We start from the raw sequence: 57,671 nt of genomic DNA, 5'->3' as shown, positions 1-57,671 counted from the left end.
GCAAGACGACGACATTCCCGATGGCGTCTGTGATCCTCACGTCTGTCCGCAGTATCAGGACCGGAAGTGCAACTTGACCGCAAACTTCTTGTTTGCAGTTCCCGACGTGAAGGGGCTCGGGCTGATTGAGCTGCCGACCAACTCGATCTATGTGCTGCAGAAGGCGTATTCGGCGATGCAGACCGTGGCATTGGCGCGCGGCAGGCTCACCGGCACACGCTTCTGGCTCTCGAAGAAGGAGTTCGACATCACGCGCATCGACGACAACGGCCAGCCCGTGCGTCAGAAGCAGATGCTGACGGTGCTCGATGCCGACATTGACCTAGGCGCGCTGCTGGATGGCGCGGACGAGGCTCAACCGGCACTTGATGCAGCTAGTCGTGCAGTGGCACTGCTGGAGTCGGACGGAACGGTACAGTCGATCGGCGACGCGGTTCCTCAGTCGGATGGTCAACCCGCCGGCGGAGAGCATCCGGGCGACGGCGCATCATCGGTCATTCACGATGATGGTCATGACGACGACTCGCCGGATCCCGACGAGACGCTGGAAGAGAAGCGTCACCGCATGTCGGACCTGCTGCATCGTCTAGGCCTCAGTCAGCCGGAGCGACAGAACGGCTTTCGCAAGTACGCGCACCAGACTTACGGTCGCGGTTGGATCGAACGGATCGCTGATGTAGATGCGATGAATGCGCGGCTCAAGAACGCGCTCGACGATCCCTCCTCGCTCGATGTCGAAATTCTGGACGCGATTGCACAAGCTGCCTACGTCTAACCTTGGCCAGTCCCCTTCGGGGGCTGGCATCCTTCTTCTACGCTCGCGCGTGAGAGCATTTCAGCAAGAACCGCTTGCTCAAATGTTTTCGACCGCGCTGTGATTGCGCATCGAATTCGTCCGCCTCGGCGGCCCATCTACTTGTTCACGCGAAGGAGCTTCCAATGCGTAGAGTCGGCAACTTCACGCTGTTCTTCGGCGCGGAGGACGCTTTTAGTAACTGGCACCCGTGCCGCTTTACTTACCATGACGTCGACTTTGTGTCGGTGGAACAGTTCATGATGTTCTCCAAAGCCAAGCTGTTCGGCGACGAGGACATTGCACAAGCTGTGCTCGCCACATACCACCCGAAAGAGCAAAAAGCGCTTGGCCGCAAGGTCAGGGGCTTCGACCTCGATACGTGGAAGGCCAAGCGCGAGTCGATCGTCTATGTCGGGTGCCGTGAGAAGTTCGCGCAGCATCCGGGCCTCCGGACATTGTTGCTCGCAACGGCACCGACCGAGCTTGTCGAAGCCAGTCCCTACGATCTGATCTGGGGCGTGGGCTTAGGCGAACATCATCCTGACATCACGGACAAATCGAAGTGGCGCGGCCAGAACCTACTTGGCCAAGCACTGATGAAAGTTCGCGACACACTCAGTTACTAAACGTCTTTCGAACCCGCCCAACCAACGTGTGCGGTGGGCGCATCGAGACTCACTGGCTACCTTCGGGTGGCCTTTTTCGTTTATAGGAGGCGACTTTGAAAATCGCTCATTTTTCTGACTTGCACTACGCGCCGGGCAACATCGAAGAGTCGGATCGCTGCTTTGGCTTTGCCATCGACCACGCCGTTCTCGCGCACGCCGATGTTGCGGTGATCTCGGGCGACGCGACGGACCATCGTCTCGACGCCCATGCGCCTTCGTTGAACCGCCTTGCACGGCGCATCAACGGGCTGAGCGGCAGCATGCCGATTTTGATGCTGCAGGGTACGTTCTCACACGAGCCGCCGGGCACGCTACGCAACTTCGAACTGATGGCAACAACGCATCAGATCTATGTGGCGGAACGTGTTCAGCAGGTGAGCCTCCATGAAGGACGGTTCTACCCCTCGAGCGGTCCGGTGTACTCCGATGAGGAGCTACGCGAGGTGCTCGCGATAGGCGCTGACGTCGTATTTACTTGCTTGCCGACCGTCAACAAAGGGCAACTGGCGGCAGCCGTTGGTGCCAAGGAAGCCGGGACGGGTCTTGAAGCTGTGCTAGGTGACTATCTGGCCGCAGCGGGACGCGTCAACCAGCAGCTTCGTGCTGCAGGCATTCGAACTGTCGGGGTCTCCCACGGCACGGTCAACGGTTGCACGACCGAGCATGGCGTCACGATGGCGGGGTTCGACCATGAGTTTTCGCTCGGCAGTTTGTTTGAGGCCGAATGCGATGCTTTCATGCTTGGACACATTCACAAAGCGCAGCAGTGGGAACGAGCAGGGCGCGTTGTAGCGTATCCCGGTTCCATCGGGCGATTTCACTATGGTGAGGAAGGCGACAAGGGCTTCCTGATGTGGAATGTCGAAGTGGGAAGCGCGCAAGCGGATCTGGTCGTTACTCCTTCGAGGCAGACGATCTGCGTCGACTTTGACGGTCCGCCCGACATGCAGCGGCTGACGGCAATCGCGCTTAATGCGACCGACAAGTTCGTGCGAGTTCGTTGGCAGGTTGACGAAGAGCACAAACAGTCAGTGGACCGTGACGCGATCGCGGCGCTGTTCGGCCATGCGGCCGAGCTGAAGGTCGAAGCTCGCATTCTTCCCGTTGTCCGCTCACGCGCCCAAGGCATCAGCCTCGAAACGTCGATTGATAGGAAGCTCGAGCGCTGGTGCGAACACGCTGATGTTGATCCGGCTCCCTTGCTTGACCGGCTGCAACTGCTGGAAACGGGGGACGCGGAGGCAATCGCGGCTGGCGTGCTGGCGCGACTGAGCGATGCGGACGCGGCGCATCCGTTCGCGAATGATGGGCTGCCCGGACTGTCGAGCATGCCCGAGCCTGCGCCGGTGGCTGCCCGACAAGCTCCGAGTGGCGACGTTAGCGATCATGCACTACCAATGCCCGATGCGACGGTGGAAATTGTCGAGTCGGCTGAGGCAAGTCAGCTTTCGTGGCTCAACGATGATTTATTCGCGGCGTAGGTTGCCGCGCATGCAGGGGAGGCCAGTACGGCTCCTTTGCTTGAACACGCACAAGCCGTGTTCCGATAGCCGACTGTCAACGTCGCTATCGAAACACAGGTTTCACCGCGTCTTTGACGCATCGATTCGTAGTGGCAGGGCCTTTCTCTAGCAGTTTCATTTCTTCTTTCACCCTGGCGGGGAGCGATCCCTAGCGGGGCCGCACTCCGCCCACCATAACGGAGTGCATCATGTTTGGTCTTTATCCCGCTGGCCCGAACTGGGTCCGCACGTTCGCGTTGGGCGACTGCTCATCGCGTGATCTTCAAAAGTCGCTGGTCGATTTGGCAGGCTTTACCGCTGCAATTCAGCATCAGCCGTTCGGCCAGTACCGCGGCGCAGTGCTGGCCCAGTTCGGGCAGACGCTGTTGCTGATCGCGACGACGCCCGGCGCGTGCGAGATCGCCGTTACGCCGACCGTTGAAATGCAGCACCTTCTTTGGTCCTACCAGGAAGGCTTTGCAAGTCAGTGGTCTGCTGCCGAGATCCGTAGCCTGACCGGCTATAGCGGTTGGTCCGAGCTTCTTACGAACGCGCGTCGCGAGTTCGGCAGAGTCTGCGACGACGTCGCGGCCGCACTAGACGGAACGCTTCGAGCGCCCAAAGCAGCGGTGCAGTCTGTGCCGTCGGTCGTGATGAACGAGCCGTTTCCCAACGAGGATGACGACGCGTTCTATTCGCAGATGGCAGCGATGTCTGCATCGATGAGCGTATCGGAGGACGTGTCATGCGGCCTCTGAAACTGACACTTGAAGGCTTCGTTGGCGTGCGCGATGGGATGAAACGGGAAAGCGTCACGCTGGATCTGGAGACGTTGCCGGATGGTTTGATCGCCTTGACCGGCCCTAACGGGGCGGGCAAGACACCCGTATCCGATCATGCCGTCGCGTGCGTCGAAGATGTCGGTCGACGCCTTCTCGTACTGGGACCACATCTGTGGCACCAGTGCCCTGAAGGAACTCGAATGGGAGCACGACGGCATTAGTTATCGCTCGTCCTTCACTTTTCGCAAGCCCGGCAAGACAGGCAAGGCGGAGTACTACCTTGCCTATCGTGGGGTCGACGGTACGTGGCGCCCGGTGTCGCTGCCTGACGGGACGGTGTCAGACGGCAAGGCGGAGTCGTATAACCGCTGTGTCGAGGCGATCAACGGTTCGTTGGAAACGTTCTTCACGAGCGTGTTCTCGGCTCAGAACCGGCGGCCGCTCGCGTCCTACGGTGCGGGCGAGATCAAGACGCTGCTGGCTGAACTCCTTGGCATCGACCACCTAAAGGCATTGTCGGCGAAGGCCGCTGATGTCGCGAAGGTGCTCGGCAAGTCGCTTGAAGGGATCCAGTCTGAGCTTGGCGCGCTCGCCGGAAAGCGCCAACGTAAAGCCGACGCTGAGCAGTCGATCGTCGCGCAGGGCAACACCCTGCGTGCCGCTCGGGAGCAACGTGATGGCGCGCTTGAGCATGCGAGCAAGCTGACTCAAGAGCGCGCGACGCTTGCGGCCAAGCAGAGCGAATCGGCCACGACCGAAGCGCGCCTGCGAGAGCTGGGCGTGCGCCGCGACGAGTTTGGGCGTGCCCTGAAAAGCGCGGCCGACGACGAGCAAGCCGCAGCGGTTCGCTGTCAGCAGCGCGTTTCGGTGCTGAGTCGAACCGTGGCCACGCACCAAGCAACGCTGGCTCGCCGCGAGGCGATCCTCGGTGCGGCGGCGAAGCGCGAGGAGGCCGAGTTGGCGATTGCGCGCGAGGAAGCGAGGTTCGCTCCCCTGCAGCGCGAGATTGCCGATTTGGAGGTTAAACGCGCGACGTTGACCACGCTCGATGCGACGCTTACCAGCTTGATGAACCAAGGCACGACGAAAGCCGCGCACTTCGACACGTTGAACAAGCAGGCTGCGGTGGCGGAGCAAGTGCCGTGCGTCGGTCATTCGATGCATGCGCAATGCCCGCTGCTCGCGCAAGCCTTTCAAGCGAAAGAGCAAGCGGAGGTGCAGCGTGTTTCGGTGGCGAATCTTCGCGCGGAGTATCGCGAGAAGAAAGCGCAGGCCGAAGCCTTGGCGCTCGTGCCGGCTGAGTTGGCGGCGAAGCGTGTTGAGATGCTCGCCATCACCGATGCGGCCGCGCAGTTGCGCCGTGCCTTGCAGGCCGCGGCAGAGCTTGCCGCCACTAAGCCCTTGCTGGACGCAGCCGTATCGGGACTTGAAGCCGCGCAAGCTGAGTTGCGCTCGATCGCCGAGGAAAGTGCTGCACGGACCGCCAAGTACCAGTCTGAAAAGACGCGTATGGAAGCGGAGCTTGCCCGCATTACCGAGGAAGTCGGGCGACTGGCCGCCGTCGATGTGACAGCCGCCATTGCGAAGCTAAACCGCGACATCGCAGCGAACCGGGAGACCGTCGCGGCACTGGATGGTCGAATCGAGCAATCGATCCGCGCGCAGAGTGTGTTGCAGGCCGAAGCGGAAGCCCTGGCGCTGGAGTTGGAGAAGTTCTCGGCCACGCAGTCTCGTGCCGATCGCATCTCCGACGAAATTGCTCATTGGAAGCTGCTGGCTAAGGGCTTGGGCAACGACGGCGTGATCGCGTTGACCATCGATGACGCGGGTCCAGCGCTGACGCACACCGTCAACGAGCTATTGCTCGCGTGCTACGGCATGCGTTTCACCGTTGAGATCCGCACGCAGCGCACGCTCGCAAGCGGTGAATTGCGCGAGGGCTTCGAGATCCTCGTTCACGACGCCGAGTCCGACAGCAGCAAGTCGGTCTCCGTCATGTCCGGTGGTCAGAAGGTCTGGATCAACGAGTGCCTCACGCGGGGCATCGCGCTCTATCTCGCGCGGAACGCCGGTCAGCCGTATCAGACCTTGTTCAGCGACGAGTCAGACGGCCCGCTCGATCCCGAGCGCAAAGTGCAGTTCATGCGAATGAAGCGCGAGGTGTTGCGCCAAGGCGGGTATCAGCGGGAGTTCTTCATCTCGCAGACGCCCGACCTTGTGGCAGAGGCCGACGCTGTCATCGACGTACAGGCGCTTGCCGCCTGATTTTTTATTAACCCTTGTGGGGAGTCGCCCCCACAAGGGGCGCTTCTCGTCTTTCCGACCCTTCTCTCGCGCCTTCCGGCGCTCTCTCTATGGCAAACCTTCTCATGCTGCTGCTCGCGGCAACCGGCAGTCCGTCTCACTCGAATGCGGTGCCTCACCAGCCGCCTGCGCAGCAAGCTGCACCGGCTACTGCTCAGTCGCAGCCGCAGCGTCCGCCGTACTTGCGTCGCGCGGCTGCGTTCGATACCGGCCGTCTGCGTCGCATCTGACAACGGCTCTACTTCTTTTACCTTTTGACTGGAGCCTTCCATGGCCTATTCCTGCACCGATTTCGTCGACGACGTCCTGAACGACATGGTGATCCGAAGCTGGATCAAGCCCGAGCAGTATGGGCCTGACGACCCGCAAGCCCAATGCGATGCGGTGGTGGCCGCGATCGCCGACGCTGACGTGTCGCTGCGCCTTGCTGCTGACGCGAAGCAGTTCAATGCGGAATTGCTGGATGCCGTCGAAACGCTGACCGGCATCGCCGAACAGCACGGCGCGCTCGCCCTCGCGAATGTCGTCTATCTCCAGGCGGCCATCTTGAAGGGCGGGCTGATCGAGCTTACGCGCGACGAAGCGGAGAACTTCGCTTTCGTCAGAGACCTGCCTTCGGGCGGTCGCTGGTGGCAAAGCGTCAAGCTGATCGAGTAAGTGGCACAACTCGCCGTCTAATTTCTTTTCTCAACCCTTGCGGGCAAGCGACCCGCTGGGGTCGCTCCGCGTTCTTTCTGTGGGAGTGTTTTTATGTTTGAAGCAGCGAAGCTGGGCGCATCACCGGAGCAGTTTACCAACCTCGAAGCGGCGATTGGTTACATCGCCGGCACCGCGACGCACGCGGGCGAAGTTCGCCCTTGGATCCGGAACGTCGAGACGAAAGTGTTCTTGGTGATCGGCGGCAGAGTGCAACCCCAAAACGGGGTGCGCCAATGACGCCGCCGTGGTTGGAGCAATACGCCAGTGGCCAGAAGACCGGCTACGCGCAAGCGTTCATGTCGTACGCCGAGTATTACGGAGTCGACGGATCTGCTGACGATGACCCGGAAATCGAAGAGCGGATCGCCATGCACCGGCGGCCGATCGTGGGTTACGCGAGCCGCACGGGCACCCGCCGCAACTTGGCCGCACTGAAGGGCGCCGACTGGCGCTTGTTGGTCTCGGCCAAGGGCGAGTTGCGTACCGAGGGCTTCCATCGCTATGCGTTGGATAACGGCGCTTGGACCGCCTACCAGCAAGGTCAGCCCTTCGATGAGCACGCGTTTTCTGTAGCTGTCGAACGGCTCGGCGAACGGGCCGATTGGCTTGTCCTTCCGGACATCGTCATGGGCGGGATGGCCTCGCTCGACTACTCGTTGAAGTGGCTGGAACGACTTCGCGGGATGCCGTGCCGGATGCTGATCGCAGTTCAGAACGGTATGCAGGTCGACGACCTCGCTTCGCTTCTGTCGCCTGCTGTCGGCATCTTCATTGGCGGTTCGACAGAGTGGAAAGAGCAGACGGCGCACGTGTGAGGGTCCCTCGCGCGTCGGCGTCACTGCTACTTGCACGTCGGTCGCGTTAACTCGGCGCGGCGCATCCGCATCTGCGCGGCCGCCGGTGCCGACAGCTTCGACGGTACTAGCGTGAGCCGGTACGCGAAGACGCTTCCTCGGCTGGATCGAGCAACACGGCAAGCAGACATGTTTGCCGCAGCGCACGACGGTCTGGAAGAAGCGCAACGAGCGACGGCCGACCTTTTGATTTGATGCAACCATAAGCCTTTGAACCCTTTCGGGAGCGAATCCCGAATGGGTCGCTCCTATTTTCTTGGAGCGAAAGAGATGGAACAGGAAATTGTTTCGAAGATGGAAGCTGCGATCAGCGTCATGCAGCGATACATCGAACTTGGGCATAGCCTGAGCTGCGCATATTCGGGTGGCAAGGACAGCACGTGTACTCTGGTGTTGATGCTTGAGGCGATTCGCCGTGCCGGCGGCACGACGATCACCCACCATGTTCAGTCGGCCGACACCACGATCGAGAATCCGACAATCGCAAACTTCTTGCACTCAGTGTTGGACGAGCTGCAGCTGTATATCGAGGCGTCGGTGTTGCCCGTACAGGTTCATGTGACGACACCTTCGTTGGCAAGCCAGTTCGTAGTGTCGACGATTGGACGGGGCACGTTGGTACGGACACCTGATAATGGCGTGCGTGACGGTAGACGGACCAGGGCGTGCGCGGATTATGGTGCCCGTCAAGTGTGAACAACACTTCGAGCCACTTGTCCGTAAGGACGTGAGCGCATTTGCTGCGTTGAGGCAAAGAAAAGCGTCAACAATCGTAGACGAAGCCGCCTCTGAAAAGCGATTTTGTTGACACATAGCCGTGCGGGCGAGCCACTACAACGGCGCGAGCGCTCGCCTTCGCATCTGCTCGCATGCCTATTGTTTAGATTTGCTCAAATGGATCGTCCGCTGCTGCCTTTGACGGAAACCGCCGGCCAGGAGTCGCCGGTCGAGGTCGACAGTCAGCTTGATCAGCCAAGTCTCGTTCGCCCTCGCTCAATGGCCGGTTTCCGGCGAGCGAATTGCCGGGGGCACCGCCCCAATCCGGCCATCAACGGACTTTGGGATGCGAACGATCCGCCACTGAGAAGGGCTGTAGTAGTCTGCAGAGCAGACGGAAGCGACGGCCGGTGCGAGTACATCTCATCCCACCGGTTATAGCGAGTCTTGATGGACCGACGTGAGCCATCACCGCTACTGGCAATCTGAAACCGGCAAAGGCCGCGCAGGTTGACGGGTTGACAAGCGCATGGCGCACGCTCCGCCACAGCTGCCCGTCGTACTGCTCGATTAGTGTGCCAGAGGCCAACCGCTGCCGACGCACGGCAGCGATGCACACCCTTTCAACTTTCGTCGCGCCACCACTTCCTGCCTGCGTGACAGACCCGTCCGCCGACATAAGGGTAATCCCTCTTTACGTCGTCATATTGCCCGACTAGGATTTGATCCATAGATACGGGGATCCAATCTTACAAAGGACAAACGAATGGGCTCGTTTGACAATCCGCTGCTTCGCTCGCGGTGTTTTATCGATGGGAGCTGGGTCGACGCCGGCAACGGCGCGGTCCTGACGATCACGAATCCGGCGACGGACGAGGCGCTCACGACGGTTCCCCGCACCGGTGCTGCTGAGACCGAGGCGGCAATTGCGGCGGCCGCGGCGGCGTTCGGCTCGTGGAAACGGACGCCGGCCAAGGACAGGGGGGCCGCCCTTGCACGCTGGGCGAACCTCGCCGAGCAAAACCTCGAAGAGCTGGCCAAGATTCTGACGGCCGAGCAAGGCAAGCCGCTTGCCGAGGCGCGCGGCGAAGTGCGTTCGACGATCGCCTACTTTCGCTGGTTCGCGGAGGAAGCGCGTCGTATCGACGGGCAGATCCTGCAGGCACCGAGCGCCGATCGTCAGTACCTCGCGATGCGCGAGCCGGTCGGCGTCTGTGCCGCCATCACGCCATGGAATTTCCCATCTTCGATGATTGCGCGCAAGGTCGCACCTGCTCTCGCGGCGGGTTGCACAATCGTTCTGAAGCCCGCCAACCAGACTCCCCTGTCTGCGCTCGCGCTGGCCGCGCTGAGCGAACGAGCGGGAATTCCGGCCGGGGTCTTTTCGGTTGTGACGGGCGATGCGCGCACGATCGGCCAAGTCATGTGCGGTAGCGAAACGGTGAGGAAGCTCAGCTTTACCGGTTCCACGAAGGTGGGCCGTCTGCTGATGCAACAGTGCGCCGGGACCATTAAGAAGCTTTCCCTCGAACTGGGCGGCAACGCGCCTTTTATCGTTTTCGACGATGCTGATCTCGAGGCCGCAGTACAGAGTGCGCTCGGCGCGAAGTTCCGCAATACCGGTCAGATGTGCACCTGCGCCAACCGAATCCTTGTTCAGGATTGCGTCTACGAAGCCTTCACCGAAAAGCTCTTGTCGGCGGTACGAGAGCTCAACGTAGGCAATGGTGCCGAGGCGCATGTCACACAGGGTCCGCTCATTGACGAGCACGCGGTCGGCAAGGTCGAAGAACTCGTGACGGACGCCGTCACCAAGGGCGGTCAACTGCTCTGCGGCGGTCGCAAACACTTGCTCGGCGGGCGCTTTTACGAGCCGACGGTAATCGGCGACGCTGTTCCCGCGATGCGCTTCTCGCGCGAAGAGATCTTCGGACCGGTCGCGCCGCTGTATCGCTTTTCAACGGAAGACGAGGCGATCGCCCTGGCCAATGACACCGAGTATGGCTTGGCGGCCTATTTCTTTAGCAAGGATCTGGGCCGTGTCTTCCGGGTGCTTCAGGCGCTCGAATACGGCATGGTCGGTGTGAACACGCATCTGATCGCTGACGAGGCCGCGCCCTTCGGCGGAGTCAAGCAATCGGGTCTCGGTCGCGAAGGCGCGCGCGAGGGCATCAACGAGTATCTGGAAACGAAGCTCGCAAGCGTTCAGCTTTGAACGACTCCATTGCGAGTAAGCCGAGCGACTCACTTTTATTCTGCTGAAACGAGATGAAGACGAAATTCGATTGGGCCTTCCCCTATCCGTCACAGAAGATGCCCCTGCTTGCGCGAAACGTCGTTACGACTTCCCAGCCGCTCGCCGCTCAAGCCGGCGTGCGCATGCTGCTGGCGGGCGGCAACGCGGTCGACGCCGCACTTGCTTCGGCCATCACCCTGACGGTCGTGGAGCCGGTGATGAACGGGATCGGCGGGGACTTGTTTGCACTGGTCTGGGACAAGGGCGAGTTGCATGGAATCGACGCATGTGGACGCGCGCCTGCCTTGTGGAATCCCGAGTACTTTGCCGGACGCACCTCGATGCCGACGCTCGGCTGGGACTCGGTGACCGTGCCAGGGCAGGTCGCCGGATGGGCGGCGCTGTCCGGGCGCTTCGGCCAACTGCCCTTCGAAAAGCTTTTCGAGCCCGCAATCGAGTATGCGGAAGAAGGGTTCGCCATCTCGCCACAGATCGCGCGGCAATGGGCGGCACAGGTGCCGAATCTGAGCAGTCAGCCGGGGTTCGCGGCAGCGTTCACCCGCAACGGTGAAACGCCGAAGGCCAGTTCGTGGTGGAAGTTTCCTGACCAGGCGCGAACGCTGCAGGAAATCGCAAGAACGAAAGGCCAGAGCTTCTATACAGGGAATCTTGCCGAACGCATCTGCGCATTCTCGAAGCAATGTGAGGCAGCGCTCTCGGCCTCGGATCTCGCTGGAATCAAGGTGGAATGGGTCAAGCCGATCAGCGCGGACTACCGCGGCTACACGCTTCACGAGATTCCTCCCAGCGGACAGGGCATCGCGGCGTTGCTCGGCTTGGGCATCCTCGAGCAGTTCGATCTGGAGTTGATGGGGCTAGACAGTCCCGACGCCTATCACGTCATGATTGAGGCAATGAAGTTGGCGTTTGCAGACTTGCACACACACATCGGTGATCGCGAGCACATGAAGCACACCGTCGAGCAGTTACTCGACAAGGCCTATGCGCGTCAGCGGGCAAGCCTTATTCAGCGCAATCGCGCGATACCGGCGACAGCCGGAACGCCGGCCTCAGGCGGCACAGTCTATCTTGCCGCAGCCGATGCCAGCGGCATGATGGTGTCGTTCATCCAGTCGAACTACAAGGGATTCGGCTCCGGGGTGGTGGTTCCCAACACCGGCATCAGCATGCACAACCGTGGCATGGGCTTTGTCTTGAGCGAGGGGCACGTCAATCGCGTTGCTCCGCGCAAGAAGCCCCTGCACAGCATCATTCCGGGATTCGTGACACGAGGCGGCGAGCCGGTGATGGCGCTTGGCGTCATGGGCGGATCGATGCAGGCGCAAGGCCACGTGCAAATGCTCGCGCGTCTCGCCTGCTTCGGTCAAAACCCTCAGGCGATGAGCGATGCGCCACGTTTTCGCGTGGAGGATGGACCGATCGTGCATCTGGAGGCCCATACGCCTTCGGACGTAGCTGAAACGCTGCGCGCGCGCGGACATGAGGTCAGTGTTCACGCGCCGGACAGCATGGAGTTCGGTGCCGCGCAGATCATCTGCTGTTCAGACAGTGGTGCTTATGTCGCCGCATCCGACTCACGGCGTGACGGCCAGGCGGTCGGGTTCTGAAAAACACACTCGAGGAAAACATGAAAGCTGAAAGCAATAGCCTGCTCTCGCAGCAAGACGCGCAATATCATCTGCACGGCTTTACGAATGCCGAAAAGAACCGCGACGAAGGGGCCAAAGTCATGTCGCGCGGCGAAGGCATCTTTGTGTTCGATGAGAAGGGAAACAAGCATATCGAAGCGCTCTCTGGTCTCTGGAGCGTGGCGGTCGGCTTCAGCGAGCAGCGCCTGATCGATGCGGCGACCCGGCAGATGTCGGTCTTGCCGTTCTACCACACGTTCGTCCAGCGATCACACAAGCCGCTTATCGAACTGGCCGCCAAGCTCGTCGAAATGGCGCCGGTGCCGATGAGCAAGGCCTATTTCACCAATTCCGGTTCCGAGGCGAACGACACGGCCATCAAGCTGGTCTGGTATCGCGCAAATGCGTTGGGCCAACCGCACAAGAAGAAAATCATTACGCGCGATCGCGCCTATCACGGTGTCACGCTCGGATCAGGTAGCCTCACTGGCATGCCGCACGTCCATGGCGGCTTCGATCTGCCGCTGCCGGGCTTCCACCATCTGACGGCGCCGCATTTCTATCGCGAAGGTCGCCCTGGCGAAACGGAAGAAGCGTTCTCCACGCGCCTCGCAGAAGAACTCGATGCCTTCATCATCCGCGAGGATCCCAACACCATCGGCGCAATGTTCGCCGAGCCGCTCATCGGCGCTGGTGGTGTCATCGTGCCGCCGGTCGGTTACTGGGAGAAGACGCAGGCCGTGTTGAGCAAATACGACATCCTGCTCGTCGCCGACGAGGTGATCTGTGGTTTCGGCCGCACCGGCAAGATGTTCGGCTCTCAGCACTTCGGCATCCGGCCCGACATGATGGTCCTGTCGAAGCAACTCTCATCCTCTTATTTGCCGATTTCGGCGCTGCTGATCAACGAGAAGGTCTATGCGCCTGTTGCAGAAGAGAGCAACCGGCGCGGCACGTTTGGTCACGGATTGACTGCTGGGGGGCATCCGACCGCCGCAGCCGTTGCGCTCGAAAACATCGCGATCATCGAGGAGCGGGGCCTGGTCGAGCGTGCTCGCGTGTTGGGTGAGCGCATGCACTCACGCTTGTCGATTCTGCGCAAGCATCCGCTCGTAGGCGAGGTTCGTGGTGTGGGCCTCATCGCCGCAATCGAACTCGTCGCGTCGAAGGAGGACAAGGCGCCTTATGAAGCGCCCGGCACCCTCGGGATGATGGCCGCCGAAGCGCTGGCTCAGCGCAATGTCATCACCCGCAACATTGGCGACGCGATCGCCCTCTGTCCGCCTCTCATCATCACGGAAGAGGAACTCGACGACCTGCTCTCGCGCGTTGAGGCAGCGATCGATGATGTGGCGCGCAGGGTTAACCTCGTATAGGCGATTGTGGACGACGATTTTTGATCGGCTTATATTGGCTTTATTAATTCGTGTATCCAATATTACAATATCAAGAAGCTTATGAGCGCTGAGGAGCGATTGGCCCAGATGGGCATCGAGTTACCGCTGAGCCAGGTGGGCTCGGAGTACTACGGTACGAAGTACGGCAAGATGAAACCGTACTATGAGCACGGAAAACTGCTGCTTCTGTCCGGCCAGACTGCGGGACTCACGCCGAATGGTGAAGCCCGTTTCCCTGGTCGGGTGGGTGGGTCGATCTCGGTCGACGACGCTCGGCAAGCAGCCCGGCTCACCGGCATCAACTGTTTGGCGGCCATCAAGAACGCCGTAGGGCATCTCGATCGTGTGGTCGGCATCGCGCGCGTGCTGAACTTCGTCGCGTGTGATTCGGCATTCACCGAGCCGCATCGGGTGGCCAGCGCCATGACCGATCTCTTCGTCGACGTGTTCGGCGAGGAGATCGGGGTCGCGCCGCGCGCGACGATTGGTGTCGTTTCGCTCGCTGACGACTATTGCTTCGAAACCTGGGTGACGGTTGAAGTCGCCTGACGAACACCGGGAAACAAAAATGTCTGAAACCATCAACGTAAACGGAATAGCGCTGTCCGCCGAGGATGAAGCGTACCGCTTCATCGAGGCCGCGATCCGCTCGGGGCGTTACCGGGCTGGCGAGCGCCTCGTAGCTGAAGACATTGCGGCGGAAATTGGCACGAGCCGCATGCCGGTTCGCGAAGCCTTCCGACGATTGTCGGCAGAGGGGCTTTTGCGAATTCGCCCAAATCGCGGCGTGATCGTACGCGGGCTGAATGCGGCCGAGATGAGGGAAGTATTCGAGATGCGGGCGGCGCTGGAAGGGCTCGCGGCCGGTTTGGCCGTCCCAAAGATCACACGGCCGAATCTCGCAACGCTCGAGCATCTGCTTGACCAGATGGAGCAGGCCAATGCAGATTTTCCGGCGTGGGTCACCTATCACCGGGAGTTTCACGAGTACCTGACCGGACTCGCCGGCATGCCTCGTCTGACGCGCCAGTTGGCGGGTCTGCACTCGGCCATCGAGCCTTATATGCGCATCTGGCTGGAGCATGCAGACAAGCCGATGACCTCCCGCGACGATCATTCGGGTATTTTGCAGGCGATCAAAACGGGCAACGAAAGACTGGTCGAGGAGACGGTTCGCGAGCACGTGCGCGCGACCATCCCGGCACTGGTTGATTTTGTAATGCTGTAAGTTAAGGTGAGCTCGATGCAACGAGCTCCATCCCAATCTATTAGGTCTACTAAAACTCTGGTTTGCGCAAACTGAACCACGAAAGAACGGAATGACTGATCCCACCGTGCCGAAGAGGAACCGTATGTTTAAGCAGATTGTAATGACCGCCGCTTCATCGATGGCGTTGATAAATTCGGTGAGCGCACTGGCCGACGAGCCGGTGTCCATCGGCTTCACCGCGACACTCACGGGAGACTTCGCTTCATACGGTGTGGATGTGCGCAAAGGGCTGGATCTGGGTATTGGCGAGGTGAACGCGCAAGGCGTGCAACTCGCGTTGAAAGTCATCGACGACCACGGCCAGCCAAACGATGGCGTGCTGGCAGCTGGGCAGTTTTGCGAAGACGCCAAAGTCAGCGCAGTTGTGGGTTACACGTTTAGCTCCGTTGCGCTTGCGGCGGCGCCGATCCTGAAGAAATGCACGATGCCGGTTGTGGCATCTGCGGTCACCAGCCCAGAGCTCACGGGGCTGAACAAATACTTCCGCCGGGTCATCCTGACCGATGCGAGCCAAGGTGCAAAAATGGGGAACTACGTTGCCAGGCAGATGGGCGCCAAGCAGGTCTATGTCCTTTATCAACAGGACGACTACGGCATGGGCGTGAGCAAGGCCTTCAAAGAGGCCTTCACGGCGGCGGGCGGAAAAATCGCGGGCGAGAGCAGCTACAACCTGGGTACCAAGGATTTTCGTACGATCCTCGCGCGTCTGAAAGCGACCAATCCGGATGCGATCTTCATAGGCGGTTTCTACACGGAAGCGGCCATGATTGCGTCGCAGGGTAAGGATATCGGCCTGACGGCAAAGCTGATCGGGACTGACGGCGCGTTGTCACCGCAGTTGATGCAGCTGAGCGGCAACGCTGCAGAAGGCATGACGCTCTATGGCATGTTCGATCCCGGCTCCGCGCCCTCGCCGCAGACCGCTGAATTCGTCAAAGCCTACAAGGAAAAGTATCACCAGGATCCCAATGAATGGGCTGCACTTGGCTATGACACGGCATTGTCGATCGGCGCGGGTGCAAAGGCGGCAAAACAAAAGGGCGAAGTGAACCGCGAAACCATGAATGTGGCGCTGGCCAACATCAAGAATCTCCCTGGGGCCACCGGCAACATTTCCTTTCAGCCTGATGGCGACCGCGCTGGCTCGCTCTACTACTTCACGGTGCGCGGCGGGAAGTTCGTTCTCGCCGGCAAACAGTAATCGCGGCTGCGTGGCGCCGTTCTGGCCGCCACGCTCTCGGGAGATCCCTATGCTCTATTTCGAGCAGCTCTTGATCAACGGCCTGATGCTCGGGTCGGTATATGCGCTCGCCGCAGTCGCTTACACGCTCGTGTACGGCGTGGTGAAGTTGGTGAACTTTGCGTTCGGCGAGCTATTCATGCTCGGCGCGTTCGTCACTCTGTCGCTGATGGCGCCGGAGGTTTCCTTGTTGGGTCGCGTAGTACCCATGCCAGGCTGGAGCTTTTATGCAGCCGCACCGGCTGCAATCGTGGCCGTTGGCGTGCTAGGTGCGTTGATTGATCGCGTGGCTTATCGTCCGCTTCGCAATGCGCCGCGGCTTGCGCCGCTGATCACGTCGATCGCGGTGTCGGTTCTTCTTCAGAGTCTCGCGCAGACCGTATGGGGACCGGGCTCACTGCGGTTTCCCGACACGCCGCTGTCGCATATCCCGACGCTTCATCTCGGGCAGGTTAGCATCAGCGGCTCCAATCTGGTCGTCATCCTGGCAGCGCTCGTCGGCATGGTCGCGCTTCAGTTCTTCGTTTACTACTCCTCGCTCGGGCGTGCCATGCGCGCTGCAGCACAAGATTCGACCGCAGCGTACCTGGTCGGCATTCCGGTCAACCGGATCATCGGCTCGGCGTTCGTCCTCGGTTCGGCCTTTGCCGCTGTGGCCGGGATCCTATACGCTCAGGCGTTTCAGTTTGCCAGCCCGACGATGGGTTTCACGCCGGGTCTTAAAGCACTCACCGCAGCGGTGCTCGGCGGAATCGGCAGTATTCCGGGCGCAGCGGTTGGCGGTCTGTTTCTCGGCCTTGCAGAGTCATTGTGCGCAGGCTTTCTGCCAAACGGCGCCGTGTATCAGGACGCGCTGAGCTTCATTCTTCTCGTGCTGCTCCTGCTCGTTCGACCGCAAGGCCTGCTCGGCAAGAAGGAGCTCAATGTCCATGCACGCGGCAGTCTGATTGCCGCGAAGCCGCGCGGGCGCTTGTCGATTCTCGGCACTCCGTTGCAACTGATGGACGCGTTCTTCGGCTCCCGGTTCTTCGATAGCGCTGCATTCAAACTTTTGGCGCTCGTCTGCGCGATCGCGGCTGGACTTGCCGTGCGCTCGGATTATTGGCTCAGCATCATGGTGGTCGTACTGATCTATGGCATGCTTGCCAGCGGACTGAACATCGTCGTCGGCTTCGCGGGATTGCTGGATCTGGGCTTTGTGGCGTTCTGGGCGGTGGGCTCCTATTTCACATCGATCGTCTTCATCGACGTGCTTCAGAAGCACTTCGGCATCGATGTCGACTCGGTATGGTGGCTCCTGTATGCCAATCTCATCGTCGGTGGCGGTTTTGCCGGACTATGCGGCGCCATCCTGGGCTATCCGACTCTGCGCGTGCGGGGTGACTATCTTGCGATCATGACGCTGGGCTTCGGCGAGATCATCCGCGTGGTCGCGACGAACTGGGTGTCGCTCACCAACGGGCCGATGGGGATTCGCGGCATTCCGTCGCCGTCGATGTTCGGTCACGAGATGGACGACGCCCGTTCGCTGTACTTTTTCGCGCTGGCGCTCGCCGTGGTGTTGCTGTTCTGCATTGGCCGGGTCGTCCGGTCCTTCGTCGGCCGCGCATGGATCGCGCTCCGGGAGGATGAGGACGCCGCACAGGCGATGGGTATCCCCGGCACCCGCTACAAGCTCCTGGCGTACGCATGCAGTGGCTTCGTGGGCGGTGTTGTGGGGGTCTTCTATGCCCACTTTCAGCAGTACATCAGCCCGGCCAGCTTTTCCCTGTTCGAGAACATCCTCATTTTGATGCTGATCGTACTGGGCGGACTCGGGACGATGATCGGCCCGTTCATCGGCGCCGCCATCTGGATCGGCTTCTTGCAAGTGTCGCTCAAGGTTCCGTTCGTCAGCAGCTATCCGGAGTCTCGTTACATCCTTCTAGGCGTCATGCTGATCGCCCTGATGTTGTTCCGCCCCAGTGGGGTCGCCGCGAAGGCGCGCTTGCGCCTGGTCATGGAGTAGGCCCATGCGAGCTTTGACTGAAGATTTGATCCCCTTGATGAACCGAAACGCCGTCGTAAATGACTGCATGAACGACGAGCGTGCCAATTGCGCGGTTGCTGAGACGCAGAAGGTTGCGCTGCGCGCGGAGAACGTCACCGTGCGCTTCGGAGGACTCACTGCGGTCAAGAACCTCAACTTGGTGGTGAAGAGTCATGCCGTGCACGCGCTGATAGGTCCGAACGGCGCGGGCAAGAGTACGGCGGTGAATGCGCTCTCGGGCTTCATCCGCAGCGAGGGCACGGTCCGGGTGGGCGAGAAAACCTCGGCAAACTGGACATCCCACTCTATTGCGAAGGCAGGTCTGGCGCGTACCTTCCAGAACATCCGCCTGTTCGGTGTGATGTCCGTTCTGGAGACCATCCTCGTTGGCAGTCACACGCGATTTGACGGCGGGTTGTTGTCGCCTTTGTTCCGCAGCAAGACAGCGAAAAAGCGGGAGCGCGAGGCGGTAAAGGAAGCAAGGCGCCTGATCGAATTCGTCGGCCTGCCTCCGGACGCGGCGGAAATGACGGCCAGCTCTTTGTCTTACGGTCACCAGCGCCGGGTGGAGATTGCGCGTGCGCTCATCTCCCGGCCCACCGTCTTGCTGCTCGACGAGCCCTTGGCCGGCATGAACGTGGCCGAGAAGGCTGAGCTGAGCGATTTGATTCGCAAGGTGTATCGCAGTGGCGTCGCCATTCTGCTGATCGAGCATGACATGGACGTGATTCGAAACCTCGCAAACCATGTGACCGTCATGTATCACGGCCAGAAGCTGGCAGACGGCACCCCTGATGAGGTTCTCAGCAACCCGGATGTGCAGGCCGCGTATCTCGGAAAGGGAAAGGCATGAGCCATTTACTGGAAGTGACCAACCTGAATGTGTCGTATGGCGGAATTCGAGCGGTAAAGGGCATCTCGTTGACGGTTGGCGAAAGCGAAATCGTAAGCCTCATCGGCAGTAATGGAGCGGGGAAAACGACCTCGCTGCGCGCCATCTCAGGCTTGCTGGCGTGCCAGTGCGACCAGATCCGTTTTGCCGGGAACGATATCAGCAACCTATCCCCCGATATGCGCGTGCGCACCGGTCTCGCACACGTCCCGGAAGGGCGGCACGTTTTTCCGGCATTGACGATCGACGAAAATCTCAAACTGGGTGCCTATGTGCGCAAAGACAGAAAAGGCATCTCCCTGGATATCGAACGCATGTACGACCTCTTCCCCATCCTGAAGGAACGATGCAGGCAGAACGCGGGAACGATGTCCGGGGGTGAACAGCAGATGCTGGCGATCGCGCGCGCGATGATGTCCCGTCCGAAGCTGCTCATTCTCGACGAGCCGACGATGGGACTTTCACCCAAGATGATCGAACTCGTCCTTGAGACGATTGACAAGATCCGCCGGGAGAAGACGCCGATCCTTCTGGTCGAGCAGAACACGATCGAGGCCATTCAGATATCCGACCGTGTGTTCGCCCTGAGGGTGGGCGAGATTGTGCACAGGGATGCCGGAGCCAACGTCAACGAAGCGATGCTCAAAGAGTTATACCTGAACTAACCCGAAAAAGCGACGAAGGTCTGGTGTATTTCAATCTATCTGGGTAGGACTACTCGTTAGTATTATTAGGAACAACGGATGACCACAATGAAAAAGGGGAAGTTAGTCTCGGCTTTGATCGTAATCGGGTTCAATTCTTCTGCAATGATTCCAGGCTTGGCAAGCGCTCAGTCTGCCGTCACGCTCTACGGTGCGCTGGATGAAGGCATCGACTACGTCAACAACAGTGGCGGCAAATACCTCGTGCGCATGCGCGATGGCACGTACGACGGTATGTACGGCAGCCGCTGGGGACTCAAAGGCGAAGAAGACTTGGGCGGCGGCCTGAAAGCACTGTTCAAACTAGAGTCGGGCTTCAGCATCGAAAACGGTCAGTCGCGTCAGGGCGGCCGACTTTTCGGTCGCCAGGCGTACGTTGGCATCGCGGATCAACGTTTCGGCATGGTTACGCTCGGCCGACAATACGACTCGGTCGTCGATTATATTCAACCGGTAGCCGCTTCCGGGCAGTTTGGCGGCCCGTTCCTGCATGCCGGCGATATCGACAATACGGATAACTCGTTCCGTGTCGACAACGCAATCAAGTACACGTCTCCATCCATTGCTGGTCTAACTTTCGGCGGAATGTACTCGTTCACTAACACGAATACGCCCGGTCGTGGCACGACCGGCATGTGGAGCGTCGGAGCAAATTTCACGTACTCGGGATTGAATCTTGCCGGTGCGTACTTCTACGCGAAGAATCTGGCTCAGCTCTTTACCGACGGCAACTTCATTGCCAACACGACTGGCACGGCAATCGGCGCAAGCGGACCCTTCAGTTATGTCGGGAATCCGCAGAGTGAGCAGATCATCGGCGGAGGCGGCAGTTACAACTTTGGCAAAGCCGCGGTGGGGCTCGATTACACCAATACGAAGTTCTATCAAGCCAATGGAACGAGCAGCTCGGTTGTCTTCGACAACTACGAAGCATGGGCAAAATACAACATCACGCCGGCCGCGATGGTTGGTGCTGCCTACGTATACACGCACGGTAAGGTCAACTACAACGGCGACGCGCCGAAATATCATCAGGTCGGGCTGACCGGCAGCTACTCCCTATCAAAGCGCACGACGCTGTACGCGATGGGTGCGTTCCAGAAGGCGGCAGGATCGGCCACGCGAGCGGACATCTTCGATTTCGCGATCGCGGACGCGTCGACGACCAACAAGCAGTTGATGTTCCGTTTGGGCATCTCGCATCTTTTCTGATAGCCGAAATCGTGAGCACGCGGGCAGACTCGACGTCCTCCCGTAACAAAGAGCTGGCCTGAGCGAATAAACCATGCATTGACGTACGCAGGTCGACTCAGGCTGGCCCGTCCTGCCTTGACCGGTCCGGGGCCATTCCGATCGCTTTAATAGCTGCAGTCGGTACGGCGATGTCACAAGGAACGCCTCGCCATCTGCAGTCAACTGTTCTGCCATTTGAAGAGACAACGCGTGAAAAGCGAGGGTGATCGGGATATAGACCTCTCACAAAGGTTCCTTGAACGGCTGCTGCGGTTCCGAGACCGGCCGTCCGGCACGCCAAAGACAGAGTGGCTGTTTAGGGCCGGGAGTGCGCACTGCCGACTGGCCGCTTCGGGGCCGCAGAAATCGGTGACCGCTTCCGAGCAATTAGTTCGGGAAACCGAATGACGCGGACCGACCCACTGCGGCCGGTTGACCTAGCGCGACATATACGGCGGCTTTCAAGGGCGGATTCAACCGGTCGATGCAATAGTTTGCTGAAATCGCTCGGCTGGCGTTTCGTAACCCAAGGTCTTTCTTGGGCGCTCGTTCAGCCGCCGCGCCACGGCGTTGAGTTTGGCTTGTGAGTATATTGACAGGTCGGTACCTTTTGGAAAGTACTGGCGTAGTAGCCCATTCGTGTTCTCATTTGATCCGCGCTGCCATGGATGCTGGGGATCACAGAAGTAGACCTGTATGTCAGTGGCCACGGTGAAACGTTTGTGCCCGGCCATCTCAGTTCCCCGATCCCATGTCAGCGACTTATACAGTTCCTGTGGCAGCTTGCAGGCGTGTTTGATGAGTGCATTAATGACCGTCTCACTGTCCTTATTGGTTATCCTGACCAGCATGACGTAGCGCGTTTGACGTTCGACGAGGGTCGCAATCTGGCTGCTGGAGCTACCGCACAGGAGATCACCTTCCCAATGGCCTGGTACCGCGCGATCCTCCACGCTCGCGGGGCGCTCGCTGATCGGTACCGTGTCGCGAATCCTTCCGTGATCTTCGGTCTTGAGTGTGTGATGGCGAGAGCGGCGCATGGCACGGGTACGCCGCAAATGCTCCAGCAACTCTTTTTTCAGAGCACCGCGGGCCTGTATGAAGAGACTACGATAAATGGTCTCGTGAGACACGTGGTTATCCTCGTCATCTGGATACGCTCGCCTGAGCCATCCCGCAATCTGCTGCGGTGACCACTGCAACTGGAGCTTGCCGGCGACGATTTGTGCCAGCATCCTGTGCTGAACCAGTTTACAGGCTTTAGGACGCGCCGCACGGTCCCATGCGAACTGATCGGCGCGGCTTGCTCGATAGCCTTCCGGTCCGCTGTTACGTTTGATCTCACGACAGATGGTCGACGGCGCTCGTGAAAGTCGCCTTGCAATGGCCTGAATCGAATCATCAGCCACAAGCCCGCGCGATATCTCCTCGCGCTCCTCCAGTGTCAACGCCAGTTTCGATCGATGCCTTTGTGGTGGCTGGATCCCGCCTGTCTCAGCGAGAATCCCCTGCACCGACGAGTGGTTTCGGTCGAAAAGCTGAGCAATCTTCTGCAGGGATTCGCCTTTGCGCCAACGCTCCCACATCAGCGCCTTCTGCGTCTCACTGTAGTAAATCCGGCGTCGCTGTTTCATCGCAACACTCCCGCCGCTTGCGCAGCGTTTATTGTGTTGCATCGACCGGTTGAATCCGCCAGGTACAACGGACGTTCGTTTAGTCGCATGGGACAAGGGGGTTCGGCCGGTGCCGACACTCAGGCATCGTCGCCGGAGAGGCCGCTACATGTTCCTTTCCTGACGTTCGCACGGGCAGCGCGAATTAAGCTCCCGCCGCAAGCATATGCGAAGTTTCACCCCCTGAACGGACTGCGGGCCGGGTACAACCTAATCGACAGCTTCAAAGTGTAGTCATTGATTCTTTCGCATCACTCGGGGGGCATCGACAGATGCGATCGCAGGAGAAGTCGAGTGCTCCTTCTCAATCCGTGTTTATCTCCGCGGCTAGCAAGCGATAGAACTCAACGACTGAAATCGCTCAGATGAGCTTGATCTCTTGATCTCACACGCAACAAAGACTCAATCGGGAAGCAACAGCCGCACAAGTTCCGGAAACCGGGACGTGTTGATATCCTCGACGAAACTCGCCCGCAGCGCATCCGCTGCCGGACTGAGCGATCTTCCCGCAAGTTCGACAAATCCCACGGTGCGCTCGATGCGCGGCGCGTCGAGCGGGATGAAGCGCAGCGTGTCACGATAACGTTGCTTCGCAAGATAAGGCAGCACGGTGAGCCCGACGCCGCTTTCCACCGCGGCCAGCAGTGTGGTTGTATTGGCGATGAAGATTTCGTCCTGTTGGGCCGCTGCTTCACGCACTGCGGAAGGCAAAGCGCGCATTGTGCCGTTGCCGATCAGCCGATACCCCGACAGATCGCTCCATTCGACCCGGCGTTGCCTGAAAAGCGCGTGTCCGGAATTCACGACCACGCACATGACGTCTGCGATCAGCGGCATGAAGCTCAACGCCGATTCGGACTCGGAGGCACTCGCAATGCCGAAATCGATCGCGCCGGAGCGCACGCGGTCGTGGATGTAAGCGGCCGTGCCATCTTCGACATGAAGTTGGATGCCCGGATAGCGTGCGGTAAACCGGCTGATCGCGCGCGGCAGCATTTCGTGAGCAACCGACGGCACGGCGGCGACCCGCACGCTGCCGCCACGCACTCGCGCGACGTCGATGGCGGCGGCGATCGTGCGTTCGTAGTGCTCGATGAGTTTCCTCGCTTCGCCATAGAGCACGGAGCCGAACGGTGTCGGCGTCGCATGGCTGCCCTTTTCAAAGAGCGGTGCGCCAAGCGCGGTTTCCAGTTCCTTGATGGATAGCGACAGCGCCGGCTGGCTGCGGAACACGGCCTTCGCCGCGGCCTTGAAGCCGCCATGCTCGACGACAGAAACGAAGTGCCGCAACTGCGCGATCTTTACATCCGGGAACCGGTCCATGGCTTAAATAAGCTTTGCAAATAAATTTATCAAAACAATTGGTTTTGATTATTTTACAGCTATTTCTAGAATCGGCCTCATGTCAAACGCATAGAGATCGACGATGAATCCTCAGACTTTTTCGAACTGGATCGACGGCCATTGGGTGGCCGGCGAAACGGTTGTCGAGAACCGCAGTCCGTCCGACACGGACGACCTGATCGGCTGCTACACGCAGGCAACCAGCGGCCAGGTGCATGCGGCCATTGCAGCGGCGGCCGTCGCGCAACCCGTCTGGGCGGCAACTGGACTCGAAAAGCGGCACGACGTGCTGCGGGCTATCGGCGACGAACTGATCGCACGAAGTCAGGAACTGGGGCGGCTGCTGGCGCGCGAAGAGGGCAAGACGCTCGCGGAAGGCGTCGGCGAAGTCTATCGTTCAGGACAGTTCTTCCATTACTTCGCCGCCGAGGTGCTCCGTCAGTTAGGCGGCAAGGCCGATTCGGTCCGCGCGGGCATCGAGATCGATATCCAGCGCGAGGCGCTCGGGGTCGTCGGCGTGATCACGCCGTGGAATTTCCCCATGGCGACCGCGAGCTGGAAAATCGCACCCGCGCTCGCGTTCGGTAATGCGGTGCTGTTCAAGCCAGCCAATCTGACGCCCGCCAGTGCCTGGGCGCTCACGGAAATCATCAGCCGCCAGGCGTTGCCTGCCGGCACCTTCAACCTGCTGATGGGCGCGGGCGCATCGGTTGGCAACGAGCTTGCTGCTTCCCAATCGGTCAACGGTATTTCCTTTACCGGCTCGGTGGACACCGGCCGGCGCCTCGCGGGCGTCGCCGCGCCGAATCTCATCAAGCTACAGATGGAGATGGGCAGCAAGAATGCGCTCGTGGTGCTCGACGATGCGGACCTCGACCTCGCCGTCGAATGCGCGTTTCAGGGCGCCTATTCGGGTACGGGGCAGAAATGCACAGCCTCGTCGCGGCTGGTGGTGACACACGCGGTGCACCGGCCGTTCGTCGAGCGGCTCACCGCAAAACTGCGCAGCGTGAAGGTGGGACGCTCGCTCGACGACGGCGTGCAGATGGGTCCGGTGGTCGATGCCCGCCAACTCGAACAGAATCTTCGGTACATCGAGATCGGCAAGCGCGAAGGCGCGCGGCTCGTGCATGGCGGTGAGCATCTCGCGCAGCCAGAATGCGCGTACTGCATGTCGCCGGCCTTGTTCGACGATGGCCGCAACGACATGCAACTCAATCGCGACGAAGTGTTCGGCCCGATTGCCTGCGTGATCCCTGTGCGCGACTACGACGAGGCGCTGGCGGTTTCGAACGATACGCCCTTCGGTCTGACGGCGGGCATCGTCACGCAATCGCTCAAGCACGCCACGCATTTTCGTCGTAACGCCCAGGCCGGCTGTGTGATGGTGAATCTGCCGACGGCGGGAACCGACTATCACGTGCCATTCGGCGGTCGCAAGTCTTCGAGCTACGGCCCGCGCGAGCAGGGTCCCAATGCAGCTGAGTTCTATACGACGCTGAAGACTTCTTACACGCGCGCCTGAACGGACGGGGAAACGCCATGAGCCTCCATAACGCTTTGCTTGTCATCGACGGCACGCAGTACTCGAACTGGAACCGGCAGATCTTTGAAGAGATGCGTGCCGGCGGAGTAGCCGCGGTCAATGCAACGATTGTCTACTGGGAGAATGCACGCGAAACGCTGTCGCGTATCGCCGAGTGGAACTCACTTTATGAGCGCCACGGCGATCTCGTGATGCCGGCGCGCACGATGGACGACGCGGTACGCGCAAAGCGCGAGGGCAAGATCGCGATTCTCTATGGATTGCAAAACTGTTCGCCGATCGAGGACGATATCGGTCTCGTCGAAGTGTTCCGCGACCTCGGCGTGCGCACCATGCAACTGACGTACAACAACCAGAGTCTGCTTGCGACAGGCTGCTATGAGTCGTCCGATAGCGGTGTCACGCGGTTTGGCCGCGTGGTGATCGAGGAAATGAACCGCGTTGGCATGATCGTCGATATGTCGCACAGTGCCGAGCGCTCCACCCTTGAGGCGATCGAGATTTCCGCGCAGCCGATTGTGATCAGCCACGCGAATCCGAGCTTTTTTCACGAAGCCAAACGCAACAAATCGGACCACGTATTGCGTGCACTCGCGTCGCGCGGCGGCTTGGCCGGATTCAGCCTTTATCCCTTTCATCTGAAGAACGGCAGCCGTTGCACCGCCGGCGAATTCACCGACATGGTGGCGCGGACCGTCGATCTGATCGGTATTGACCACGTTGGCATCGGTAGCGATCTGTGTCAGGGGCAGCCGTATAGCGTGCTTGAGTGGATGCGCAATGGCCGCTGGAGCAAGGAGACGGATTTTGGCGAAGGCAGCGCGAGCAATGCCGCATGGCCCGAGCCGGTCAGCTGGTTCCGGTCGAGCGCGGACTTTCCAAGCCTGACGGCCGCGCTGGAGCACGCAGGTTTTGCCGACGCCGACATCGCGAAGATCATGGGCGGCAACTGGATGCGGATTCTGCGTGACGCGGAAAACAGCCGTTACGCGAGTACGCCCGAGACAGGTACGGCGCAACGCTGCGCAGTGGCCATGTCCTAGCCGCACCGCTGCCTCGTCACATCAATTCAAACGGTGCCGCCTTCATACAACAACGTACCGGCGCCATAACGATTTATCCTCCTGGAGGAGACATGGAAATTCCAACTACGGCAAGCATTGCAGCCAAAGGTCATGCAGTGGCTCATCGCAAAGGAAGCATCGACTGGCCCATTTTCTGGATCAGCGGCGGCTTCTTCCTGCTGTTCCTGATCGCTGCGCTGGTCAATCTGCCCTGGCTAACCACGGCGGTGGACACGGCTTTCACCTGGGCCACAAGAGGGTTCGGGCTCTACTGGCAAGTGCTGATGCTCGCCACCTTCGCGGTCAGTCTCGGCATCGCGTTTTCGAAGCTCGGGCGTGTGAAACTCGGTGGCATCGCGCAAAAACCGTCCAATTCGACGTTCAACTGGGTGGTGATCATCATGTGCGCGCTGCTGGCCGGCGGCGGTGCTTTCTGGGCAGCCGCCGAGCCCTTGATGCATTTCGTCAATCCGCCGCCCTTTTACGGCGTGCCAGGCAAGTCCGACGCGGGCGGTGTCGCGGCGCTTGCGCAGTCCTTCCTGCACTGGGGCTTTCTCGCGTGGGCCGTGCTGGGCAGTCTGCTGAGTATCGTGTTGATGCATTTGCATTACGACAAGGGCTTGCCGCTTGCGCCGCGTACCTTGCTGTATCCGTTGTTCGGCGCACGGGCTCTCAAAGGGCCGATTGCAGCGATAGCCGATGCAACGTCGATCATTGCGGTTGCCGCGGGGACAATTGGACCGATCGGCTTTCTCGGTCTGCAGATTGCCTACGTGCTCCATTCCGTCTGGAACGTACCCGACACGATCACCACGCAGGCGCTCGTCATTCTTGCAGTCACGGCGATCTTCACGGCGGCTTGCATTGCCGGCCTCGAAGGGCTGCGTTTTGTCTGCAAGATCCACGTGTGGCTGATGCTCGGACTCGCTGCATTCCTTTATGCATTCGGGCCGACCGAATTTCTGACTACGGTCTTTTTCAAGGCGTTCGCCACGCACATCGTCGATTTCGCGCAAACCGCCATGTATCGCGGCGATGGCAAGTGGCTCAATTCATGGACGCTCTTCTACTGGGGCTGGTTTATTGGCTACGCGCCGATCATGGCGATCTACGTCGCGAAAGTATCGCGCGGCCGCACGATCCGCGAAGTGGTGGTGCTGTTGTCGGTCGCGGCGCCGCTGATCACGATGCTGTGGTTCACGCTGGTCGGCGGCACCGGAATCGGTCTCGAACTGAAGTCGCCTGGCGTGGTAATCGGCCATGGCACGCAACCCGAGGCGCTGCTGTTAGGCGTTGCTCAGGCGATGCCGTTGCGTAACCTGATTTCCGCGTTGTTTCTGTTTCTCAGCTTCTTCTCGGTGGTGACGAACGGCGGTTCGATGGCCTACACCATCGCGATGGCGGTGACCGGCGATCGCGGCGAGCCTGGCAACTGGTTGAAGATTTTCTGGGCGGTCGGCATGGGTCTGGTGGGCGCCGTGTTGATTACGATGGGTGCCGGCGGCGTGAGCGCGCTACAGTCGTTCATTGTGATTACGGCCGTGCCTGTGTCGATCATCATTCTGCCTTCGTTGTGGGACGCGGTTCGTATCGCCCGCACGATGGCCGCAGAACAAGGAGTGAAATGATGGCGCACGACGCGATCATGGAAGAACAGCGCGAGAATCTTGCGGGACTCGGCGAACCTGTGGACGCCGCGGTGCATCCCAGCGCACCGCTGCGCAGTCCCGACATCACGAACCGCATCGAACGGCTCGGCGCGATGCACGGTACCCGTCTGAGCTTCGTGCGTTCGCTCGTGCGGCGGATGGCGCACGACAACTGGCGGGTCCGCGTCACACGCATGGATCTCGATGACAACGGCTACGGTGTCTGCATCTATACCATCGAAGCCTATGGCGAGCGCTACAGTCAGGTGATTTTCTCGCAGCATCTCGACGACGCCGAGCGGACCGACCGGGTCATCGCCCAGAAGTGGGACTTTACCTCAGCGCTGATCAGCGGCATCCCCAATGCCGCCGACATCGATTACTTGCGCGGGAATGTACCGTTGCAGGAAGCGGGACGTCTGCGTGCAAACGACCTGGTCCTGTGCCGCGCGAACAAGAGCGTGCGCAACTTTAGCTATGTGGCGGAATGCCTTGCCGCGGGCAGGCAACCGGATCCCGCCATGTTCGAAAGGGTCGGCTATCTGATCCGGACGACCGCGGTATACGGCAACGGAAAATTCGGCATTGCGGACTATCCGCGGCTCGTCGACAGCCAGGCATTCAATCTTGGGTTCTCCGCGCAGATGTGCGCCGTATTCGTGCTGCGTGACTTCAGCGTGCGGCTTGTCGAGCACGTTGCGGCGCGACGCAATCCGCGTGCAGCGGTCAAACTGGCGCACAGCTTTCGGCGCTATCTCGGGGTGGGCAATGCAACCGGTCTTGGCATGGCGCCCTTTCTCGTGCGTCATCCGATTCAGGTCGATCAGTGGATACGAGCACGCGAGACCGCGCTTGCTCGCGTGTTAGGCGTTGAATCAGTCGAACCAGCTACATTCGGACGCTGTATGCGACTGATCGCGCGTGCGGCACGCCACGTTTCGCAAGTTCACACCGATCATCCACAGGAAGCGGCCCGCAATGCACTAATTCTTGCAGAGTTGCCACGGTTGGAGCGTGAACTGCAGATACGTTACGAACGAAAGGACACGTTCCGCTGGAGCGAGCTGTTTGCGTGGGCGGCCCATGCGCTTTCCTGTGCGACGCAGGAAGTCCTCGTCACTGTGTTGCTCGAGCTTTATCCGGCCCTGGTGGATTCGATTGAGTGTGCGGCGCCGGTAGATGAGGTGCTAACACTCGATCTGGACATGTCCGTTGGCGAATTGCTCAAGATTGTCGAACAGGATTACCGATGGGTATTTGAACAGTCGGAAGTGCAACGTGACGACGATCACTTCTTCTGGTACCGGTCAGCGGAAAAGGAAGAGCCGCGGCTTGGCGTGCGTGCCGAGGAGCGAGGGGCAGAGCGGGAGGTGCCACTGGATATTGCGCGTCAGGTGCTGCGCCTGCACACGAAACTGAAAGCGGAAGTGGACGGCCTACGCACTGTGGCGGAGTTTGTCGGCGAGACGCCTGAGCATCGCGCCATCGTGCGGCGAATTCAGGCGCTCGCATCGCACGCTTACGGCGAAATCCGTCACAACCTGCTGGCGCGAGACATGCTGCCGATCGATCTGATGCGAGCCAAGCTGTCCATGTTCGGTGCGAGCAAGTTCGATCCCAAGTCGAATCTTTGGGTTCGGGTCACGCTCTTTCAGGGAGCCCCGACACTCGATGATCTGTCGCCGGAGATGGTCGACGATTGGGCGTTTCCGTGTGTGCCGGGCGGCAACGAAGTAGGGGGGGCTTTAACGTGAAAATGGCAATCAACGAATTGAGCTCACTGTGCCGTAGCGCGCTGGAAGGCAGCGGCTGGGCGCAAGGCGATTATGAGGACGCTGCGCAAGCTGCGGTATGGCTGCAAGCGATGGACTTCGACGGCATGGATGCAATCGGCGCGCTGCTAGGCGCCGCGCGGCAGGAAGCATATTGCGTCGAGCCGGTGCTGGCGGACACGCGGCGCACAGGCGTACAGGGAACCACCTCCTGTGCGGGGCTCGCTGGCTGCCTGCTTGCATTTGAGTTGGCGTGGGCGCGGGCGACGCAGGCCGGCGTGGGCACCGTGCGGGTGTCCAATGCGTTGTCACCGCGTTTGGCTCTGTATGGGCTGAAGGTCATGTGCGAGCGCGGCCGCCGGTTCGATCTTTCGTGGACAGACGCTGCAGGCCGGCATTTCGCCACCGCTTCCGGACACGACGAGTATCCAGACTACCTGGGTTTCAGCGCCGGGGCAGCCACTACGGCGCCGGAACTCACGGTTTGCTGCAGGGTGGACGAGGCGGCATCGAAGGCATCGCCTGACTGGGACGTACCGCTCGCCGGAGCAATCGATCAGGCGGAACTGGAGGCGCGCTATCGCGATGCCTTGTGGCGCGGTATCGAGGTCCATGCTTCGCATCTTGACCGGTTGGTTGAGTGGAAGGACAAGGTGCTTGTTCCAGCCACGCAGGCGTCGCGAGAACACGGTGCAGGAGGCGCGGATGACGGATTCTAGGGTGCACGCGGAACGTGATCGTAACGTCAATGATGTCAGCGTAATCAGGACTGGTTTGCCGCAAAGCGCCACGCAGCTTTTCGAATGGGCGGTTCTCAGCAACGGCACGCTCTATACGGCGCAGATACCGGTGGGTGCCGATGGTGCTGTCGTTGCGGGAGGTATCGAGAAGCAGACACAGCAGGTCTTCGAAAATTTGAGGCAGACGCTGGCCTCGGCCGGCGCGTCATATCGTGACGTCGCGCAGATTCTCATCTATGTGACGGATCGAGCGTGGTTGCCGGCCGTCAACGCGGTGTATCGAGAGCATTTCTCGGCGCCGTTTCCAAACCGCGCATCGTTCGTCGTGGCCGGCCTTGCTCGTGAGGATATGTTGATAGAAATCGTGGCGTATGCCTGCGCGACACCGCAGTCGCGCGCGAGGCTCATAGCGAATAGAGAGGACGTATCGGCAGAAGCTGGGGCAGGACGTTCGACGTAGGGAGGCGTGAACGCCCGAAATTCGCATGATAGCCGTCTCACCAACGCCGATATCTGAATGTCAGCAAAGGCCGATGACCGAGCGTTCGTCCTCTGCGATTGGATGGCCGGTTACGGGGTGAAGCCGACGCTTGAACGTCCGAGCGACGACGCATGTTAGCGGCGGCTTGTGGCCGCGTAGAGGCAATGCCACCTGCGATCTGCGCGCCGAAGACCAGCCATTGAGCGTGGGCGGACGAGGCCTTGGAGATCCGCATTGGATGGTGACCCCGACCGAACGCTCGTGGCCGCCCTGAGACCTGCGACGTGACCAGGACCTGCGCCGCAGCGCTTGCCGCCCGCGTAACAGCTGTCAACAAAACGCGCCGTCCGATCGCGTTGAATGAAGGTTGTTGACCGTTTTCAGTTCCTCGCAAGCATCGGAACCTTCAAGTCCCCGTGTGTCACCGTGCAGCCCGGTCGTTTACTCTCGCGCGGTCACCGTAACTGGTGCAAAAGCGCATCGAAGGCGTGCTCCACGGCAGGATCAGCCGAACGCACGAGAGATCGCGGTATCGCTCGACGTTGTTTGACCAGCGTTTCTCCCATCTGGCCAGCATGTCGCCGGCTTGCCGACGGACGGTCAGCAGTTCCCAGCCAAGGTGGGCGGCCAGCCGTTCGCACGCCGGGCCGCTGTCCTTCCACTCCACTCGGCCGAGGTCCGAATGGACGAGGATACGCGGTCCGTTGTGGCCGATGGTGTCAAGATGGCGGGCGACAGCGAGCGCACAGGCGACACTGTCCTTGCCTCCGCTCACGCCTATAGCGACAACAGCATCGGTCGCCAGCAGCGCCGATACCTCAGGCGTTATTGCAACGTCACGGGCACGCGCTGGAAGGTAGGAGTTTGAACGGTTGCGAAGCGAGGACAGGTCGATGGTCTGGAGCATGGTCGAAGAAGAATCGAGGTAGGTGATCCATCTTCGCAGCTACAGCGCAAAGTCAAGCTGGGCGGGGCTTTGAGATGAGCTCACGAGAAAAAGGCCCGCATCGCGGCGACGACAGCGCGACAGAAAAGTGATGTATCCAACAGTTTGTTTCTATTTGTCAGTCTATACACGCGTACAAATGAGTCTCTTTGCTGAGGCGGCTTAGCCGCACGACACCTGACGAAAATCCCGGGCTTTAAACCCCCGGGATTTTTTTTCGCAAATCGAAGGCATCAAGGTCGGGTGCGGGAAGCGTTTCATTGGGTGGAACTCCCAGCAACTTCAAAGCGTGCATAATGGCGGCAGATTCTCGGGTAAAATTGAGCGTGAAGGTTTCGCCTTCCATTGTGACTTGCGCGCCAGAATGAACGCTCAAAGTGTGCAGAGCTATGTTGAGTACGCGGGCGATTTCTCCATCGCTCGTCTTTTCGTCAAAATTCGGATTCATAGCTGCCCGCTGGGCTTGGCTCTTCTGTGAGAAGCAGGCGCCGTGCCGGGCGGGAAGGAACGCCTCACGTGCTTCGTGCTCGAACAATTCTTTTAGGGCTGGGTTCGGAGCGGGTTTTCTCTCGCACGCGCCGCGAAGCGAAGCGAACAAGAGCGACTGGCGGACAATGGTCTATAACCCGAAAGAGTTTAGACGGATCAAATAGCGAATAGGCGAAACGAACGAATAAGCAATGGCGTATACGAACTCAGAAATAACGCAGCTCCTTCAAAAACAAGGCGCACTGGATAACGCGATCGCCGAGGCTCGCGAAAAAGAAACGAGGCTTGTCTTGATCGAGATGGTGCAAAAGATGCGCGAATACGACATCAGCCTGAATGAATTGATGGGTCGAACGCTGGGTGAAAGGCCGACGGCGGCTCTCCCAAAGTATCGCGATCCTGTGACCGGCGCGACATGGAGCGGCCGCGGGCGGGTGCCGCAGTGGATCGCGGGCCTCGATCGAGATCGATTCCTGACGAACGGTGGCAAACCCTGACGGGCTAGTTCAAGTGGCGTCGTTCCCAAAAGCGCGTTGACCGCAGTCGGTTCCGAGGCTTGATGCATCAAGACAAGGTGATCCGGCCGCCCCCTGCGCCCCACGAATCGATGTCAGCAGCTGGGACCCCGAGCGTACCGCGTCGTTGCCGGTTGGAGCTTGAAGCAGGCCCCTTATTGAAACAGTCTTGTTTCACCTGCGTTGATTGCGCCTTCTGCCAGCCCGTGCATCATCCTTGAACCAATTATCTTGGGAAGGTCGGGCAATAGCTCCTTTTTAAGCTCAAGAACGCCCCTAGCGATGTCACGACCATCGCCTTCGAGAAAACGACCTTTCGAGGCTGAACCACATCAGGGTGACGTCGGACCACTCGTCGCTTTCATAGCTTTTGCTCGAGGTGACTGCGATGACTCGACCGATTCTAGAAGACGAAGGTCACCTTCCCTGGAGAGCCTGGGAAGATGCGGGCCTTGCCGATCGCGAGTGACAGGTGCCGCGCGTCTTTCGGTGCAGCCGACTCGGCGCCGGTCACCGGTTCACTGAGTCCGTGTTGGCACGCATTCGTGCTGGTACCAGTAGTCGACGAGGCGCTGTGCGTACTGCAGGTCCTCGGGATAGTAGGGGTCGTCCCAAAACGGCGACGGGTCGTATCCCGCCTTTCGCAACGCGGCTAACTCCGACTGGTGCTCAGCCATTGTGGGACTCGCGTTCGTCCTCAGCGCAGTCAGGTCATGGCACTCACGGTCCGTGAGGTACCTGCCTGGCGGCGGCATCTCACCGACGGCGCAACCGGCGAGCAAGGACGCCGACGAAAAGGCGATCAGCCAGTGTTTGCACGTTGCGCCCACGGCGGCCTCCGCAGTTAGTCGCCGCTGCCGAGTTCGCTGTGCTTGTGCGAATGCATGGCTGCGTGGACGAGCTCATAGTGAGCGCCTTTGCCGCTGCGGGTCGGGGGGAAATGCTCACCCTCGACACACGTCACCTCGAAGCCAGAGCCGCCATCGCCTTCCTTCACGACCTTGTAGATGCCCGAGGTTTGCACCTTCTCACCGGGCTTGTGTTGGTCTGCCATGTCCGCCTCCTCGTTGTTGTTTCAATCGGCGAACAGCAAAAGCCATTCCTCAACGCTCAAGTTCCTTTTGCAGATTTCGATACGCATTGAAGTGGCGAATCGCCTTTGTCGCGTCGCCGAGTTCCTCATGGATGCGCGCGGCGTTGAAGTGTGCATCCGCGAAGTCCGGGGCGTGTTCAATGCAAAGCTCATACGATCCCAAAGCTTCGCCAAACCGCCCAGAATCCTCAAGTGCCACGCCAAGGTTGAAAAGCAACACGGGGTCGTCCGGTTTGTAGCGAAGCGCGTCGCGGTAGACGACGATCGCGTCGTCGAACCGCTCGGTATCCATGAGGATGCCGCCAAGGTTCAGCGATGCGTCGGTATAGTCGGGCACCCGGAGAAGCGCCTCGCGATAGGCGGATTCGGCAGCGTGGATGTCCTCGTCCTCCAACGACCGGGCGCGGTGGAACAGATCCGCGGCTTTCTCGCGGGCTTTGTGCTCGAGCGGGGCCTGAAGCGATGCAATGTTGGACGCGGCGGGTTTGCCCTCAAAGTCGAGCAGCAATTGACCGGTTTCCGCATCCCACTGGCGGCTTGTCTCGTCGCGCACCGCAACGCGGTCGCCGACGGCCGCGATGCGCACGCCGGTGAGCGACCCCTCGTGGCCCCAACTCTTGCGCAGATGGTCGAGCGCGCGGACGATTTTCACTGACGAGACGCCCGCCACGCGCAACGCCTGTGCGGTCCTGAGCATGACGATGTCCTGGAAGGTAAAGCGCCAGTCACGCCGCTCGCCGCTCGGCGAGACGAAACCGGACGCGACAAGCTTTTCTACGACGCTTCGAGAGACCCCCAGCATGCGCTGGACTTCACGAAGGCTGTAGCCATGGTCGGGCATGTCACCTCTTTGTGCCGGTCTTGCGTGCGGGCGCGGGCTGATCTTCGGTGGCCGCTCGGCGGACCGATCGGCGCTTCGGAGCAGGCGCTTCCTCGGCCGGTTCGGGCGTCGGTGCCGCCGCGCGAGCAGTCTTCCGTGCGGCGCGCGGTGCCGCCGCCGGCTGCTCCACGGCGGGCTTTTTCTTCAGACTGGCGCGCAGCGCTTCTACGAGGTCGATGACTTGCGCGCCGGCCTGCTCGACGGCGGGCGCGGCGGTGATCTTGTTGCCCGCGATCTTCTTGTCGATCTCGGCGAGAATGCGCTCCTTTTCCTCGTCTTTGTAGGCGGCGGCATCGTAGCTGTCGACGCGGTACTGCTCGATCAGTTGCTCGGCGAGCTGTAGCTCCGTCGGCTGAATGTCCGTCTCTTCAATTCCGATATCGGCTTGGGAGCGGACTTCGTCAGCGTAGAGCAAGGTTTGTAGGATCAAGCCGTCGTTGCCGGCGCGCACCTGCACCATATGCTGCTTGCCCTTCCACGTCCAACGGGCTACCGCGCACGTGCCGCTGTCCCTCATGGCTTCTTGTAGCAGCCGGTACGGCTTCCCGCCGCGCTTGTCGGGCGCGAGGTAGTAGGGCTTGTCGAGGTAAATTGGGTCGATCGCCTCGGTTGGCACAAACGACACAATGTCGATCGTGTGGCTCGCGCTCGCTTCCAGCGCCTCCAGTTCCGACTTCTCGAAGATTACGTACTTTTCTTTCTCAAACTCGTAGCCCTTGACCATATCGGCGCGCTCGACGACTTTCCCATCGTGCGGACAGACGTATTGCTGCCTAAGCCGAGTGCCGCACTCCTTATGCATGAGGTTAAAGCCAGCGCCCGACTTGCTTTCAGTGGCGGCGTAGATCTTGACCGGCACTGAGACGAGCCCGAAGCTTAAAGTCATCGACGCGATGGAACGGGCAGCCATTATGACCTCCCCTTTCAGGTAACGGCCCGTTGCTCGGCTTCTTCGCCGGCTTCCTGGGCAACATGGGCTTCGTCTACTCTCGGGCGCCGGCTTAAGCCAGCGGCCATTCGCCATTCTTCAAGCACGCGCTCGAGCAAATCGTAGGTGACCGGCTTGCGCACATACCCGTCGAAACGGAAAGTCATTGTCGCCCAGATCCGACCTGCCCGTCATCGCTACCATGTACGCCGCCTGCGATGCCCCTTCCATTCTCAGCCCGTCGCAAGTGTGGCGGCCGTCGCCATCGGGCAGTTCGACGTCGGCCAGGATCACATCGAAGAGCAGACGGCTCGCTAGTGCACGAGCAGTCTTGCAGTCGTGTGCTATGGAAGGTTCGTGACCCATCTGCTCGATGAGCGCGGACAGACACGTTGCAAAGTCACGATCGTCGTCCAGAACAAGAATTTTCATGGTGTCTCCCGGCAACGCTGCGATTTTGACCGCATGCGAGCAAGGGCTCATGCATAGAAGATGCCAACCATCAAACACCAGAGCGAGATCGCGTCGCGAAGGGCCGTCGGTTATTTGTGGGGCAGACTCCGCCTGCTGTCTTTTCAACGCGGGCAGAAAAACGTGCGACTGGCGGCGTCGATCCGATGGCACAAGTCGACTCGTTGAGTCTTGTCAGCCTAGGGGTTTCAAGGGAGACGCTCGATCGCCGACGACAAAGACTGTCCGGTCGACCAGAAATCCGTCCAGGGGTCGGCTGACTGAAAGCTCAAGTATTCGCGCGCCGTCTGGACATTCCACTGAGCGCCGCTCTTCAGGTCGGCGAGTTGCTCCCATGCGATCGGCATCGAAACGCCCATGCCCGGCCGGGCACGGGCCGAAAAAGCCGCTGCAGTCGTCTGTCCTTTCCCGTTGCGCAGGTAGTCGACGTAGACCTTGCCCAAACGATTCGCAGGTCCGGAGATCGCCGAGAAGCGCTCCGGAATCGTCTTGGCAAGGTGCCGGACGAACGCCTGCGAGAAGGACTTCACTTTCAGATAATCCAACTCGGGAGTGAGCGGTACGACCACATGCAGACCCTTCCCGCCGCTTGTTTTGAGCCACGCCTCGAGGTCCAGTTCTGACAGCAGCGTGCGAACGAGCAGCGCCGCCTCCTGTACGTGGTTCCATTTCACGCCCTCGCCGGGATCAAGGTCAAACACGACCCGGTCGGGTTTGTCGAGCTGACGGACGATTGAATTCCACGTATGAAATTCGATCGTGTTCATTTGAGCGGCGGACAGCAAGGCGTCTGCCGTATCCACCGTCAATAGCGGCGGATGGTTTGGCCAGAGTTCGCGATTGTGCGCAGTCAAGCCCGGCATAGCCGTGCGCTCGGCATGTTTTTGGAAGAACAAGTCGCCCGCCACGCCTTCGGGCGCGCGAACCAGTGCCACAGGCCGGTCCTTGAGATGCGGCAGCATCCACTCGGCTACGCTCGCGTAGTAGCGAACCAGATCGGCCTTCGTGATAGTCGCCGACGCATCAATGACTCTTTCCGGGTGAGTGATTTTAAGCTGCGGCGAAGGTTCTGGTAGCTGCGTCTTTCCTCCCTCTCGGACAACGCTGCGCGCGGGCTTATCGAGGCGCAGACCTTTGAACGACGACTGTCGTATCACACCGTCGCCCGTCCATTCGGCGAACTCGACTTCCGCAACCATGGTGGGTTTGAGCCACCGTTCGCTGCCTGCAGCTCGTCTGGACCATCGTCGTACCTTTGAGACCTGCACGTCGAAGGGCGCCGCGTCAACCTCCAGCCCAATCAGACGATTCCAGAGATCTCGAGCGGTCTTTGAGTCCCATCCGGTGCCGACGCTTCCAGCGTCGTGAAGCTTGTCGCTCAGGTAATACCCAAGCAGCAGACTGCCGACCTCGCCGGATTTGCCGCCCCGTCCGGTCATGCCGCAGATGACCAATTCCTGCCTCAGTCGGGCCTTTGCCTTCAACCACGATTCCGTCCGTCCCGACTCATACGGCGCGTCGCGCCGCTTGAGCACAAGACCTTCCAGCCCCAACCCGGCGGCAGCCGCGAAGATCTGCGCGGGAGGTGCGTCAAAGTCTTGGCTGAACAGGAGCTGCTCCCCCGCATGTTCGAGAACCGTAGCGAGTCGAGCGCGGCGGGCCCACACCGGTACTTTCCTGAAATCTTCGCCGTCCAGGTACATCAGATCGAACAGAAAGAACAGGATGTCTTGGTTGTTTCGCCCGTCGATCGCATTCTGCAGTGCCGAGAAGCTTGGAATGCCGTCTTTGACTACGACAATTTCGCCGTCGAGCCACGCGCTCACGATCGGGAGTTCTTTGATCGCGGCGGTGAGGGCCGGAAACTTCGCGGTCCAGTCTTGTCCGTTTCGCGTGAAGAGCTTCACTCGGCCCTTGTCGATTCGAGCCAGCAGGCGATAGCCGTCCAGTTTCGTCTCAGTGATCCAGTCGCCGCTTTTGGGAAGCGCACTTGCCAGTGTTGCAAGCTGCGGCTCGAGTTTCGCCGGTAGCGGCGCTCGCACTGCGGCGGATAGGTCTAGCTTCGACTCTTGCGCGCGCGGGCGTCCCGTTGTCTTTGGCTCGCGTTCTTCGAGGGGGCCGAGCGGATTGGCGACGACGCTATCGGGCAGCGCCTTGATCACGTCGTATTCTGCAAGCGGGCGAGCCCACTCGTCTCGCTTCTTGAACAACATCCATTGGTCCTGCTTGTCGCCCGGCTTGGAGATGCGCACCAACTCCCATAAGCCGGCAAGCTTTTCGCCGTGCAGGCGAAAGACGAGCTTGCCCACCTCCATGCCCTTGTCCGCATCGCCTACCGGCTCCCACGTTCCGTGGTCCCAGACAATGACCGTGCCGGCGCCATATTGCTTGGGCGGGATCGTGCCTTCGAAGCCTGCATAGGAGACGGGGTGGTCCTCGACATGCACCGCCATCTGCTTTTTGCTCGGATCGTAGCAAGGACCCTTTGGAACGGCCCACGAGAGCAGTACGCCGTTAAGTTCAAGGCGAAAGTCATAGTGCAGCCGGCTCGCCCAGTGTTTTTGGACGACGAAGCTGAGCTGGCGCGGGCTAACGACAGTCTCGGTGGTCGAAGCAGATGGCTCGGATGTGATACTAAAATCCCGCTTCTTCCGGTAGCGGGCGAGGGGAGGCGCGGTGGTTTCGCGGGGCGGGGCCATGAGCGTGATGGGTACATGCGGCTGTAGATGACCGAGTAACAGCAGCGCGCGGGCAGGCTAGTTTCGCATCATGTAGGTCGGTTAGTCCCGTCTTAGGTCTGCGTCTTCGTCCGCTCGGTCGCCGTCGTCCGTTTCGCTGTGCGTATGCCTCCCGTCGTGAGAAGCTTACTCGTGGAGAACGGTCCTCCACCGATTCCTGAATGACGCCCTCCGACTTTTCGCTGTTGACGCGCCGTTCCTGATCCATCTTGCCATGGTGCGCTATAGGCGAGACTGTTGGACGGAGCAAAGGCCGTTCCACACAAAACTCGGCGATGTTGCAGCTGCGGCTATCTCCAGTGGGGAGAACGGGAGCCATAAGGCATCGGCTTCGAGATGGCAACGCAACGCCGCGTTGAGCATCGGAAGACGACCTGCTATGTTTGCTGCACTTCAACGATTTAGACGACTCCAATGCCTAGTGCGCTATCTGTAGACGAAATCCGTGTCCGTGCTTATTTGCTGTGGGAGAGTGACGGTCGCCAGTCCGGACGTAATGATCATTATTGGCACGAGGCGATTCTTCAACTTGAGCGTGAGCGTGTCTCCGAGGCTGGGAGCGCAAGCATCGACGTCGCCGCTCCGTCAGATGCTTCCACGTCAAAGCCAGCGAAGCGAGGCGCAACGACAAAGGTCGGCAGAACGGTCCCTGCCAATGTTGGCCACGGAAACGGCTCGGCAACGAACGGCAAAAAGAACGGCGAAAAGAACAGCGAGAAAGGTCGCAAGGTGACGGGGGAGCGTCAGAAAAAGGCCGATATCAAGTCCGAAATCAAGGCCGATACGAAGGTCGAGAATAAGACGAATACGAAAACCGAAGCAAAAGCGACGGCCAAGAAGAAGGCAGATGCGTCCGCGGCCGCTTCGAAGCAGCCGAAGAAGTCGCGACGTACCAAAGAAGACACCGGACAGGCGCAGACAGGCGAAGCGCCGTAAGAATCGCAAAGAGACGGACGGGTCTGCACAAAGAATCAAGGACGACCAGCGGCGACGGCCGGACCGGCCCGATCAGTTTGATCCGCTCGACTGGGAAGGGCGGGCCTCAGCAGAAGTTGCGACTCACGGTCCTAAGGCCGCCCAGCAGATGCGACATGTCGACGAGCCGTTGGGCGACAAGGTGTCGAACCTCGCCTTCACACTGCCACGTGCCATACACGGCAAGGAGTGCTGCTCCCAACGCTTCCTTTCGTTGCTTTTCAAGTAGCCAGGGCCAGACGATCACGTTGACATTGCCCGTCTCGTCTTCGAGCGTCACGAACATGACGCCCTTGGCGGTACCCGGTCGCTGCCTCACCGTGACAAGTCCGCAGCCGCGCGCCAGTCTTCCGTTGGGATACGCGCGCAACGTCGAGGCTGGCATAAGCCGGTGTTCCAGCAGGACAGGGCGCAGAAGCGAAAGCGGATGACGGCCCAAGGTCAGCCCTGCCGCGTTGTAGTCGCTGACAATGTCTTCGGCCTCGGACGGCGCGCCGAGCTCTGGCGTCTCGTCATCGATCCGGCTATCGGCCAGGATGTCCCGGTCAGGGACCGCTGCGACCGATTGCCATAACGCTTCCCTTCGATTTCCCGCCAATGATTGCAACGCGTTGGCTGCGGCGAGCACCTGAAGATCATGTCGGTCGAGCTGCGCGCGGCGCGCGAGGTCACTGACGCTCGTAAAAGGCTTCACGGCCCGCGCATTCTCGATGCGCTCTGCTGCTCCGTCCCGCATCCCCTTAAGTAACGACAAGCCGAGGCGGACAACTGGCGTCGCACGATTGACGCGGCGCTCAAGTACCGAGTCCCAGCCGCTGATCGTGACATCGATCGGCACGACCTCGACTCCGTGGCGCTTCGCATCCTGAACGAGTTGTGACGGCGAGTAGAAGCCCATTGGCTGCGAGTTGAGCATCGCGGCGAGAAACGCAGCGGGTTCGTGGCATTTGAGCCAACTGCTGGCATAGACCAGCAACGCGAAGCTCGCAGCGTGGCTCTCCGGAAAGCCATATTCGCCGAACCCTTTGATCTGCTCGAAGATGGCTTCAGCAAACGACCTTTCGTAGCCGCGCTCCTGCATGCCGTTGACGATGCGGTCGTAGTACTTCTCCAGGCCGCCCTTGCGTTTCCAGGCTGCCATCGCACGTCGCAGTTGATCCGCTTCGCCCGGCGTGAAGCCCGCTGCGAGGATGGCGACCTGCATCACCTGCTCCTGGAAGATCGGCACGCCGAGCGTCCGGCCGAGTGCGGTCTCCAGCGCTGCGCTTGGATACGTCACCGGCTCAAAGCCTGTCGGCGTCGCAGATACGGATGCACGGCGCCGCCCTGGATCGGACCAGGGCGCACGATCGCGACTTCAATGACCAGGTCATAGAAAGTCCGCGGTTGCATGCGCGGCAACATGCTCATCTGTGCGCGTGACTCGATCTGAAAAACACCGACCGTATCCGCCTGCGAGATCATCTCGTACGTCTCAGGATCTTCTGGCGGGATGTCTTGCATCTCAACGCGTTCGCCCCGCTGCTCGGAGACGATATCGAGTGTGCGACGAATGGCCGAAAGCATGCCAAGCGCGAGCACGTCAATTTTTAATAATCCGAGAGCCTCTAAATCGTCCTTGTCCCATTGAATTGCGCTGCGGTCCGCCATCGCGGCGTTCTCGACGGGCACGAGCCGCGTGAGCTTGCCGCGACTGATGACGAAGCCGCCTGAGTGCTGCGACAGGTGTCGCGGAAAATTCAATATCTCGGCGGCCAGCTTTGCCCACAGTGTGATGAGCGGGTTGGCTGGATCGAGACCGGACTCCTCGAAGCGACGCAACAGGTCCTGCGAATGATCAAACCACTGGTGGCTTTTCGCGACCTTGTCGACGATCTGGGGATCGATGCCGAGCGCCTTGCCTGTTTCGCGCAGCGCGCCACGAGGGCGATAGGTCGACACGGCTGCCGCGATGGCGGCGCGATCCCTCCCGTACTTGCGGTAGATGTATTGGATGATCGCCAGACCCGAGTAGCCGAGTTGAGCGGCGCGCAACACGAGCTCCTCGCCGTGCGAGGCGCCGTGCAAAAACGAAAAGTTCGTGAACGCGAAGAGTTCCGCGTAGTCGGGTAGGGCCGACGAGAAAAGATCCACGGCGACACCACCGATTATCCGAAGAGCCCGTGAAGAAACCAGCGGACTTCTTCAGTCTTCGCGCTCGGTCGTTCACGGTAGATCCAGTAGCAGCTCTTATCGGCGGCTTCCGCGACGTAGTAATCGCGCGTGACGAGTTCGCCGTCGTGGCAGCCGGCCTCAATGCGTTCGCCGGTCGAGACGAGCTTGAGCGGCGAGCCATAAAACGGCCGGTGATTCTTGATCATCAGCCGCACGGGCGTGTCGAGCAACCACGTCGGCCGCGGAAGTTCGGCGGGGGGCGGGCACGCCTTGACCATGTCCTGGACCGGCACCCAGAGGTTCGCCTGTTCGGGGCGATGATCCGACGTCGGTGCGGGGCGCAAGACATTCCCGCGGCGAGGTGGCGCCTGCCATAGGTATTGCGCAAGAGGCGAGGACTCTCATCTGCCGCGCATAGTCCAGCGGCTTTGAGCGCCGTGCGAACGCACTTAACCAATGTATCGGGTTTCATGGGCTTGCCGCCGGCCGTCGCCACGAAAAGCCAGTCGGTCGCACAGACGATCCCTGTTCGGGCCTCATGGTACTCCCGCAATACCTCAATGGCGACGGTGTCGATCGGTACGCGTCTGGCGAGGCGCGGACCATGTTTCTCAACGAGGACGCTGGGCCGCTTGTCCTCCATGTCAAGGTCAGCGACCCGCAGCAGACTCAGTTCCGCCGCGGTGACGCCGCAACCGAGAAAGAGCGCGACGACCGCTGTATTGCGCAACTCCTTCGCTGACGAGAAGGTAGTCGTCCGACATACCGCCTGCAGGCGCTTGTCGTCCTCTTCAGACAGATAGAGTGGAGTCGGTTCGTCCTCGGGCCAGTTCTCTCGCGCAAGCAAATCGGCTGCGGGGTTTTCTTTTCGCAACTCGAGTGCAACGAGGTGGCGGGCGAGTCGATCGATCAACTTCAGATATCGAAAGCGAGTCGTGGTTCCCGGCTGACAGTCGTGCGCGAGTTCCTCAAAAAAGCCATTGATGTGGTCCGCACCGAACGTCGCCACGCATTGGCGGCGCGCCGACAGATAGTCATTGAATCGCGAAAACATCGAGCAATGCTGGACGATCGACTGATCGGCGAAGCCACGACGATCTGCACCGGTTGCCTCGGCTCGCTGCCATTGCCCATAAGCGCTCTCAGGATCGGACAGCCAAAGGTCGATTTGCATAAAAATCGATATACTGAATTTATCTAAGCTCCAATCTAACGCGAAGCTGGCGCTTCGCCAACACCTGCATCCAAGTAAGGTGTCTTTGAAGTCGCTTTTCAGAGGAATCTATAAAAAACCAAAGCAAACGACGCGCGCTGTCCGTTTTCTTAGATCGTTACCAGATCGATGCTGCTAGCCCATTGACGCGCGTCCGTGGCATAGTGCGGTTAATTTTCGGAATAGGAGAAGTGAAATGGCGACGCTAGAAGCGATTCAAGCGCGAATCAAGAAACTCGAAGCACAGGCGCAAGCTTTAAAGACCAAAGCGGCGAGCGGGGTGCTCAAGCAGATTCATGACTTGATGGCGCGTCATGATCTTTCGATGGATGATGTCGCCGGATTTCTCGGCAAGGCATCAGGTAAGACCAAAGCGAATGCAGTGGGAAAAGCGGATTCAGCCAAGTATGTCGATCCGAAGACCGGTGCGACATGGAGTGGTCGCGGCAGGGCGCCGGCGTGGATTGCGAATGCAAGCGATCGGACCGCATTCCTCGCGGCGGGCTCTGGTCAGCGCACTTCACGCGCGAACGTGCCGGTAAAGCGCAGGACGGCCGCACGCAAAGGACCTCAGCCCGCGCGCTATCGTGATCCGGTCTCGGGATTGACGTGGAGCGGATTCGCGCGTCCGCCTGCTTGGATCGCGAACGCGAAGGATCGTAGCGTGTTCCTGATTGATAAGGGCAGTGCTGCAAGCGCGAGCAACAGCACCCAGGCAGTCGCCAAAAAGGGAACAGCTGCGAAGAAGTCAGCGTCGAAAACGGCCGCAAAGGCGGGCACCGCAAAACCGGCCGCGAAGAAGTCGGCGTCGACAAAGACGACGGCTGCGAAGAAGGGACCTGCAACGAAGAAGCGAGCGGCCGCCAAGAAAGGGGCGGCCGCTAGCAAGGGCACAGTCGCCAAGAAAGGAGTGGCTGCGAAAAAAGGAACGGCAGCGAAGAAGATCGCTAAGAGCGCTGCGACCAAACGTGCTCGCTCCGTCGGAGCGGCTCCGGCCCGGAAGTCTCGTGTACCAACGGAGAGCGTCGCGCCCGTTGAAACTCCTGCTCAAAGTGGCGGGACGGAAGCAGAGAACCCCAGCCAATAAGACAGTCTGCGATCACCGCGCGGGATCTGGGCGTCGATTCACCTTCAGTTGGACTTTCTCGGGGAATCAAACGGAAACATAGTGAGGCCCAGAACGCAAAGCACCCGATTCGGCCATTGCCGACATTGACGCTGGTCGCGTTCAAAGTCGGCAGCCAAGCGGATTGCTGACATTGCCTGCGTCTCGCGGCAGGACCGCAACTGACTGTGTCCGCGAATTCACACTTCGTTAAGGGTTATTCGATGCCTGCCATCGATCACAGGAATGTGACGGTGCCTCTGCGCGTGTTGGCAGGCGTCGAATAGGCCCGATGGAGGAAACCGCGGAGTGCGCCACTGCGATTGGAGGGTTCGCGGCTATGGCGATTGATAGACCGGGATGGTCAGTGGTGCCGGATGCGGCACGCTCAGGCGGGGTGCCGGAGGGACGCTGACGCTGTAGCGAAGCGGTTTAGTCGTGCATTCGCGATGATGAAGCGAACGGGCGAAGCGCTTCACGTAGCGACACGCGCAGGCTTCCATCCCTGGACCGCGTTGCCGCGGAGCCAACGTTCGACAGGCAGGTCGAGGAACCGTGGAGTTCATGTCGGATCCCGGCGCATGGGCGGTGCGCGGATCGGGGCGCTGCGCGCGAGGATGTCGATGACGATCATCGGTGCGCCGCAGTGCCGACAGATGAAGACGGGGCGGGTTTCGATGATGGCGTCGTCCGGCAACGGGCTGATCTCGGGTGCGACGTGCAGCAGATCGCGCACCTTTGCGAGATTGGCGCGGCGCACCGGGTTCGCGAGCAGCCCGAAGTGGCGGATCCGATGGAAACCACCGGGCAGCACATGGAGCAGGAAGCGGCGCATGAATTCGCCGGTTTCGAGGGTCATGGTCTTGTAGCGGGTGCGTCCCTTCGCACGGTAGTCCTTCCAGCGGAACGTCACGCCACGCTCATCGACGGCGACCAGGCGCTGGTTGGCGATGGCGACGCGGTGCGTGTAGCGTGAGAGGTACTCGAGCACCGCCTTCGGTCCGGCGAACGGGCGCTTGGCGTAGACCACCCATTCGCAGGTATGTAGGGGCGCAAGCCATCGGGTATCCTCCCCAAAAAAAACCGACGCGTTGCGTCGGCAAAAGAGCTCCGGGAGGAGCCCCTGAGAGTCGGTTGCTTCTGACCGGTCACGTCGATAACAACTTTCGTGGAACTGACGACCAAGGAAAATGAGCTGCGAGCCACTTATCGTAACTTCTAAGGCCGGTCTTCAAAGTCGCTTGTGCTCGATCCAAGTGTTGCATCGGTAGTGAGAAATTTCTGGGGAGAGGAAGCAAAAAAGCTCACTACTCCAATTTCCATGATTTATTCGGTGATGCTATTTCCCATCGACTGATGCAGGCCTGACAGATTCGATCACCTATCCGCCGAGAATGCGCTCAATCGTGCTTTTTGGGGCACGACGAATCTTGATAGATATAAACGGGCGCTTCCGGTAATCGAGTTCAGAGGGCATCACGCTGATGATGGAAAGCAGAGGTAAAAATGCTCGATCTTGCTATTTCACCACGCGCGGCATCGATAGCTGCATCATCAGGCGCAATACCGTCGAGATAAATGAACTCAACCATCGTGATTCCGATGGTGGCCAGCACGAGCTTCAGATATGGTGTGAGAAAATCCGGTTGGCGGGCCGTTTCGCCAATGCTTAACCCGCCGGAACGAACGAGCACTAGCACGGGGCGGTCCGCGAGCAAACCAAAAGTGCCGTCGGCCGTGATTTTAAACGTGCGGTCGATACGCAACACAAAATCAATCCAGAGTTTCAGCACTGCAGGCACCGTAAAGTTGTGCATCGGCGTGCTGATGAGCAGGCAGTCACTCTGCGTCAGCTCTGCGATCAATTGCTCGGAATATTCTAGTGCCGGGTCGGTATTAGGGTGTCCTGAAACCGACGCAAGCGCGTAGTCGCGAGACAGAGCGGAGAGGGGCGGCTCTGTAAGATTACGTAATACCGAGTAAGCACCTGAACGCTGCTCGTGCCATTGCCAGCGCATGAGGGCCTCATGTGCAAGGCGAGCTCCGAGCGAATCAAAGCCATGTGGACTGGCTTGGAGAAACAGGATATTTTTCATTAATGCAAAAGGCGAATGAGATTTAATTTTCGGTTAGAAGTGAATTTTTAATTGCATCTATCATCTTGTATTTTGCAGTAGGTATTTTCGAATGCGGGTCGTGGTGAGCTGTACTGCTCCGGGGCGGCTGTGACTCTAAACCGGTCGGGAGGTTGCCGTCAGCTGGAAGAGGAACTGCAGCTTATTCTTGGTCGCGTCCTGTCAGCGTGCGCAGTGGCGACAGGCAGCCGTGCTCAAGCATTCCGCGGATCTGTTCGGCGAAGGCCGTTGACGCGACGGTGCGATAGGCGCCCTTGCGACTCAGCAGCGCGACGGTTCGCATCGGAAAGGGAGGGTCGAGTGATATGTATTGCAGATCACGATGCTCCAGCTCAATGGTGCCAGGCAAAATGGTTGCGATCTTTCCGTGACTAACGATTTTAAGCACCGCACTGATCGAGTTTGCCTGCAACGCGATACTTGGCTTGATGCCACACGACTGGAAGTAGCTGTCGATATGGAAGCGCGACACGAAGCTTGTCGTTAGCAGCGCGAGTGGCGTTTCGGCGAGCTGCGCAGGGGTGACTGGATGGCGCCGCGTGATCAGCGGATGGGAACGACCGATCACAAGCGTCAAGCGTTCGGGAAACAGCGCTTCGACTTCAACATCATGGGAGAACACTTCGTCGAATCCGAAAGCGAGGTCAACTTTGTCGTCACCGAGCGCCGTCTCCACCGCGTCGAGTGACATCTCAGTCAACTCAATGATTATGCCCGGATAGCGCTCGTGAAACTGCTGGATGACGGGGGCGACGAGATACTCAGTGAAGGTAGGAGTGAAGGCAATTCGCAGCTTCCCGCGTGACAAGTCCTGAACATCGTTCAGCGCGCGTTGGGCGGTGAGCAGGTGATTGTGTGCGCGTCGCAGATACTCGAGGTAGACGATGCCGGCATCCGTGAGCTGGACCATGCGCCCGCTTCGGTCGAACAGCTGAGCGCCGAGCTCGTCCTCAAGCTGCCGAACCTTCTGAGACAAGGCCGATTGCGACACGTTGAGCGCTTCTGCCGCGCGCGTGAAATTGCGGTGTTCGTCGATCGAGAGCAGATAGCTGAAGCTGCGGAGCAGGGGGTTGCGTTGAGTGGGCTTCATTCGTCGCGAATTGAGATACGAGGCTTGTCGGACCGATGTTTCATCACAGTGTGCGCCGGAGAGCGGTGCGATGCTCGAACCTGCCGGGTGACGAAATGAGCAAGCCTGTGCGAGGCACCGTTCGGTCGTGGTGACTGCTCAAGCGTGTGACCGCGACCGGTCGCAAGCAACCGGCGAGTACCGAATATATGAATATCCTCGATCATCGCGTTGTGTTCTCGATGAGTTGAACGCGTGGAAACAGGTTGTTGCGCATGCCGATAAGGGCGCGCAGAACGGCGTCGTTGCCGGTAGTATTGCTGGCTGTAACACTGATCGCACGCGTAATCGTGCGCATCAGCGTTGCCGTGGCTGGGACCGGATGATACGCATCGGCGCGCGCGCGATACAAGCTTGACACTTCCGCGAGCGCGGCCTCGATTGCGTCGCGTGTTCGCGCGTCGTAGTTCGCGAGGCCCTGCCGCACTTTGATGATGTAACGGCCGGTGCGCATCTCGGTCAGCCAGTCGATAGCATGCAATGCATCGCTCGAATTTACGAACGCGATGCGTGCGGCTACCTGATCGAGTCGTTCGGCTGCGTGTGCAGTCCAAGCATGGGCGTCCAGTGGTCGATACGGATCGGCCATCCAAGCGAGTTCGGACCAGTTCTGGCGCGCGATTCGACAGGCAGTCACGCGAATTCTGATCCCGCGAAGGATTTTGACAATGGCGAACGTCACCAGCATGGCGCCGAATTGTGCGAGCAACGACCATTTGCTGGGGAACAGCGCCGAATCCGCTTGGAAGTGATATAGAAAATCCATGGCGACGATGAGCAGGACAACAGCGGTAGGACGCGCCGAGTTAGGAGCATGATCACGCACGTCGATTACGGCGGACACTAGTTGCACCGAGTACGAGAAGCAAATTTTCATTCGATTGCGATGACTGAAATTGTGTTCCTTCTCGTACACGGTGTCCAAGTCGGATTTTCGACTGACGCGATCGGTTTTACTTATCGCAACGAATGTCACCGTTGAGAATACCGATCGGCGGAGCGTAGTGTCGTCGTTTTGCCGATCAACATTCCACACTTCCACCGGAAAATTACGGGCAAGACGCCCTTCAACGGAAATCAGAGGATTACATCGAATCGTGCGCGGCAATTGATCACGTGGATTGAGCGCGCGCCATCCCGCCCGTTAGGGGTGTTTCAGACTTAAGCTCCGGGTTGGATTGGCTGCCGCAAAAGCTTCGGCACGGTTAGATGCGCATCTGATCGTCGACAACTAAGCGACGCACAGGCATCCGCAGATCAGGGCGTGGCTGGCCACGCACACGCGCTACCACATGCACATTACGCCGACCTTTTCGAGTTGGCTGAGTCAGGTTGAACGCTGGTTCGGCCTGATTACGCAGCAGGCGAACCGTCGAGGGTCGTTCAGGAATGTGCGCCGACTTGTTGCAGGCATCGAGCGTTATAGCGAGCACCATAATCAGCATGGACGGTCGTTCGTATGGGCAGCGACCGCCGATTCAATCCTGCAAGAAGTGGCTCGGTTATGCAAAATTATTTCTGGGACAGATCACCAGAGCCGCTGTGATTATGCCGACACCCAAAGTGCCTTCCCCACCAGTGGTCCGCTATTGCAGCCAAACTTCGGCATAGCCCGGACATCGGCGTATTGAAACCAGCAGCGCTGGCCGCGCGTCGCTGAAAAAACCTCCTGCACAGCCGCTCAGAAGCCCATAGGACCATTGCAGACGGCCAGCCGTGGACCCGCCTGCAAGCCCCGCGCTTCAGGTCAAGCAGCAGCTCAAGCCACGATGCCTTCGCTTCCCGATACCCGTCGCCGATTGCCAGGCGTTCTTTGCTTCCATCCGGCTTCCCGCCGATGTTCACCAGCAAGGAAATGAACGCGTCCCACTCGTGGACGAAAGACCTGTTGTTCATCGCGGCCGAGCGAAGTGGCAAGCGCTGGGCGCTTGCCGTCAAAGCCAGCATTCAGGAGATCTTCGACCAGCACAAGGGAAGATATGGATATCGACGAATCACGATCGTTCTCCGCAAGAGCGGCACGCTAGTCAACCACAAGACCGTGCGGCGGCTGATGGGGCAGATGCAGACCAAGTCATGTCTTCGGGGCAGGAAGTTCCGCCTATTCCGGGGAGAAGTCAATCGTGTGTCGCCCAATCTACTCCAGCGCAAATTTGCAGCAAAGCGGCCTAACGAGAAATGGGCGACGGACGTGACCGAATTCAACATCTCCGGCCGAAAACTATATCTGTCGCCCGTACTGGACCTCTATAACGGTGAGATCGTCTCTTACGAGATAGCCAGACGTCCCCATTTCGATATGGTTGGGACAATGCTTCGAAAAGCCTTCGGTAGGCTAAAGCCCAAAGATCGACCGGTGCTTCATTCCGATAGTAAGAATGCGGGTACCAGATGTTTCCGGCCGGTCACCGTTCGAAACAAGGGGCTTTCGGGAGAGGTCTGGTGCCGTAGAGCGTTCCGGGCCACCTGACCCGCATTCCGATCGACTCAATGTCTTTCCCTGGACCCGTCGGTCGTCTGGAACTGCCGCACGGCAAGGTTTTCACCTCGTCGATACGTATGACCGAAGAAGGGCCCGACCCCTGTCACTTTACTGTCTTGTCCAGGTTCTCGATGCCGGTGAGATCGCCTATACCCCATCGGCAACCGGAGCAAGGCTGTATGAAAGAAGAACAGACTACTGCTGGCCCTCGCAGCATTGTAGGCGGCGTTGATACGCATAAGGATCTGCATTTCGCGGCTGTCGTTGACGAACATGATCGCCTTCTCGGCAGCGAATCCTTCCCAACCACGCGGCACGGGTACAAGCAGATGTTGCTTTGGATGCGCTCATTCGGTGAGCTTGTCCGGGTCGGCGTGGAGTGCACCGGGAGCTATGGCGCGGGCTTACTGCGCTACCTACAGCAGGCCCAAGTTACCGTGCTGGAGGTGACCGCGCCGGATAAAAGCGACCGGCGCAAACGTGGCAAGGACGATACGCTGGACGCCTACAACGCGGCTCATGCTACCTTCGCCGGTGTGCGTACGGTCACGCCCAAGACGCGCGATGGCATGATTGAATCGCTACGCGTTCTGAAAGTCTGTCGGAAGACGGCCATTTCGGCGCGGCGCGTTGCTTTGCATTTGATCCACAGTACCATCACCAGCGCGCCCGATGAGTACGTGAATCCGACACGCAACCGCGAGATCGCGCAGACTCAAATTGCCCCTTGACCTTTAGAAGGGCGTCCAAGGCTGGCAATATCGTCTCTCCACCCACCGTCACTTGCTGAAGCAGAGCGCGGTTACGCCGAGCATGTCCCGGCGCGGAAACTGCCTCGGCAATGCCGCAATGGAGAGTTTCTTCGGTACCCTGAAGACGGAGTTCTACTACGCCAGCGAGTTTCGCGATCTCGACGATCTCGAGAAAGGCTTGAAGGAATACATTCACTAACACAACCACGAGCGTATCAAGCTGAAGGGACTGAGTCCTGTCGAATATCGAGTTCGTTTCGCTCCAGCGTAGCCATCAGTCGTCCAACTTTGTGGGTTCGGTTCATCTACGCGCGGTCTGCGAGCGATGATCCGAAGACGTAGCGCGATTGAGCCGGTCATGGGACACATGAAGACGGATGGCAAGCTCGATCGAAACTGGCCTAAAGGCGCACTCGGCGACGTGATTCACGCGGGGCGGCGCACAAGCTGCGCATGATCCTCAGAAAGCCGCGGCTTTATTGCGCCCTTGTCCTTCTTGCTTTACTCAAACGCTCAGTTGCACTGCCCTTCCCCCCATGAGAGGCGGCACCACGCAAAACAAATTATTCAGGTCCGACTACTTCCGGCAGATAATAATCGATCTGCGGGATTTGGAATGTCGTAGGAAGCGATCTCAGTTCGGCCCGATGCAATTCGGCCAGTCGCAGCAGGATCTTCTCGCTCGGGCTCAAAAGACGAATCTCGACTTGCCGACGATCGATTGAACTGTGGCGTCGTTCTACCAAACCCAGTGCTTCACACCGGGTGACAAGCGCGACCACGCTGTGATGACGCGCCTGGAGCCGCTCAGCCAATTCGCCAACGGTCGCCCAGCCTCGGTGCGGATATCCCTTGATGTGCAGGAGCAGCAGATACTGAAGTGGCGTGATGCGTTCGTCTCGCGCGGCGCGTTCTGAAAAACGCTCGAAAAGGCGCATTCGATAGCGAAAAGTCGACAGTTGTTCGAAGTCTTGTTTGCGCAGTGCGCGATCGATCGTGCTCACGGGATAAGCGCCTTTCGGTATAAGTGAAAGTAAAATCGCATCGCGATACGTATGGGTTGAACTCGACCGACGCAGCGCATCATGTATTACCTGTTTAGTCGCTTTAGCGATAGCTTCGGAACGACTTCTAGTAGCATCGTCGCGCCAAAGGATAGGCCTCCCCTGTTTTGTCCACGAGGTACTCCGAGATGTGCAGAATGCCGCACGACAGCCCTGAACTGGGTTTTCCGATCTGTTTGCCTATTAATTGACTACCGTCGGTGAATGGTCCTCGACTGCTACCCCGACGGTCGGTCGTTATGTGGATCGCATCCTCGAAAAATATATCGTCGAGCGGCGCGAAGTACAAACAACGCGTCCATCCGATTTCCCTGATCTGCGATGCAGCGCGATTGGCAGACGAGCCAGTTGTTCGAAGGACGGTTGTCCGCCAAAAACCTTATGGGAGATCGGAGGCTTGAGATTCGCTGTGGATCCAGTCATCGTTTGGTGTGCAGTATTCATGAGGCGAGGTAACGTACCTGCTCACATAACTTCAGGCGGATGTTCAAAGGTATGGAACGGCGCCGGGCTTGGCACCGTCCATTCAAGGCCTTCTGCTCCATCCCACGGTTTATCTGAAGCGTCTTGCAGCTCTTTCGAACGTGCATAGCAAGGCAGCGCGACGGCAAAGAGAAAGTAGACTTGGGCTAGTCCGAAGAAAATGGCACCGATCGTCGCCACCTGATTGAAGGCGGTGAACTGTGCCGGATAGTCGGCATAACGACGGGGCATGCCAGCGAGCCCCAAAAAGTGCATTGGAAAGAACGTTACGTTGACGGCGACCATCGACACCCAGAAATGGATTTTGCCTCGGGTCTCGTTATACATCTTCCCGGTCCACTTGGGTGCCCAGAAATACCACCCGGCGAACAACGAAAAGAGCGAGCCAGCGACCAGAACGTAATGGAAATGTGCGACTACATAATAGGTGCCGTGCATCTGGATATCCAGCGGCGCGACGGCAAGAATGAGTCCCGTAAAGCCGCCAATCGTGAACACGAAGATGAACCCGATGGCGAACAGCATCGGCGTCTCAAAGGAAAGCGATCCACGCCACATGGTTGCGACCCAGTTAAACACCTTCACGCCCGTCGGGATTCCGATCAGCATGGTGGAGTACATGAAGAACAGTTGGCCAGTGACGGGCATGCCGGCCGCAAACATGTGATGAGCCCACACCGTGAACGACAAGATCGCGATCGACGCAGTCGCATAGACCATTGATGCGTAGCCGAATAGGGGCTTACGGGCAAAAGCTGGAATAACTTGCGACACTATGCCAAACCCCGGCAAAATCATGATGTAGACCTCGGGGTGACCAAAAAACCAAAAGACGTGTTGATAAAGAACCGGGTCTCCACCGCCAGCGGCGTTAAAAAACGACGTGCCGAAATGACGATCGAACAGGAGCATGGTCACCGCGCCCGCAAGTACCGGCATGACTGCGATCAACAGAAAAGCAGTGATCAGCCACGTCCAGCAGAACATGGGCATCTTCATCATCGTCATACCGGGCGCGCGCATGTTGAGTACGGTCACCACAATGTTGATCCCGCCCATAATCGATGATGCCCCCATCAAGTGGACGGCAAAAATGGCGACGTCCATCCCCGGGCCCATTTGAGTGGACAAGGGTGCATACATCGTCCAACCGCCTGCGGGAGCGCCACCCGGCATGAACAATGTTGCCGTCAACATGATCCCGGCGACGGGCAGCAACCAAAAACTGAAATTGTTCATCCGCGCGAACGCCATGTCGGACGCGCCGATCTCAAGCGGCACCATCCAGTTCGCAAAACCAACGAATGCAGGCATGATTGCGCCAAAAATCATTTCAAGTCCATGCATGGTTGTGAGCTGATTAAAAAATTCCGGGCGCATCAACTGCATGCCTGGTTCAAACAACTCGGCGCGAATCGCCAGCGCCATCATGCCACCCGATAGAAACATCAGAAATGAGAACAGCAGATACATCGTCCCGATGTCTTTGTGGTTTGTGGCAAACACCCACCGTCGCCATCCGGTCGGAACAGGGTGACCGAAGTTGTGGCCAGCTACATGATCGTGCGCGGTCGTGCTCATGGCAAACTCCAATTAGCCTTACGGCATTGTCAATGTCGGGTCTTCATAAAATCATTCAGCCAAGCCGCGCAATGTATCGACGCATTTCAGCTGCGATGGCCGCTCGTCGGTGTGCGGGCGCATGAATGCCAACGAGAATGACTTGGCCGGCGCTACGAATTTCGATTTTCGGTCGAGGCTTTTCCTGCAGACCAATTCGAACCCATCGGGGGTTAAGCGTGACCACCGTGATGCGGGATGCTTGCGCTGTTTCGACGGTCAAAAACATCGGTGATATGACGATGCGCTCGTAATCTGTCGAGTGTCGCGCATAGACCAAGAATGCGCTGCCGACAGCAATGAGATCGATGCCCGCAAAGGGAAGGACGGTCCATGCGCCTAATGCGGTCCAGAACGCCGCAATCGATAACGAGACGGTTGCGAGCGAGCAATAGAAAACGCCGAACTGTTTCGGCGTAATCGCGCAATTGCGTTTGAGTAACCAGACAGCCGCGACATCGTGCCCTTTCGCGTCGGCCATATCGCACCCCCAGAACCGCCAACGTCACGGTTTAATTGTTGATAGCACTTCGGGCGATCTCACCTGTGCGTAGGCGAGGACGGCTTACGGGCATCACGATATTCCAATGCAAACATGGAAGAAACGATTGTTTGAGCCACCGTTGAGTACTCTGGCGGTCCATACCTTTGAAAGAGCGAGCGCGATCCGCGCCGATGTAGTCGCGCATTCGCGATCTACGAGACGGCGCTTAACGCATGGACGGTTCCCAGAGGTAGCGGCGTGCCGAGCGACGGCAGTCTGAAGCGTGCGGCGCCCAGATCGACGAACTCTCCGACCCGTACCGGTCAGGAATTCGCGGCCCAGATACACGAGCGCAACAGTAGCGCCGTCGTTCACGATCGGATGGTGCCCGAGTAGGCAGATAAGCGTACCCATGCGCAGATCGTTTGCAACCACGTGCTTAGGTAGTAGGGCTATGCCGCCACCCGCATGTCCGAATTGGCGCTGCATCAGAATGCTGCTCAACGTGATCGACGTGTCGATAGGAGTTGCGTCGATCGCGCCGTTCCGGCGAGTCCACTGATTGGTTCGCGAACCGGTGGTCAGGGCGGCGAGTCGGTGCGTAGCGAGAGCGAGCGGCCGGCAGGGCGCCGCTGTGTTCAGCAAGTAGCCGGGCGATGCGGCGGCGATTTGTGGTGCGCGGACAAGTGTGCGCGACACGGTAGAGGCGGATATGAAGATCGCGTCTGCGACGATGTCGGCGTCGAATCCGCCGCCCAGCGGACCGACTTGCGATTCGATCAGCGCGATATTCCGCGACACCTCCAAGCAGCGCGACCGGTGCTCTAAGAACAGCCCGGCCAACTTTACCGACTTGACGCTATGCAGCACGACCACGTTCAGATCAGCTGCGACTATGCTTGGCGCTCGGGCGGTGAGTGATTCGATTTCGAGATACCTCAGTAGCACGCGACACCCGTCTGCATTGCTAACACCGATCTCAGTGAGTACCGCCTTGCGCGTCGGGCGGTGCAGCATCCTGACACTCAGGTGCGGTTCGCTATTGCCGTCATAGCGCGTCACCTGCGATGGCGATCCATTCAGTTGGGTGGCCGCATGGGAGAGATGCTTCCTCATCAACCTGAATCTACAGCGAACTGCATGCCGGCGTTGACGTGTAAATGGAGGCCATGGATATACGCAGGAGATTCGCGAAGCTGGAAGATATCGGCAGGGCGCGTGAAGCGCATCCGGATCGATTTGAGTGTAGCCCATCTAATTTTAAGCACGAGGGCGTGCCTTCTCCTTTTTATTTAAGTGCAGGACCGTGCATGTCTTGCAGCGGGCGCCACTTAAACTTGGATACGAAGAGACAGCATTTTATTCGGTTACGGTATTCGAAATTGTGGGCCGTCACACGCGCGGCGTCCAAGTCGGATTTCTAACCGCCTCGATCACGTTCACTTATCACAATGGATGGCAACCAGTGACTGGCGCGAACGAGTATCGAATTTTCGCCAATCAAGATTCAAACGCTCTCGCCCGGAGATTTCGAATTCGAAGCTATTCCGTAGAAGTGAGAGGTTTGCGTCGACCACGGGCAGGCAACTGGCCGCTCAGATCAACATGTGTCCCCGACCCTTTCAAAGGTACTGGCTCGATCGCCAGAACGAATTGATTGTCTAACCGCTTAGGATGAGGGGAGATGGCGGCGAGTTGTGAGCTGCTGGCAGTAGTTGCTTGCGTACGTCACTGAACGGTTCGCGATGCGAAGTATCAATTAATCTAATCGAATGTAGGTTGCGGCGACGTGTACTGCTCCGGCGCGGCTGCGACTCTAAACCGGCCGGGAGGTTGCCGTCAGTTGGAAGAGGAACTGCAGCTTATTCTTGGTCGCGTCCTGTCAGCGTGCGCAGTGGCGACAGGCAGCCGTGCTCAAGCATTCCGCGGATCTGTTCGGCAAAGGCCGTTGACGCGACGGTGCGATAGGCGCCCTTGCGACTCAGCAGCGCGACGGTTCGCATCGGAAAGGGAGGGTCGAGTGATATGTATTGCAGATCACGATGCTCCAGCTCAATGGTGCCAGGCAAAATGGTTGCGATCTTTCCGTGACTAACGATTTTAAGCACCGCACTGATCGAGTTTGCCTGCAACGCGATACTTGGCTTGATGCCACACGACTGGAAGTAGCTGTCGATATGGAAGCGCGACACGAAGCTTGTCGTTAGCAGCGCGAGTGGCGTTTCGGCGAGCTGCGCAGGGGTGACTGGATGGCGCCGCGTGATCAGCGGATGGGAACGACCGATCACAAGCGTCAAGCGTTCGGGAAACAGCGCTTCGACTTCAACATCATGGGAGAACACTTCGTCGAATCCGAAAGCGAGGTCAACTTTGTCGTCACCGAGCGCCGTCTCCACCGCGTCGAGTGACATCTCAGTCAACTCAATGATTATGCCNGGATAGCGCTCGTGAAACTGCTGGATGACGGGGGCGACGAGATACTCAGTGAAGGTAGGAGTGAAGGCAATTCGCAGCTTCCCGCGTGACAAGTCCTGAACATCGTTCAGCGCGCGTTGGGCGGTGAGCAGGTGATTGTGTGCGCGTCGCAGATACTCGAGGTAGACGATGCCGGCATCCGTGAGCTGGACCATGCGCCCGCTTCGGTCGAACAGCTGAGCGCCGAGCTCGTCCTCAAGCTGCCGAACCTTCTGAGACAAGGCCGATTGCGACACGTTGAGCGCTTCTGCCGCGCGCGTGAAATTGCGGTGTTCGTCGATCGAGAGCAGATAGCTGAA

47 protein-coding genes and 11 pseudogenes (1 of these 58 running past the window's edge) are annotated in these 57,671 nt (G+C 59.4%); 34 read left to right on the top strand and 24 right to left on the bottom strand.

Features of this window, described 5'->3' with window-relative positions; genetic code table 11:
- From NCS28_RS31480 to NCS28_RS31385, 20 genes and pseudogenes are all read left to right on the top strand, one after another.
- Positions 1 to 775, top strand: a pseudogene (locus NCS28_RS31480) (recombination directionality factor); its annotated part reaches 206 nt to the left of the window's first position; the annotation flags it as partial.
- A 164-nt stretch (positions 776 to 939) separates the two neighbouring features.
- Positions 940 to 1,422, top strand: coding sequence for a riboflavin biosynthesis intermediates N-glycosidase (gene ybiA / locus NCS28_RS31475; RefSeq protein ID WP_250517691.1), 483 nt, complete (start codon positions 940 to 942; stop codon positions 1,420 to 1,422).
- Between the two features lie 95 nt (positions 1,423 to 1,517).
- The gene (locus NCS28_RS31470) at positions 1,518 to 2,945 is read left to right on the top strand and encodes a metallophosphoesterase family protein (RefSeq protein WP_250517690.1); all 1,428 of its coding nucleotides are present in this window, start codon (positions 1,518 to 1,520) and stop codon (positions 2,943 to 2,945) included.
- A 230-nt stretch (positions 2,946 to 3,175) separates the two neighbouring features.
- Complete coding sequence (locus tag NCS28_RS31465; protein WP_250517689.1) at positions 3,176 to 3,724, top strand: hypothetical protein; 549 nt, start codon at positions 3,176 to 3,178, stop codon at positions 3,722 to 3,724.
- Positions 3,712 to 6,013 (top strand): annotated as a pseudogene (locus NCS28_RS31460) (coiled-coil domain-containing protein). The gene NCS28_RS31465 and the pseudogene NCS28_RS31460 overlap by 13 nt, the downstream one beginning before the upstream one ends.
- An 89-nt stretch (positions 6,014 to 6,102) precedes the next feature.
- Positions 6,103 to 6,282 carry a hypothetical protein gene (locus NCS28_RS31455; protein ID WP_250517688.1) on the top strand — a complete coding sequence of 60 codons (180 nt, stop codon included), beginning with the start codon at positions 6,103 to 6,105 and terminating at the stop codon, positions 6,280 to 6,282.
- Positions 6,283 to 6,322: 40 nt separating this feature from the next.
- Positions 6,323 to 6,709 (top strand): hypothetical protein, encoded by a 387-nt coding sequence (locus tag NCS28_RS31450; RefSeq protein ID WP_250517687.1) that lies wholly within the window; start codon positions 6,323 to 6,325, stop codon positions 6,707 to 6,709.
- 93 nt (positions 6,710 to 6,802) lie between these two features.
- Positions 6,803 to 6,988: a hypothetical protein gene (locus tag NCS28_RS31445; protein WP_250517686.1), complete on the top strand. Its 186-nt coding sequence runs from the start codon at positions 6,803 to 6,805 to the stop codon at positions 6,986 to 6,988.
- Positions 6,985 to 7,566, top strand: a complete 582-nt coding sequence (locus NCS28_RS31440; RefSeq protein ID WP_250517685.1) for a hypothetical protein — start codon at positions 6,985 to 6,987, stop codon at positions 7,564 to 7,566. The genes NCS28_RS31445 and NCS28_RS31440 overlap by 4 nt, the downstream gene beginning before the upstream one ends.
- Before the next feature lie 309 nt (positions 7,567 to 7,875).
- Entirely contained in the window at positions 7,876 to 8,301 is a 426-nt protein-coding gene (locus tag NCS28_RS31435) for a hypothetical protein (RefSeq protein WP_250517684.1), read from the top strand.
- A 787-nt stretch (positions 8,302 to 9,088) separates the two neighbouring features.
- Positions 9,089 to 10,537, top strand: a complete 1,449-nt coding sequence (locus NCS28_RS31430) for an NAD-dependent succinate-semialdehyde dehydrogenase (protein WP_250517683.1) — start codon at positions 9,089 to 9,091, stop codon at positions 10,535 to 10,537.
- Positions 10,538 to 10,590: 53 nt separating this feature from the next.
- Positions 10,591 to 12,186 (top strand): gamma-glutamyltransferase family protein, encoded by a 1,596-nt coding sequence (locus tag NCS28_RS31425; protein ID WP_250517682.1) that lies wholly within the window; start codon positions 10,591 to 10,593, stop codon positions 12,184 to 12,186.
- Between the two features lie 20 nt (positions 12,187 to 12,206).
- Positions 12,207 to 13,583: an aspartate aminotransferase family protein gene (locus NCS28_RS31420; RefSeq protein WP_250517681.1), complete on the top strand. Its 1,377-nt coding sequence runs from the start codon at positions 12,207 to 12,209 to the stop codon at positions 13,581 to 13,583.
- 81 nt (positions 13,584 to 13,664) lie between these two features.
- Positions 13,665 to 14,153 carry a RidA family protein gene (locus NCS28_RS31415; protein WP_250517680.1) on the top strand — a complete coding sequence of 163 codons (489 nt, stop codon included), beginning with the start codon at positions 13,665 to 13,667 and terminating at the stop codon, positions 14,151 to 14,153.
- Positions 14,154 to 14,172: 19 nt separating this feature from the next.
- The gene (locus NCS28_RS31410; RefSeq protein ID WP_250517679.1) at positions 14,173 to 14,832 is read left to right on the top strand and encodes a GntR family transcriptional regulator; all 660 of its coding nucleotides are present in this window, start codon (positions 14,173 to 14,175) and stop codon (positions 14,830 to 14,832) included.
- 91 nt (positions 14,833 to 14,923) lie between these two features.
- Positions 14,924 to 16,075 (top strand): ABC transporter substrate-binding protein, encoded by a 1,152-nt coding sequence (locus NCS28_RS31405; RefSeq protein WP_250517678.1) that lies wholly within the window; start codon positions 14,924 to 14,926, stop codon positions 16,073 to 16,075.
- A 49-nt stretch (positions 16,076 to 16,124) separates the two neighbouring features.
- Entirely contained in the window at positions 16,125 to 18,122 is a 1,998-nt protein-coding gene (locus NCS28_RS31400; RefSeq protein WP_250517677.1) for an ABC transporter permease, read from the top strand.
- A 4-nt stretch (positions 18,123 to 18,126) separates the two neighbouring features.
- Complete coding sequence (locus NCS28_RS31395) at positions 18,127 to 18,996, top strand: ABC transporter ATP-binding protein (protein ID WP_250517676.1); 870 nt, start codon at positions 18,127 to 18,129, stop codon at positions 18,994 to 18,996.
- Entirely contained in the window at positions 18,993 to 19,700 is a 708-nt protein-coding gene (locus NCS28_RS31390; RefSeq protein WP_250517675.1) for an ABC transporter ATP-binding protein, read from the top strand. The genes NCS28_RS31395 and NCS28_RS31390 overlap by 4 nt, the downstream gene beginning before the upstream one ends.
- Positions 19,701 to 19,844: 144 nt before the next feature.
- Positions 19,845 to 20,951, top strand: a complete 1,107-nt coding sequence (locus NCS28_RS31385) for a porin (RefSeq protein ID WP_250517811.1) — start codon at positions 19,845 to 19,847, stop codon at positions 20,949 to 20,951.
- 494 nt (positions 20,952 to 21,445) lie between these two features.
- On the opposite strand, the gene NCS28_RS31380 is transcribed toward NCS28_RS31385, so the two are convergent.
- Positions 21,446 to 22,606 (bottom strand): IS30 family transposase, encoded by a 1,161-nt coding sequence (locus NCS28_RS31380; RefSeq protein ID WP_250517674.1) that lies wholly within the window; start codon positions 22,604 to 22,606, stop codon positions 21,446 to 21,448.
- 441 nt (positions 22,607 to 23,047) lie between these two features.
- Entirely contained in the window at positions 23,048 to 23,968 is a 921-nt protein-coding gene (locus NCS28_RS31375) for a LysR family transcriptional regulator (protein ID WP_250517673.1), read from the bottom strand.
- 103 nt (positions 23,969 to 24,071) lie between these two features.
- On the opposite strand from NCS28_RS31375, the gene NCS28_RS31370 reads away from it, so the two are divergent.
- From NCS28_RS31370 to NCS28_RS31345, 6 genes are all read left to right on the top strand, one after another.
- Positions 24,072 to 25,514 (top strand): aldehyde dehydrogenase family protein, encoded by a 1,443-nt coding sequence (locus tag NCS28_RS31370; RefSeq protein ID WP_250517672.1) that lies wholly within the window; start codon positions 24,072 to 24,074, stop codon positions 25,512 to 25,514.
- A 35-nt stretch (positions 25,515 to 25,549) separates the two neighbouring features.
- Positions 25,550 to 26,578, top strand: a complete 1,029-nt coding sequence (locus tag NCS28_RS31365) for a dipeptidase (RefSeq protein ID WP_250517671.1) — start codon at positions 25,550 to 25,552, stop codon at positions 26,576 to 26,578.
- A gap of 92 nt (positions 26,579 to 26,670) precedes the next feature.
- Entirely contained in the window at positions 26,671 to 28,227 is a 1,557-nt protein-coding gene (locus NCS28_RS31360) for a BCCT family transporter (protein ID WP_250517670.1), read from the top strand.
- Positions 28,224 to 30,002 carry a hypothetical protein gene (locus NCS28_RS31355; RefSeq protein WP_250517669.1) on the top strand — a complete coding sequence of 593 codons (1,779 nt, stop codon included), beginning with the start codon at positions 28,224 to 28,226 and terminating at the stop codon, positions 30,000 to 30,002. The genes NCS28_RS31360 and NCS28_RS31355 overlap by 4 nt, the downstream gene beginning before the upstream one ends.
- A gap of 2 nt (positions 30,003 to 30,004) precedes the next feature.
- Positions 30,005 to 30,739: a DUF3726 domain-containing protein gene (locus NCS28_RS31350; protein WP_250517810.1), complete on the top strand. Its 735-nt coding sequence runs from the start codon at positions 30,005 to 30,007 to the stop codon at positions 30,737 to 30,739.
- Complete coding sequence (locus NCS28_RS31345; protein WP_250517668.1) at positions 30,726 to 31,220, top strand: RidA family protein; 495 nt, start codon at positions 30,726 to 30,728, stop codon at positions 31,218 to 31,220. The genes NCS28_RS31350 and NCS28_RS31345 overlap by 14 nt, the downstream gene beginning before the upstream one ends.
- Positions 31,221 to 31,662: 442 nt before the next feature.
- On the opposite strand, the gene NCS28_RS31340 is transcribed toward NCS28_RS31345, so the two are convergent.
- The gene (locus tag NCS28_RS31340) at positions 31,663 to 32,148 is read right to left on the bottom strand and encodes a tRNA lysidine(34) synthetase (RefSeq protein WP_250517667.1); all 486 of its coding nucleotides are present in this window, start codon (positions 32,146 to 32,148) and stop codon (positions 31,663 to 31,665) included.
- A gap of 235 nt (positions 32,149 to 32,383) precedes the next feature.
- Positions 32,384 to 32,785 (bottom strand): hypothetical protein, encoded by a 402-nt coding sequence (locus NCS28_RS31335; protein WP_250517666.1) that lies wholly within the window; start codon positions 32,783 to 32,785, stop codon positions 32,384 to 32,386.
- Between the two features lie 82 nt (positions 32,786 to 32,867).
- On the opposite strand from NCS28_RS31335, the gene NCS28_RS31330 reads away from it, so the two are divergent.
- Complete coding sequence (locus tag NCS28_RS31330; protein ID WP_250517665.1) at positions 32,868 to 33,173, top strand: H-NS histone family protein; 306 nt, start codon at positions 32,868 to 32,870, stop codon at positions 33,171 to 33,173.
- A gap of 536 nt (positions 33,174 to 33,709) precedes the next feature.
- On the opposite strand, the gene NCS28_RS31325 is transcribed toward NCS28_RS31330, so the two are convergent.
- The 6 genes from NCS28_RS31325 to ligD form a co-directional block, all read right to left on the bottom strand.
- Positions 33,710 to 33,997, bottom strand: a complete 288-nt coding sequence (locus NCS28_RS31325) for a DUF4148 domain-containing protein (RefSeq protein ID WP_502801264.1) — start codon at positions 33,995 to 33,997, stop codon at positions 33,710 to 33,712.
- Positions 33,998 to 34,035: 38 nt separating this feature from the next.
- Positions 34,036 to 34,245 carry a YjzC family protein gene (locus NCS28_RS31320; RefSeq protein WP_250517664.1) on the bottom strand — a complete coding sequence of 70 codons (210 nt, stop codon included), beginning with the start codon at positions 34,243 to 34,245 and terminating at the stop codon, positions 34,036 to 34,038.
- 49 nt (positions 34,246 to 34,294) lie between these two features.
- Positions 34,295 to 35,125: a tetratricopeptide repeat protein gene (locus tag NCS28_RS31315; protein WP_250517663.1), complete on the bottom strand. Its 831-nt coding sequence runs from the start codon at positions 35,123 to 35,125 to the stop codon at positions 34,295 to 34,297.
- A gap of 1 nt (position 35,126) precedes the next feature.
- A complete protein-coding gene (ku, locus tag NCS28_RS31310) occupies positions 35,127 to 36,074 on the bottom strand; it encodes a non-homologous end joining protein Ku (protein ID WP_250517662.1) in 948 nt (315 codons plus the stop codon).
- A 117-nt stretch (positions 36,075 to 36,191) separates the two neighbouring features.
- The gene (locus tag NCS28_RS31305; RefSeq protein ID WP_250517661.1) at positions 36,192 to 36,524 is read right to left on the bottom strand and encodes a response regulator; all 333 of its coding nucleotides are present in this window, start codon (positions 36,522 to 36,524) and stop codon (positions 36,192 to 36,194) included.
- Between the two features lie 227 nt (positions 36,525 to 36,751).
- Entirely contained in the window at positions 36,752 to 39,262 is a 2,511-nt protein-coding gene (gene ligD, locus NCS28_RS31300; protein WP_250517660.1) for a DNA ligase D, read from the bottom strand.
- Positions 39,263 to 39,715: 453 nt separating this feature from the next.
- On the opposite strand from ligD, the gene NCS28_RS31295 reads away from it, so the two are divergent.
- Complete coding sequence (locus tag NCS28_RS31295; protein ID WP_250517659.1) at positions 39,716 to 40,237, top strand: DUF2934 domain-containing protein; 522 nt, start codon at positions 39,716 to 39,718, stop codon at positions 40,235 to 40,237.
- 106 nt (positions 40,238 to 40,343) lie between these two features.
- Here NCS28_RS31295 and NCS28_RS31290 read toward each other — a convergent pair.
- The 3 pseudogenes from NCS28_RS31290 to NCS28_RS31280 all read right to left on the bottom strand — a co-directional run.
- Positions 40,344 to 42,274, bottom strand: a pseudogene (locus tag NCS28_RS31290) (error-prone DNA polymerase); the annotation flags it as partial.
- 149 nt (positions 42,275 to 42,423) lie between these two features.
- A pseudogene (locus NCS28_RS31285) lies at positions 42,424 to 42,780 on the bottom strand (DNA polymerase Y family protein); the annotation flags it as partial.
- A gap of 53 nt (positions 42,781 to 42,833) precedes the next feature.
- A pseudogene (locus tag NCS28_RS31280) lies at positions 42,834 to 43,439 on the bottom strand (tyrosine-type recombinase/integrase); the annotation flags it as partial.
- Between NCS28_RS31280 and NCS28_RS33445 the strand changes: the two are divergent.
- Together NCS28_RS33445 and NCS28_RS31270 are read left to right on the top strand one after the other, a co-directional pair.
- Positions 43,320 to 43,631, top strand: coding sequence for a hypothetical protein (locus NCS28_RS33445; protein WP_250517820.1), 312 nt, complete (start codon positions 43,320 to 43,322; stop codon positions 43,629 to 43,631). The pseudogene NCS28_RS31280 and the gene NCS28_RS33445 sit on opposite strands and share 120 nt — an antisense overlap.
- Before the next feature lie 208 nt (positions 43,632 to 43,839).
- Positions 43,840 to 44,730, top strand: a complete 891-nt coding sequence (locus tag NCS28_RS31270; protein WP_250517658.1) for an H-NS histone family protein — start codon at positions 43,840 to 43,842, stop codon at positions 44,728 to 44,730.
- A 580-nt stretch (positions 44,731 to 45,310) separates the two neighbouring features.
- On the opposite strand, the pseudogene NCS28_RS31265 reads toward NCS28_RS31270, so the two are convergent.
- The 6 genes and pseudogenes from NCS28_RS31265 to NCS28_RS31240 all read right to left on the bottom strand — a co-directional run.
- Positions 45,311 to 45,805, bottom strand: a pseudogene (locus NCS28_RS31265) (IS91 family transposase); the annotation flags it as partial.
- Between the two features lie 409 nt (positions 45,806 to 46,214).
- Positions 46,215 to 46,844 (bottom strand): FMN-dependent NADH-azoreductase, encoded by a 630-nt coding sequence (locus NCS28_RS31260; protein WP_250517657.1) that lies wholly within the window; start codon positions 46,842 to 46,844, stop codon positions 46,215 to 46,217.
- A gap of 181 nt (positions 46,845 to 47,025) precedes the next feature.
- Positions 47,026 to 47,973 (bottom strand): transcriptional regulator CynR, encoded by a 948-nt coding sequence (gene cynR, locus NCS28_RS31255; protein ID WP_250517656.1) that lies wholly within the window; start codon positions 47,971 to 47,973, stop codon positions 47,026 to 47,028.
- Between the two features lie 202 nt (positions 47,974 to 48,175).
- Positions 48,176 to 48,928: an FUSC family protein gene (locus NCS28_RS31250; RefSeq protein WP_250517808.1), complete on the bottom strand. Its 753-nt coding sequence runs from the start codon at positions 48,926 to 48,928 to the stop codon at positions 48,176 to 48,178.
- A gap of 289 nt (positions 48,929 to 49,217) precedes the next feature.
- Positions 49,218 to 49,457: a hypothetical protein gene (locus NCS28_RS31245; protein WP_250517655.1), complete on the bottom strand. Its 240-nt coding sequence runs from the start codon at positions 49,455 to 49,457 to the stop codon at positions 49,218 to 49,220.
- A 239-nt stretch (positions 49,458 to 49,696) separates the two neighbouring features.
- Positions 49,697 to 49,884 (bottom strand): annotated as a pseudogene (locus NCS28_RS31240) (transposase); the annotation flags it as partial.
- A gap of 58 nt (positions 49,885 to 49,942) precedes the next feature.
- Here NCS28_RS31240 and NCS28_RS31235 point away from each other — a divergent pair.
- From NCS28_RS31235 to NCS28_RS31220, 4 pseudogenes are all read left to right on the top strand, one after another.
- Positions 49,943 to 50,383 (top strand): annotated as a pseudogene (locus NCS28_RS31235) (IS3 family transposase); the annotation flags it as partial.
- 290 nt (positions 50,384 to 50,673) lie between these two features.
- Positions 50,674 to 51,168: pseudogene (locus NCS28_RS31230) on the top strand (IS110 family transposase); the annotation flags it as partial.
- A gap of 73 nt (positions 51,169 to 51,241) precedes the next feature.
- Positions 51,242 to 51,517: pseudogene (locus tag NCS28_RS31225) on the top strand (IS3 family transposase); the annotation flags it as partial.
- Between the two features lie 36 nt (positions 51,518 to 51,553).
- Positions 51,554 to 51,786, top strand: a pseudogene (locus tag NCS28_RS31220) (IS5/IS1182 family transposase); the annotation flags it as partial.
- 23 nt (positions 51,787 to 51,809) lie between these two features.
- On the opposite strand, the gene NCS28_RS31215 reads toward NCS28_RS31220, so the two are convergent.
- The 5 genes from NCS28_RS31215 to cynR (NCS28_RS31195) form a co-directional block, all read right to left on the bottom strand.
- A complete protein-coding gene (locus tag NCS28_RS31215) occupies positions 51,810 to 52,250 on the bottom strand; it encodes a MarR family winged helix-turn-helix transcriptional regulator (RefSeq protein ID WP_250517654.1) in 441 nt (146 codons plus the stop codon).
- Positions 52,251 to 52,775: 525 nt separating this feature from the next.
- Positions 52,776 to 54,374, bottom strand: coding sequence for a cytochrome c oxidase subunit I (gene ctaD, locus NCS28_RS31210; protein ID WP_250517653.1), 1,599 nt, complete (start codon positions 54,372 to 54,374; stop codon positions 52,776 to 52,778).
- 55 nt (positions 54,375 to 54,429) lie between these two features.
- Positions 54,430 to 54,894, bottom strand: a complete 465-nt coding sequence (locus NCS28_RS31205; protein WP_250517652.1) for a DUF2244 domain-containing protein — start codon at positions 54,892 to 54,894, stop codon at positions 54,430 to 54,432.
- Positions 54,895 to 54,987: 93 nt separating this feature from the next.
- Positions 54,988 to 56,013 carry a LysR substrate-binding domain-containing protein gene (locus NCS28_RS31200; RefSeq protein ID WP_250517651.1) on the bottom strand — a complete coding sequence of 342 codons (1,026 nt, stop codon included), beginning with the start codon at positions 56,011 to 56,013 and terminating at the stop codon, positions 54,988 to 54,990.
- Positions 56,014 to 56,759: 746 nt separating this feature from the next.
- Entirely contained in the window at positions 56,760 to 57,662 is a 903-nt protein-coding gene (gene cynR / locus NCS28_RS31195) for a transcriptional regulator CynR (RefSeq protein WP_502801263.1), read from the bottom strand.
- Between the last annotated feature and the right edge of the window lie 9 nt (positions 57,663 to 57,671).

The sequence above is a fragment of the Caballeronia sp. INDeC2 genome (genome assembly GCF_023631325.1).
In the GTDB taxonomy this organism is placed as follows: domain Bacteria; phylum Pseudomonadota; class Gammaproteobacteria; order Burkholderiales; family Burkholderiaceae; genus Caballeronia.
Note: the sequence above shows the minus strand (reverse complement) of the source record. Positions and strands in the feature narration are given on the sequence as shown.

Coding starts and splice junctions, on each gene's coding strand:
- ybiA (WP_250517691.1), top strand. CDS start 940: ATGCGTAGAGTCGGCAACTTCACGCTGTTCTTCGGCGCGGAGGACGCT.
- NCS28_RS31465 (WP_250517689.1), top strand. CDS start 3,176: ATGTTTGGTCTTTATCCCGCTGGCCCGAACTGGGTCCGCACGTTCGCG.
- NCS28_RS31455 (WP_250517688.1), top strand. CDS start 6,103: ATGGCAAACCTTCTCATGCTGCTGCTCGCGGCAACCGGCAGTCCGTCT.
- NCS28_RS31450 (WP_250517687.1), top strand. CDS start 6,323: ATGGCCTATTCCTGCACCGATTTCGTCGACGACGTCCTGAACGACATG.
- NCS28_RS31445 (WP_250517686.1), top strand. CDS start 6,803: ATGTTTGAAGCAGCGAAGCTGGGCGCATCACCGGAGCAGTTTACCAAC.
- NCS28_RS31440 (WP_250517685.1), top strand. CDS start 6,985: ATGACGCCGCCGTGGTTGGAGCAATACGCCAGTGGCCAGAAGACCGGC.
- NCS28_RS31435 (WP_250517684.1), top strand. CDS start 7,876: ATGGAACAGGAAATTGTTTCGAAGATGGAAGCTGCGATCAGCGTCATG.
- NCS28_RS31430 (WP_250517683.1), top strand. CDS start 9,089: ATGGGCTCGTTTGACAATCCGCTGCTTCGCTCGCGGTGTTTTATCGAT.
- NCS28_RS31425 (WP_250517682.1), top strand. CDS start 10,591: ATGAAGACGAAATTCGATTGGGCCTTCCCCTATCCGTCACAGAAGATG.
- NCS28_RS31420 (WP_250517681.1), top strand. CDS start 12,207: ATGAAAGCTGAAAGCAATAGCCTGCTCTCGCAGCAAGACGCGCAATAT.
- NCS28_RS31415 (WP_250517680.1), top strand. CDS start 13,665: ATGAGCGCTGAGGAGCGATTGGCCCAGATGGGCATCGAGTTACCGCTG.
- NCS28_RS31410 (WP_250517679.1), top strand. CDS start 14,173: ATGTCTGAAACCATCAACGTAAACGGAATAGCGCTGTCCGCCGAGGAT.
- NCS28_RS31405 (WP_250517678.1), top strand. CDS start 14,924: ATGACTGATCCCACCGTGCCGAAGAGGAACCGTATGTTTAAGCAGATT.
- NCS28_RS31400 (WP_250517677.1), top strand. CDS start 16,125: ATGCTCTATTTCGAGCAGCTCTTGATCAACGGCCTGATGCTCGGGTCG.
- NCS28_RS31395 (WP_250517676.1), top strand. CDS start 18,127: ATGCGAGCTTTGACTGAAGATTTGATCCCCTTGATGAACCGAAACGCC.
- NCS28_RS31390 (WP_250517675.1), top strand. CDS start 18,993: ATGAGCCATTTACTGGAAGTGACCAACCTGAATGTGTCGTATGGCGGA.
- NCS28_RS31385 (WP_250517811.1), top strand. CDS start 19,845: ATGATTCCAGGCTTGGCAAGCGCTCAGTCTGCCGTCACGCTCTACGGT.
- NCS28_RS31380 (WP_250517674.1), bottom strand. CDS start 22,606: ATGAAACAGCGACGCCGGATTTACTACAGTGAGACGCAGAAGGCGCTG.
- NCS28_RS31375 (WP_250517673.1), bottom strand. CDS start 23,968: ATGGACCGGTTCCCGGATGTAAAGATCGCGCAGTTGCGGCACTTCGTT.
- NCS28_RS31370 (WP_250517672.1), top strand. CDS start 24,072: ATGAATCCTCAGACTTTTTCGAACTGGATCGACGGCCATTGGGTGGCC.
- NCS28_RS31360 (WP_250517670.1), top strand. CDS start 26,671: ATGGAAATTCCAACTACGGCAAGCATTGCAGCCAAAGGTCATGCAGTG.
- NCS28_RS31355 (WP_250517669.1), top strand. CDS start 28,224: ATGATGGCGCACGACGCGATCATGGAAGAACAGCGCGAGAATCTTGCG.
- NCS28_RS31350 (WP_250517810.1), top strand. CDS start 30,005: ATGGCAATCAACGAATTGAGCTCACTGTGCCGTAGCGCGCTGGAAGGC.
- NCS28_RS31345 (WP_250517668.1), top strand. CDS start 30,726: ATGACGGATTCTAGGGTGCACGCGGAACGTGATCGTAACGTCAATGAT.
- NCS28_RS31340 (WP_250517667.1), bottom strand. CDS start 32,148: ATGCTCCAGACCATCGACCTGTCCTCGCTTCGCAACCGTTCAAACTCC.
- NCS28_RS31330 (WP_250517665.1), top strand. CDS start 32,868: ATGGCGTATACGAACTCAGAAATAACGCAGCTCCTTCAAAAACAAGGC.
- NCS28_RS31320 (WP_250517664.1), bottom strand. CDS start 34,245: ATGGCAGACCAACACAAGCCCGGTGAGAAGGTGCAAACCTCGGGCATC.
- NCS28_RS31315 (WP_250517663.1), bottom strand. CDS start 35,125: ATGCCCGACCATGGCTACAGCCTTCGTGAAGTCCAGCGCATGCTGGGG.
- ku (WP_250517662.1), bottom strand. CDS start 36,074: ATGGCTGCCCGTTCCATCGCGTCGATGACTTTAAGCTTCGGGCTCGTC.
- NCS28_RS31305 (WP_250517661.1), bottom strand. CDS start 36,524: ATGAAAATTCTTGTTCTGGACGACGATCGTGACTTTGCAACGTGTCTG.
- ligD (WP_250517660.1), bottom strand. CDS start 39,262: ATGGCCCCGCCCCGCGAAACCACCGCGCCTCCCCTCGCCCGCTACCGG.
- NCS28_RS31295 (WP_250517659.1), top strand. CDS start 39,716: ATGCCTAGTGCGCTATCTGTAGACGAAATCCGTGTCCGTGCTTATTTG.
- NCS28_RS31270 (WP_250517658.1), top strand. CDS start 43,840: ATGGCGACGCTAGAAGCGATTCAAGCGCGAATCAAGAAACTCGAAGCA.
- NCS28_RS31260 (WP_250517657.1), bottom strand. CDS start 46,844: ATGAAAAATATCCTGTTTCTCCAAGCCAGTCCACATGGCTTTGATTCG.
- cynR (WP_250517656.1), bottom strand. CDS start 47,973: ATGAAGCCCACTCAACGCAACCCCCTGCTCCGCAGCTTCAGCTATCTG.
- NCS28_RS31245 (WP_250517655.1), bottom strand. CDS start 49,457: ATGCTGATTATGGTGCTCGCTATAACGCTCGATGCCTGCAACAAGTCG.
- ctaD (WP_250517653.1), bottom strand. CDS start 54,374: ATGAGCACGACCGCGCACGATCATGTAGCTGGCCACAACTTCGGTCAC.
- NCS28_RS31205 (WP_250517652.1), bottom strand. CDS start 54,894: ATGGCCGACGCGAAAGGGCACGATGTCGCGGCTGTCTGGTTACTCAAA.
- NCS28_RS31200 (WP_250517651.1), bottom strand. CDS start 56,013: ATGAGGAAGCATCTCTCCCATGCGGCCACCCAACTGAATGGATCGCCA.